The organism is Citrobacter sp. Cb028 (genome assembly GCF_030336705.1).
Taxonomy (GTDB): Bacteria; Pseudomonadota; Gammaproteobacteria; order Enterobacterales; family Enterobacteriaceae; genus Citrobacter; species Citrobacter braakii.
Window position 1 is genome coordinate 916,752 of sequence record NZ_JAOWCZ010000034.1, and the last position, 57,671, is coordinate 974,422.

The following is a 57,671-nucleotide window of genomic DNA, read 5'->3' on the forward strand; positions in this document are numbered from 1 at the left end:
CATAAGATGCTCGCGAATATTATTAACCAGATAGTGAAAGATGCGGCGCATCAACGTTATTCCTGTCATTAAAAATGGCCTCACCAACGAGGCCATTCATTTATTATCGCTTAAAACGATTTAGCCTGAAGGGAGTCAGGTCAAAGTCAGACGGTTTGTCCTGGGCGAAGTCTGCCGCAATCTCTCCGAGGACGGAGGCAAACTTAAAGCCATGTCCGCTCAGCCCGGTGATGATCAACGTGTTGTCATGCTCCGGTAGAGTATCAATAATAAAGTCTTCATCTGGTGAGTTATCATAGGTGCAGGACGCACCGTGCAGACAGCAGCCCACGCCTGGCAGAATTGTGCGCAGGAATGGGAAGGCTTCAGAACCATCGCTGGCTACAGCGGCAAACGGCTTGCGCTCTTCTGCCGAATGAATTACCTGTCCGCCATTGTGTTTACCAATTTTTAGCTCGTCGTTTTCTGCCGGGAAACCGTAGAATTGATCGCCATTTGGTAGCTCTCCGGTGAAGGCAGGGAAGTTATTCTTAACGCTGTAACGCCCATCGGCTTGATACCAGGCGAACACTTTGCGTACCGGTTGTATCGGTAGTTCAGGGACTAATGCCTGTACCCAGGTTCCGGCGCTGATCACCGCTTTTTGCGCGTGATAGTCACCATCGGCGGTTTCTACCGTGACGCCATCATCACTATGACGAATTGCGCTGACCGGGCATTTAAATAGCTGCGCACAGCCTGCTTCTTCCGCCAGACGGATCCAGGTTTTAATCGCTAACTCACTACGTAAAAAACCAGACTCCGCTTCAAACAGACCGATATAGTTTTCAGGTACGCGAATCTCTGGCCAGCGCGCCATAATGGCTGCTGCATCCAGTTGTTCAACATTGAGTTGCCACTGTTTTGCGCTTTGCGCCGCGGTCGCTAAGAAGGTTGAATCTGCCGGACCAAGGTTGATGACACCAGAGCGCACAAAAATCGGTTCTTCATTTTGGGTGGATAATTCATCCCATAATGTTTGCGCACGCAGCACCAGCGGAACATATTTTTCACCTTCGCCATAGGCATGACGAATTAATCGAGTGTCGCCGTGGTGGCTGCCCTGCTGATGCGGTGGCATATGCGCATCGATCATCAGAACCTTCAGACCGGCGCGAGTGGCATAGTATCCGGCTGCGGCGCCCACGGAACCGCTGCCAATTATGATTAAGTCGTATTTCATCCGCTTCTCTCTGCAATCGCGATAGTAGCAGGGTAAATAAGTGACCCGGAATATTCAACCTGGAAATAAGAAAGGCACCGGAAAGGTGCCTTTTGATGGTTGGATGTATCAGATTTAATGTCGCTGATACTCATTTACCTGGTAATCGCCGGATTCAATTTTAGCGATTCCTGCTTCTAATATCGAAATAAATTGCCTGGCAACATCAGTGGTTAACCAGAGCGTTTGACCAACTTCAGTCCCATCCGGGTCTGGACGATTCGGGGTCTGGTAGTGCAAACGCAGCATCAGCGCATCGTAGCTATCAACAGTGCTGATGTCCCATCCTACTAACGGATGAGTCTGAATGACTTCATTATTCTTTTCCATCATGCCCCCTAATTCGTGTTACTAGACAACGGTTTTCGAGGTTCAATGCGTTTTTTCTGAAGCAACTTCAGTATATCAATAAATAAGGGTATTCATTGAAAATTTAAAGAGGTAAGCACATAAAATTTTCGTTTTCAGCGTTATCTGACTAACAAACCGACATGTTATTCATTTTTTTTAAGCATGTTGCACAATTATTTTGGTGTTGTGGTTAAAAGATAGCCAGGAATTTATTATTAAAATATCAGTTTGCCAGAAGGAATGAACTATTGATTAAAAGATGGTGTGTATAAAAAAGCCGGGGCGACCCGGCAAACAAACATCACTGCATATCATTATTTATTCATTGATGAACCAGTCATCCGCGCTTTCCCAGGTCTCCTGGAGGATCTCGCTGATGCGTTCTTTATCCTCTTTGGTGGCACCAATAACCGACAGATTGTTTGCGCCGGCATAACGGACGGTAACGTTACCTTCGTTATCCGGAAAATGGTGCTGAATACGGCGGGAGAGTTCACCTGCCAGCGCGTCAATTGCACCAGCAGGTAAAGGTGAAGTTTTGGCAATAGTGACTTCAATACGCATAGTAGCCCCCTGTGGAATATACTGTTTATTTATACAGTTATTCTCACCAGTTGGCTACACTTTTTTTAGCTTTTCACGGACCAGTGTACCGTTTCACCCCCCAGGAAAGGCACCAGCGTATCATCTTGCAGCGCAATGCTCTCCGGGACCTGGTGCTCCACGCGTTCCAGCTCAATAAAGGTTTCATTCACCGACAAACCGTAGAACTGTGGGCCATTAAGTGAGCAGAAGGCTTCAAAATGGTCCAGTGCATTCATCTCTTCAAACACGGTGGCATAACTGCCCAGTGCGGTCGGCGCATTAAAGCAGCCCGCACAGCCACAGCTTGACTCTTTGCGATGACGCGCATGCGGCGCTGAGTCGGTACCGAGGAAGGCGCGGTTAAACCCGCTGGCGACCAGCTCACGCAGCGCCTGTTGATGGACGTTACGTTTGAGGATCGGCAGGCAGTACAGATGAGGGCGAATCCCGCCGACCAGCATGTGGTTGCGGTTAAACATCAGGTGCTGCGGCGTAATGGTCGCCGCCAGAAGGTCATTGCCGTCGCGCACGTATTCGGCAGCATCTTTAGTCGTGATATGTTCAAACACCACTTTCAGCGCAGTTAAGCGCTGACGCAGTGGTTCCATCACCGTTTCAATAAAGCGCGCCTCGCGATCGAAAATATCGATATCCGCATGCGTCACTTCGCCGTGCACCAGCAGAGGCATACCCAATTTTTCCATCCGTTCCAGCACTGGCATGATGGCATCAATAGAGGTTACGCCATGCGTCGAGTTGGTGGTGGCATTGGCCGGATAGAGTTTTGCGGCGGTGAACACGCCTTCGTTGAATCCACGTTCCAGCTCATTGGGATCCAGCGTATCCGTTAAGTAGCAGGTCATTAATGGCGTGAAGTCGTGTCCGGCAGGTACCGCGTCAAGAATTCGCTGGCGGTAAGCGATAGCCGCGTCCACCGTGGTGACGGGCGGAGCCAGGTTCGGCATGACAATGGCGCGGCCATAAACTTCGCTGGTATAGGGCACGACAGTTTTTAACATGTCGCCATCGCGAAAGTGAAGATGCCAGTCGTCTGGGCGGCGGATCTTTAAAACCTGGGATGGTGCAGTCATCAATATGCTCCGGCTGAGGATAGTCTTTTTTGCCGGAAACAAAGGATAAGCGGAAACGTTTTCGTTTGCACGAAAAAAAAGGGCGCATCGGCGCCCTCTGTCATATTAGTCGGTGAACGGGATAATGATTTCTCCCGGTTTCACCTCAATGCCTTTCGCCAGTTTTTTCGCCAGCGCTTCCCCCTGGCTGCTGTCATCCCGCAGAATGTATGCCGGCTGCTGGTTGAAATAGTTGCGCAGCGACTGATTTAAATAAGGCATCAGCGTTTGCAGTACCGACTGCATTTTTTCCGGCGTGACGGTAGCGTCCACGACTTCCATTTCTTGCAGATAAATCGCGCCTTTTTCTTTATTGAAAACCGGTAAGGCTTTTAGCTTCAACTTCATGGTTGCTTTCTGACTGCCAAACAGGGAGTTCATGTCCAGATTGGCGTCTCCGGTCAGCGTCACTTTATTGGGTTCTTCACGGCCTATCTGGCTGGCGAGATTGTTCAGTACGATATGTGCTTCAGCGACGCCAGGCAAACCGATATCTTTTGAAAAGTTATTATTCTTCGCCAGGGCCTGATTAATCTCTTGCTCGCTAACCGTGTATTGCGTGAGTTGATTACAACCAACCAACAGGCCGCTGACAATTAGTGCAGCGGCAAAAAAAAACTTTTTCATGGGGTTCCTCAACATGATGCTTGTGGTGTAATCGTGACACAAAGCATCATCGAGCACCAGCGCTGCGGGTAACAGCAGAAAAAACTGAAAAATGCGCGTACACCAGATTGGCTATCAGGCGTCAGGCTCCAGCATACCACGCGTTGGGCGTTTGAGACTGAATTGCCACCCCAGCGCCAGGAAAGTGATGAAGCCGATAATGCCGAGCATCATCCAGGGCAGCTCCGGTTGTGCCAGGGCTTTACCCATGTCAAACAGCCAGCCGCCGCCGATATAACCAATGGCGCCGCCGATGGCGAGTCCCAGTCGACTGAAACCCATATAGCTTCCCCGTGCCCGTGCATTCGCCAGCGAGGCGCTCAGGGTTTCACGCGCCGGTTCGGCGATGATTGAGCCAATATAGAACGTGCAAATCAGGGTGAACAACTGCTGCAAATTTCCGACCAGGCCGATGGGCATCATGCTTAAAGACATCACCAGCAGACCGGCCATCAGGCGATGCTCAAGGCGAAAGCGTTTTTCACTCCAGCGGGCAATCGGGTAGAGCAACGTTAAAGAGAGGCACGCCTCGATGGCATACATCCATTTCACAGCGGCCGGTGAGCCAGCGATGTCGTTTACCATTATTGGCAGCATCAGCATCACTTGTACCGCCAGCATGTAATAGCCCGCCAGCGTCAGCACATAAGTGACAAAGCGCTTGTCATGCATCACATGGCTCATTCCTTCGCGCACCGGAATTTTCACCGTCGACAGCTTCCATGCCGGAAGTAGCCAGGCGTTAAACGCCGCGCACAGAACGAACAAAATTGCGCCGGTGGCACACACCAGACGGAAATCGTATTGCAATAACCAACTGCCGAGCAACGCGCCAACCACGGCCCCGGCGCTATCCTGCATCATCAGAATAGAGAAAAAACGCCCGCGCTTTTCCGGACGGATCAGTTTGACCACCAGCGCCGAGCGGGGAGGGTCGAACAACGTGCCGCCCAGCCCGGAAAGAAAGCAGGAAAACCACAGCAGCCACGGTTCATGGGCAATGCCCATGGTGGCGAATCCGGCAGCGCGCATCAGCATGCCGGTGACGATCATCGGTTTTGCCCCGAAACGGTCAGCAATAGCACCGCCGAAGATACCTAAACCTTGCTGGATAAATTGACGTAATCCAAGCGCGATACCGACCATCACGGCGGCCCAGCCCATTTGATCGACGAAACGAATTGAGATCAGCGGGAAAACGACGAAGAAACCCAGCACGACCAGCATGTTATCGATAAGAAGGAAGTATTTACCCAGGTTCCTTGCCTGCGAGACTTGCGACATTTCCCCTCCAGGGAAAAACTCGTCACTCTGGATAGAGTTTAAAAGATAAGCACCTCCTATTCTGCGGTGTCGTCATCGCTTTTCCCACCCTTCGCGGGACAATATTTTTTTATCAAAAGTCCGTCTTGATAGAGAGTTTTCATCAAAATGTGTGAATAATTCAAAAAATGGCATTTTGCTCTTTTCACAGGGCGTATTTGCGCAGGTATAGTAATGCGAATAGCGTATTGAAGACGTTACGGGAAGGAGTAGGTATAGAATGTTTGGCTATCGCAGTAACGTGCCAAAAGTGCGCTTAACCACGGACCGCCTGGTCGTGCGTTTAGTGCATGAGCGTGATGCCTGGCGTCTGGCAGATTATTACGCAGAAAATCGTCATTTCTTAAAACCCTGGGAACCTATTCGCGATGAAAGCCACTGTTATCCGTCAGGCTGGCAGGCGCGTCTGAGCATGATCTCTGAGTTTCATAAACAGGGCACCGCTTATTACTTTGCGCTGCTCGATCCGGAAGAAAAAGAGATTATTGGCGTCGCGAACTTCTCGAACATCGTGCGGGGATCTTTCCACGCCTGTTATCTCGGTTACTCCATTGCACAGAAGTGGCAGGGGCAGGGGCTGATGTATGAAGCCTTAACCTCGGCCATCCGCTATATGCAGCGCACGCAGCATATTCACCGCATTATGGCTAACTACATGCCACATAATAAACGCAGCGGTGACCTGCTGGCGCGACTGGGTTTTGAAAAAGAAGGGTATGCCAAAGACTACCTGCTGATTGACGGGCAGTGGCGCGATCACGTGCTGACGGCGTTGACCGCATCAGAATGGACCCCCGGCCGCTAAGTTTCAGATGCAGCCATGATTAATGGAGAAGACGATGAAATACGAATTAACCGCCACTGAAGCACGGGTGATTGGCTGTTTATTAGAAAAACAAGTGACTACACCTGAACAGTATCCGCTCTCCGTTAACGGAGTCGTAACCGCCTGCAATCAAAAAACGAATCGTGAACCCGTGATGAACCTGTCGGAATCCGACGTGCAGGATCAGCTTGATAACCTGGTGAAACGGCATTTCTTGCGTACGGTGAGTGGCTTTGGTAATCGCGTCACGAAATATGAGCAGCGTTTCTGCAACTCTGAGTTTGGTAATCTTAAGCTCAGCGCGGGGGAAGTCGCGCTCATTACCACGCTGTTGCTGCGCGGCGCTCAAACACCTGGTGAACTGCGTAGCCGCGCCTCCCGGATGTACGAATTCAGCGACATGGCCGAAGTAGAGTCGACACTGGAGAAACTGGCAACCCGGGAAGATGGTCCTTATGTCGTTCGCCTGGCGCGTGAGCCGGGCAAACGTGAAAGCCGTTATATGCACCTGTTTTGCGGTGACGTTGATGAAGCGATGGCCACGGCAGATGAACTTCCGGCAGCTTCGGGTGATCTACAGGCGCGCGTTGACGCGCTGGAAACAGACGTCGCGGAGCTTAAGCAGCGGCTTGATTCCTTGCTGGCGCACCTGGGAGACTAATGTGAATAAATTACGTATCGGCGTTGTCGGGCTAGGCGGGATTGCGCAAAAGGCCTGGCTGCCCGTGCTGGGCGCTAGTGCAGACTGGACGCTGGAAGGGGCATTTTCACCTTCGCGTGAAAAAGCGCAGCGTATCTGTCATACCTGGCGGATACCCTACGTTGATTCACTGGTTAATCTGGCGCAAACCTGCGATGCGGTTTTCGTCCATTCCAGTACCGCAACGCACTATGCGGTGGTCAGCGAACTGCTGAATGCCGGGGTTCACGTGTGCGTGGATAAACCGCTGGCGGAAAACCTGCGCGAGGCTGAACAATTGGTGGAGCTGGCCGAGCGGAAAAAGCTGACGCTGATGGTGGGGTTTAACCGTCGATTTGCGCCGCTTTATCAGGATCTCAAATCCCAGTTGGGCAATGCGGCGTCCGTACGCATGGATAAGCACCGGACGGACAGCGTCGGGCCGCACGATCTGCGCTTCACTCTGCTGGACGACTATCTGCATGTTGTCGATACCGCATTGTGGCTGGCGGGAGAGAAAGTGCAGTTAAATAACGGTACGCTGTTAACCAATGAATCCGGCGCGATGCTCTATGCGGAGCACCATTTTTCTGCCGGGCAAATGCAGATAACGACCAGTATGCATCGCCGCGCCGGTAGCCAGCGCGAGAGCGTGCAGGCGGTGACGGATGGTGGCCTGATTGACGTCACGGATATGCGGGAATGGCGGGAAGAGCGCGGGCAAGGTGTGGTGCACAAGCCGGTAGCAGGCTGGCAAACTACCCTGGAACAGCGTGGTTTTGCCGGATGCGCACGTCATTTCATTGAGTGCGTGCAAAATCAGACGGTTCCCCAGACGGCAGGTGAGCAGGCGCTCCTGGCCCAGCGCGTTGTCGAAAAGCTGTGGCGGGAGGCAATGGCTGAATAACCCCCTGTAACATCTGGCGGTAGTAATTCATTGTAATCCAGGTACTATATGCCAACTCAAAAATAACACCTCTTTTCAACCATAGGCTGGTTTGTCGGCCTGATAAGACGCTACGGCGTCGCCATCAGGCACAGCAAAAGTGCCGGATGGCGGCGATCATGCCTTATCCGACCTACGGGCAGGTTTGTCGGGGTTTTGCCTCAGAGTCTGGAATACAACATAGATGAATTTATTAAAGTCGCTGGCAGCCGTCAGCTCGATGACGATGTTTTCACGTGTGCTGGGTTTTGCGCGTGATGCGATTGTCGCCAGAATCTTTGGCGCAGGGATGGCGACTGATGCCTTTTTTGTGGCGTTCAAACTTCCTAACCTGCTGCGCCGAATCTTTGCTGAGGGCGCTTTTTCGCAGGCGTTTGTGCCTATTCTTGCCGAATATAAAAGTAAGCAGGGTGAGGATGCGACCCGCGTCTTTGTCTCTTACGTTTCCGGGCTGTTGACTCTGGCGCTGGCCGTGGTGACGGTCGCCGGGATGCTGGCTGCCCCGTGGGTGATTTTAGTCACCGCGCCTGGGTTTGCCGACACCGCGGACAAATTTGCGCTGACCACTCAACTGCTACGGATCACCTTTCCGTATATTCTGCTGATCTCACTGGCTTCGCTGGTGGGTGCGATCCTGAATACCTGGAATCGCTTTTCCATTCCGGCGTTTGCGCCGACCTTTCTGAATATCAGCATGATCGGTTTCGCGCTGTTTGCTGCTCCTTATTTTCACCCTCCGGTGCTGGCGCTGGCGTGGGCCGTTACCGTTGGCGGCGTGCTGCAGCTGATTTACCAGCTTCCGCACCTGAAGAAAATTGGCATGCTGGTGCTGCCGCGCGTGAACTTCCGTGATGCGGGGGCGATGCGCGTCGTCAAGCAAATGGGCCCGGCGATCCTTGGGGTATCTGTCAGCCAGATTTCACTGATCATCAATACGATTTTCGCTTCATTTCTGGCCTCTGGCTCAGTGTCATGGATGTATTATGCTGACCGTCTGATGGAGTTTCCGTCTGGCGTACTTGGCGTCGCGTTGGGGACTATCCTGCTGCCCTCGCTGTCCAAAAGTTTTTCCAGCGGTAATCATGATGAGTATTGCCGTCTGATGGACTGGGGCCTGCGTTTGTGTTTTCTGTTGGCATTACCGAGCGCCGTGGCGTTGGGGATTCTGGCCAAACCGCTGACGGTTTCTCTGTTCCAGTACGGTAAATTTACCGCCTTTGACGCCGCGATGACGCAGCGCGCGCTGGTGGCATATTCGGTAGGTTTGATTGGCTTGATCGTGGTGAAAGTGTTGGCCCCTGGTTTTTATTCGCGCCAGGATATTAAAACGCCAGTCAAGATTGCCATTGTCACGCTGATTATGACCCAGGTAATGAACCTGGCGTTTATTGGGCCGCTGAAACATGCCGGGCTGTCGCTGTCGATTGGTCTGGCGGCGTGTCTGAACGCTTCACTGCTGTACTGGCAACTGCGTAAACAGAAAATTTTTACCCCACAACCGGGTTGGGCCTGGTTCCTGGCGCGACTGGTGATTTCTGTGCTGGTGATGTCGGCGGCGCTGGTTGGGATGCTCTACATCATGCCGGACTGGTCGCAGGGAACGATGTTATGGCGTCTGCTGCGTCTGATGGCCGTTGTGGTGGCAGGTATTGCTGCTTACTTCGCTGCACTCGCGGTGCTGGGCTTTAAAGTGAAAGAGTTTGTGCGCCGGACGGCGTAACAGATTAATGCCGGATGGCGGCATGACGCCGTATCCGGCCTACAAAACGCGTAGGCCTGATAAGCAAAACGTTATCAGGCTAGCATCAGATAGAGAATTTTTTCCCGCCGCGGTGCGCAGCAGAGGTTTGACCGTTTGCGCCATACAGCGCCGGTTCCTGGTGCGGTTTCAGCACTTGAATCGCTTGTTGATTGCGCTCGATCTGCCCTTCCAGCAGCCAACCGTTGTGCTGGTTGAGTTCGCGTAGGTCCTGTGTTTTCCGGGTAATGGTCTGCCAACGCTCGGCAATTTCATCATTGGCGCTGCGCGTGGCGTCATGCTCCAGACGGCGCTGCTGCTCCAGGTAATCAAGGGTTGCCAGCAAAGAGCTTTTTTCTTCTGTAATACGCTGTAGCTGGCTGCCGTTAATATATCCTGCGGAAAGCTGCTGCTGTTCAGCATCCATTACCGTTTTCAGGTCATTGAGGACGGTCGTCATCTGGTCAAGTATTTCTGACAAACGAGTCATACTTTATTTACTCTGTAAGTAGCTCTGCGCCTCGCGGATCAGCGAGTCGGCAATTTTTCCGGTGTCCATTTTCAGCTCGCCATTACGGATCGCGGTTTTGAGTGCTTCCACGCGTTCCATATTGATGTCATTGGTGCCGGGCTGCATCAGTTTGGCCTGGGCGTCGCTCAGCATGACGCTGGTGCTGGTGGTGGCGGTGGTTTTTTCCTTCCGCGTTTTTTGTACCGGCGCATCGCTGGTTTCACGTGGCTGAACGGTACTTACTGGCTTCAATGGTGAGGTACGATCAATGCTCATTTTGTTTATCCTCATCGAGGGGTTACGCTATAGCGGCCCGCTGTAATCATTGGTTGTTTATCTATCGGCACACGCTAAAAAATCTTTAACCTATTATAGGTTAATAAGAATATTCCCATCAGAATCGACGACACCGCTCACCACCTGGCCTGAAATCATCCGTACTCGGGCATTCTGGGCGACGGCGGCATTGTTCAGCGCCTTACCTTCGGCATTCACCCGAAAGCCATCTCCGTTGGCGATAACCAGGACGCGTTGACCGGCCTTGATTCGCCATGCCTGACGCAACATGGAAAGCTGTATCGGCTGACCGGGCACCAGATCGCGCAGGCTTACGGCATCCTGCACCTGATTCATATCCAGCACGGCGCGCGGAGGGAGTTGGTCCAGTCGACCTCGTTTTAGCGTTACGCTGGCCGAAGTCAGGGCGCTACCCCGAGCGACGGGCGCGGCGGCAACAACGTAGTTTCCCGTGGCCTGCACGTTCACCTGCAGATAACGTTTCTCGTTGGCGCAGCGCGCCAGCACGTTCACATTACCCCACAATTTTGCACTCCCGGACACGCTTAATGCTGGTTGTTCGCAGCTCGGCAATAAGTTTGGCGACGTTCGGATAGTAACGACGACCTCATCGCTAAATCCGGCCAGTCGCTGGGAAAACCATGCCGTCAGCTGTGAATTCAGGTCTTGCGCCAGCGTCATAGGACTGAACAGCAGTGCTGCCACGACGACTCCACGTTTAAACGTTTGCATCAAAACCTCGTGCTTTTTCAGGTAGTGACAGGATTCTACCTGTGTGACGCAGTCATCAACGCAACAAATAGCGACGCATTTTGCGTTTATTCCGGCGATAACGCGCGCGTAATGGGATTTAAGCTGTCGGCTGAATTTTGTCATTTGCGGAGGAGATATGCTCGATAAGCTCGACGCCGCCTTACGTTTTCAACAGGAAGCGCTGAATTTGCGCGCCCAACGCCAGGAAGTATTGGCGGCCAACATAGCCAATGCCGACACGCCGGGGTATCAGGCGCGCGACCTGGATTTCGCCAGTGAATTAAAAAAAGTCATGGTGCGAGGACGGGAAGAAACCGGCGGTGTCTCGTTGACGCTGACCTCTGCACAACACATTCCGGCCCAGACCGTTTCCGCTCCTTCTACGGAACTGCTCTACCGCATTCCTGATCAGCCGTCTCTCGATGGCAACACGGTAGATATGGACCGGGAGCGTACGCAATTTGCAGACAACAGCCTCAAGTATCAAATGGGGCTGACCGCGTTGGGTGGACAAATCAAAGGCATGATGAACGTGCTGCAAGGAGGGAACTAATTCGTGGCGCTGTTAAATATTTTTGATATCGCAGGCTCTGCGCTGACGGCTCAGTCTAAGCGCCTGAACGTGGCGGCCAGCAACATGGCGAATGCGGATAGCGTCACCGGACCTGACGGTCAGCCGTATCGCGCGAAGCAGGTTGTGTTTCAGGTTGATGCCGCGCCAGGTGCGGCAACCGGTGGCGTAAAAGTCGCTGACGTCATTGAAAGCCAGGCGCCGGATAAGCTGGTTTATGAACCCGGTAATCCGCTGGCCGATGCGAACGGTTACGTAAAAATGCCGAATGTGGACGTCGTCGGCGAAATGGTCAACACCATGTCAGCCTCGCGTAGCTACCAGGCAAACGTCGAAGTGCTCAATACGGTGAAAAGCTTGATGCTCAAAACGCTGACGCTAGGCCAGTAAAAGGAGGCGCACATGTCTATTGCTGTAAAAATGAATGACCCGAGCACGACGGGTGTGAATGACGCAACGGGGAAGAGTTCACTGACGGGCAGCAACGCCGCGGACCTGCAAAGCAGCTTCCTTACGCTGCTGGTTGCACAGCTGAAAAACCAGGATCCAACCAACCCGCTGCAAAACAACGAACTGACCACCCAGTTGGCGCAAATCAGTACCGTGAGCGGAATTGAGAAACTGAACACCACGCTGGGATCGATCTCCGGGCAGATCGACAACAGTCAGTCGCTGCAGGCCAGTACGCTGATTGGCCACGGTGTCATGATCCCAGGTACCACCATCCTGACCGGTAAAGGTACGGAAGAGGGCGCAAAAACCACCACCACGCCGTTTGGCGTTGAACTGCAGCAACCGGCAGACAAGGTTACCGCAACCATTACCGATAAAGACGGCAAGGTGGTACGCACCATTGATATTGGTGGGTTGAAAGCGGGCGTTCATACCTTTACCTGGGACGGCACCATGACCGATGGCACGGATGCGCCAAGCGGTTCTTACAACGTGTCAATTGCTGCCAGTAATGGCGGAACACAACTGGTGGCTCAGCCGCTTCAGTTTGCGCTGGTGCAGGGCGTTATTCGCAGCAACGGCGGTAATACGCTGGATCTGGGCACCTATGGAACCACCACCCTCGACGAAGTACGGCAGATCATTTAAGCCTTCACACTTATCAGGAGTAAGTCATGGCCTTTTCACAAGCGGTCAGCGGTCTGAACGCTGCAGCGACCAACCTCGATGTCATTGGTAACAACATCGCCAACTCCGCCACCTACGGTTTTAAATCCGGTACGGCCTCTTTTGCCGATATGTTCGCCGGTTCTAAAGTGGGTCTGGGCGTTAAAGTTGCGGGCATTACCCAGGACTTTACCGACGGTACCACTACTAACACCGGTCGCGGGCTGGATGTCGCTATCAGCCAGAACGGTTTTTTCCGCATGGTAGACAGCAACGGTTCCGTTTTCTACAGCCGTAACGGTCAGTTCAAGCTCGATGAAAACCGCAATATCGTCAACATGCAGGGGCTACAGCTGACGGGCTATCCGGCTACCGGTACACCGCCAACGATACAGCAAGGTGCTAACCCGGCGCCGATCACTATCCCGAATACGCTGATGGCGGCTAAAACCACCACGACTGCGTCAATGCAGATCAACCTGAACTCCACTGACAAGGTGCCAACGAAGACCCCGTTTAATCCAAGCGATGCGGATTCCTACAACAAAAAAGGCTCAGTTACCGTTTTCGATAGCCAGGGTAACGCCCACGACATGAATATTTTTTATGTCAAAACAGGCCCGAACAAATGGGATGTCTACACCCAGGACTCCAGCGTTGCGGGTTCAGTTGCCAACAAGAATGCGGTGATGAACTTTAGTGCTAACGGTACGCTGACCTCAGTGAACAATTATGTTCCAGGGACTGTGCCAGTAGATCCAGCAGATCCGACGGGACCAAAAATCCCCGTTGAAGGCCCAGCTAATGCCCAACCGCAAATTCAGATAACGACCGGTACGATCAATGGCGCAGTTCCGGCGAACTTCTCCCTGAGCTTCCTCAATTCCATGCAGCAAAACACTGGCGCCAACAACATCGTTGCCACGAATCAGAATGGCTACAAGCCGGGCGACCTGGTGAGCTACCAGATTAACAATGACGGTACTGTGGTCGGTAACTACTCCAACGAACAGCAACAGGTTCTGGGGCAGATCGTGCTGGCAAACTTTGCCAACAACGAAGGTCTGGCTTCTCAGGGTGACAACGTCTGGGCAGCCACGCAGTCTTCCGGCGTGGCGCTGCTGGGTACTGCAGGCGAGGGTAACTTCGGCAAGCTGACCAACGGCGCGCTGGAAGCATCAAACGTGGATTTGAGTAAAGAACTGGTGAATATGATCGTCGCCCAGCGTAACTATCAGTCGAACGCGCAGACCATCAAAACCCAGGACCAGATCCTCAACACACTGGTCAACCTGCGCTAAGCGCCTGACGGGATGGCTTAATGGATCACGCAATTTATACCGCCATGGGCGCGGCCAGTCAGACGCTGAATCAACAAGCGGTGACGGCCAGCAACCTGGCAAACGCCTCAACGCCGGGTTTTCGTGCGCAACTCAATGCGCTGCGCGCGGTTCCCGTTGAAGGATTGTCTTTACCGACGCGTACGCTGGTGGTGGCCTCCACGCCGGGGGCCGATATGACGCCGGGTCAGATGGACTATACCTCACGTCCGCTGGACGTGGCGCTGCAACAAGATGGCTGGTTGGCTGTGCAGACCGCGGACGGTAGCGAAGGATATACCCGAAATGGCGCCATTCAGGTAAGCCCTACGGGGGAACTGACCATTCAGGGACACCCGGTGATTGGCGAAGCCGGACCAATAGCCGTACCGGAAGGTTCAGAAGTCACCATTGCGGCAGACGGCACGATCTCGGCGCTCAACCCTGGCGATCCGGCTAACACCGTTGCGCCAGTTGGGCGACTGAAACTGGTGAAGGCCACGGGGAGTGAAGTGCAACGTGGCGATGACGGTATGTTCCGTCTGACTCAGGCCGCGCAGGCTACCCGTGGCGCTACGTTACAGGCTGACCCCAGCATTCGCGTTATGTCGGGTGTACTGGAAGGCAGTAACGTTAAGCCGGTAGCCGCGATGAGTGACATGATCGCCAACGCCCGTCGTTTCGAAATGCAAATGAAGATTATCAGTAGCGTGGATGATAACGCGGGTCGCGCCAACCAACTGCTGTCGATGAGTTAATACAGGACATTTTATGATCAGTTCATTGTGGATCGCCAAAACCGGCCTGGATGCGCAGCAAACCAACATGGATGTGATTGCCAACAACCTGGCAAACGTCAGCACCAACGGATTTAAGCGTCAACGTGCCGTTTTTGAAGATCTGTTGTACCAGACGATTCGCCAGCCTGGCGCACAGTCTTCTGAACAAACCACACTGCCGTCTGGTTTGCAGATTGGTACCGGTGTGCGCCCGGTCGCGACCGAGCGTTTACACAGCCAGGGGAATCTGTCGCAGACCAACAACAGTAAAGATGTGGCGATTAAAGGGCAGGGCTTTTTCCAGGTCATGCTGCCTGATGGCACGTCCGCCTACACCCGTGACGGTTCTTTCCAGGTGGATCAGAACGGCCAACTGGTGACTGCGGGGGGTTTTCAGGTTCAGCCGGCTATCACCATCCCGGCTAACTCGCTCAGTATCACCATTGGACGCGACGGTATCGTCAGCGTAACCCAGCAGGGCCAGGCAGCACCGGTTCAGGTAGGGCAGCTTAACCTGACTACTTTTATGAACGATACCGGTCTGGAAAGCATTGGTGAGAATCTGTACACCGAAACGCAGTCATCCGGTGCGCCGAATGAGAGCACTCCGGGGCTGAACGGCGCGGGTCTGCTGTACCAGGGCTATGTTGAAACCTCTAACGTCAACGTGGCGGAAGAGCTGGTAAACATGATCCAGGTGCAGCGCGCTTACGAAATCAACAGTAAAGCGGTATCGACCACCGATCAGATGCTGCAAAAACTGACGCAACTCTAAAGTGTGGCCCGGTGGGGTGAAAGCCTCACCGGCACACTGATTTTGAAGATGACCGCAATGCGAAAATACGCGCTTCACCCATACCCAATTTTAGCCCTGTTGGTAGTTTCACTGACAGGATGCGCCTGGATCCCGGCCACGCCCCTCGTGCAGGGCGCAACGTCTGCCCAGCCTGTTCCTGGCCCGACGCCAGTGGCGAATGGATCAATCTTCCAGTCGGCCCAACCGATTAACTACGGTTATCAGCCGCTATTCGAAGACCGCCGTCCGCGCAATATTGGCGATACGTTGACCATCGTATTGCAGGAAAACGTCAGCGCGAGCAAAAGTTCTTCGGCTAATGCCAGCCGCGACGGCAAAACCAACTTTGGCTTTGATACCGTACCGCGTTATTTGCAAGGACTGTTTGGCAATGAGCGTGCTGACGTAGAAGCTTCAGGCGGTAACTCCTTTAACGGTAAAGGCGGCGCGAACGCCAGAAATACCTTCAGCGGTACCCTGACCGTAACGGTCGATCAGGTACTCGTGAATGGCAACTTACATGTTGTGGGTGAAAAACAGATCGCCATTAATCAGGGCACTGAATTCATTCGCTTCTCCGGGGTCGTTAACCCGCGCACCATCAGTGGCAGCAACTCCGTACCGTCAACTCAGGTTGCGGACGCACGTATTGAGTATGTCGGCAACGGCTACATCAATGAAGCGCAGAATATGGGCTGGTTGCAGCGTTTCTTCCTTAACTTGTCGCCGATGTAAGCGAGGTAGCCAGTGTTTAAATCTTTAGTTGGAATGGTACTGGTGCTGATAACCACCTTTGCGCATGCCGACCGTATTCGTGACCTGACCAGCGTTCAGGGCGTGCGGGAAAACTCGTTGATCGGTTATGGGCTGGTGGTCGGTTTGGATGGCACGGGTGACCAGACCACCCAGACGCCGTTTACTACGCAAACGCTCAACAACATGCTTTCGCAGTTGGGAATTACCGTGCCAACCGGCACCAATATGCAGCTGAAAAACGTGGCGGCGGTGATGGTGACCGCGCAATTCCCGGCCTTTGGTCGTCAGGGGCAAACCATTGACGTGGTGGTCTCTTCCATGGGGAACGCCAAAAGCCTGCGCGGCGGAACGTTGTTGATGACCCCGCTGAAAGGGGTTGATAGCCAGGTATATGCGCTGGCGCAGGGGAATATTCTGGTAGGCGGTGCAGGCGCGGCTGCGGGTGGCAGCAGCGTGCAGGTAAACCAGCTCAATGGCGGACGTATTACCAACGGCGCGACCATCGAACGTGAATTACCCAGCCAGTTCGGCGGCGGTAACACTATTAATCTGCAGCTCAATAATGAAGATTTCACTATGGCGCAGCAGATAACCGACACCATTAACCGTTCGCGCGGCTTTGGTAGCGCCACTGCGCTGGACGCCCGGACGATTCAGGTACGCGTGCCAAGCGGCAACAGTTCGCAGGTGCGTTTCCTTGCTGACATCCAGAATATGGAGGTGAATGTCACGCCGCAGGATGCGAAAGTGATTATCAACTCGCGCACCGGATCCGTTGTCATGAACCGTGAAGTCACGCTGGATAGCTGTGCCGTCGCGCAAGGCAACTTGTCGATAACGGTAAACCGCCAGGCGAACGTCAGCCAGCCGGATACACCGTTTGGCGGTGGACAGACCGTGGTGACACCTCAAACCCAGATCGATCTGCGCCAGAGCGGCGGTTCGCTGCAAAGCGTGCGTTCCAGCGCCAACCTGAACAATGTTGTGCGTGCGCTTAATGCGCTAGGGGCAACGCCGATGGATCTGATGTCCATTCTGCAATCGATGCAGAGCGCGGGATGCTTACGCGCCAAACTGGAAATCATCTAATGATTGGTGACAGCAAACTGCTGACCAGTGCCGCCTGGGATGCGCAATCACTGAACGAACTGAAAGCGAAAGCGGGTCAGGACCCGGCGGCGAATATCCGCCCGGTTGCCCGTCAGGTTGAAGGGATGTTCGTACAAATGATGCTGAAAAGTATGCGTGAAGCACTGCCGAAAGATGGTGTTTTTAGCAGTGATTCGACACGTTTGTATACCAGCATGTATGACCAACAAATTGCGCAGCAGATGACCGCAGGCAAAGGTCTGGGACTGGCTGAAATGATGGTTAAGCAGATGACCGAAGGTCAGGCGCAACCCGCAGACGATGCGCCGCAGGTGCCAATGAAGTTCTCCCTGGAAACGGTGACCAGCTATCAAAACCAGGCGCTGACGCAACTGGTCCGTAAAGCCATTCCCCGCGCGACGGAAAGCAATGATGAGCCGCTGTCAGGTGACAGCAAAGACTTCCTCGCCCAGCTATCGCTGCCGGCTAAGCTGGCAAGTCAGCAAAGTGGGGTTCCGCATCATCTGATTCTGGCGCAGGCGGCGCTGGAGTCCGGATGGGGGCAGCGACAAATCCGCCGTGAGAACGGTGAACCGAGCTTTAACATTTTTGGCGTGAAGGCTTCGGGAAGCTGGAAAGGCCCAACCACCGAAATCACCACCACCGAATATGAAAACGGCGAGGCGAAAAAGGTGAAAGCCCGATTCCGCGTCTATAGCTCTTACCTTGAGGCTCTGTCGGATTATGTCGGTCTGATATCGCGTAACCCGCGCTATGCGGCGGTAACCGCCGCTGCTACCGCCGAGCAGGGGGCACAGGCTTTGCAGAATGCCGGTTACGCGACTGACCCTAACTATGCGCGTAAATTAACCAGCATGATCCAGCAGTTGAAATCGATGAGCGAAAAAGTGAGCAAAACCTACGGTACGAATATCGATAATCTCTTTTAAATAGCTCAAGTCTACCAACCTGCTGCCGATAATAACGAGTATTGAAGGATTACAAGGAACCTCCATGTCCAGCTTGATTAATAACGCGATGAGTGGACTCGCCGCAGCGCAGGCCGCGTTGAATTCTGCCAGTAATAACATCTCCAGCTATAACGTTGCCGGATACACCCGTCAAACGACAATTATGGCACAAGCGAACAGCACGCTGGGTGCGGGGGGCTGGGTTGGCAATGGCGTCTATGTTTCTGGCGTACAGCGCGAGTATGACTCCTTTATCACGAATCAGTTACGTGCCGCGCAGAACCAAAGCAGCGGCCTGACAACGCGCTATGAACAAATGTCGAAAATCGACAATCTGCTCTCCAGCAAAACCAGTTCCATTTCGACCTCAATGCAGGACTTTTTTACCAGCCTGCAAACGCTTGTCAGTAACGCGGAAGACCCGGCGGCGCGCCAGGCGCTGATCGGTAAAGCTGATGGTTTAGTCAACCAGTTCAGAACAACTGACCAGTATCTGCGCGATCAAGACAAGCAAGTTAATACTGCGATCAAGGCCAGCGTTGACCAGATCAACAACTATTCAAAACAGATTGCCAGCCTCAACGATCAGATTTCCCGTCTGACCGGCGTCGGTGCGGGCGCATCCCCTAACGATTTACTTGACCAGCGCGACCAACTGGTCAGTGAACTGAACCAGATTGTCGGTGTAGAAGTCAGCGTTCAGGACGGTGGGACTTACAACATAACCATGGCGAACGGCTATTCACTGGTGCAGGGCAGCAATGCACGCCAGCTGGCGGCTGTGCCCTCCAGTGACGATCCCAATCGTACCACAGTGGCCTACGTCGACGGGGTTGCCGGCGAGGTTGAAATTCCCGAAAAACTGTTGAATACCGGTTCACTGGGCGGGCTGTTGACCTTCCGTTCTCAAGAGCTTGACCAGACGCGTAACACGCTGGGCCAACTGGCGTTGGCGTTTGCCGATGCGTTTAACACCCAGCATAAAGAGGGTTTTGACGCGAACGGCGATCAGGGTAAGGATTTCTTTGCTATCGGTAGCCCGGCAGTATTCAACAACGCTAAAAATACAGGAACAGGATCGTTAAGCGCGAAGATTACCGACAGCTCTGCTGTACAGGCGACCGATTATAAAATCGTTTATGACGGGACGGACTGGCAGGTTACTCGCCTGGCGGATAATACCAGCTTCAAAGCTACCGTTACCGGTGGGAAGATGTCCTTTGACGGGATGGAAATCACCGTAAATGCTGGCGCAAAAGCAAATGACAGCTTCACAGTGAAACCTGTCAGTAACGCCGTTGTTGATATGAAAGTCATGGTGACCGATGAGTCGAAAATCGCCATGGCCCAGGTCTCAAAAAATGATCCGGACCCGGATATTGATAAGGGAAAAAGCGATAACCGTAACGGTCAGAAACTGCTGGATCTGCAGACCAAAGCTACCGTGGGTAATAAGACCTTCAACGATGCCTATGCCACGCTGGTAAGCGATGTCGGGAACAAAACCGCGACGCTGAAAACCAGCGCCATTACCCAGAACAACGTGGTAACGCAGCTTTATAAGCAGCAGCAGTCTATTTCCGGCGTCAACCTCGACGAAGAATACGGTAACTTACAACGCTATCAACAGTATTACCTAGCTAACGCGCAAGTGCTGCAAACCGCAAATGCGCTGTTTGATGCACTGATTAATATTCGCTAAGGGAGAGGGACACAATGCGTATCAGCACCCAGATGATGTACCAGCAGAATATGCGTGGCATCACTAACTCTCAGGCTGAATGGATGAAGTTCGGCGAGCAGATGTCAACGGGCAAACGTGTGATCAACCCATCTGACGATCCGATCGCCGCCTCGCAGGCCGTGGTGCTTTCTCAAGCACAGGCGCAGAACAGCCAATATACGCTGGCACGTTCATTTGCGACGCAAAAAGTGTCGCTGGAAGAGAACGTACTGAGTCAGGTAACGACGGCAATTCAGACCGCGCAGGAAAAAATTGTCTATGCCGCGAACGGCACGTTAAGCGATGACGACCGTGCATCGCTGGCCACCGACCTGCAGGGGATCCGCGATCAACTGATGAACCTGGCGAACAGCACCGACGGTAATGGACGCTATATTTTTGGCGGATATAAAACAGAATCTGCACCATTTGCTCAGGCAGATGGCGCTTACAGTGGCGGTACAACAAATGTGACCCAGCAGGTCGATGCCTCCCGTACAATGGTGATTGGTCATACTGGCGATAAAGTATTTGTTAATCTGACCAGCAATGCCGTACCGGAACCTGGCGGCGGTACTCAGGAAAAGAACCTGTTCAAAATGCTGGATACCGCTATTGATGCGCTCAAAACCCCGATTGAGGGCAATGACGCGGCAAAAGCTACCGCCGCTGCAGCCATTGATAAAACCAGTCGTGGCCTGAAAAATTCACTGAATAACGTGCTTTCTGTTCGTGCAGAATTAGGGACTCAGCTCAGCGAGCTAAGTTCACTGGATTCACTGGGCGCCGATCGCGCATTGGGCCAGACTCAGCAGATGAGCAATCTGGTGGATGTTGACTGGAACGCAGCGATTTCGTCCTACGTGATGCAGCAGGCCGCACTGCAGGCATCGTACAAAACGTTTACCGATATGCAGGGAATGTCGCTATTTCAACTGAACCGGTAACACCTTTTTGAACATATCATGAAACTGGATATGTTTGTCTGCCCGCTCCTTTAACACCCCGGAGCGGGCATTTTTTTAGGCCACTGTTATTTTCTCAGCGACAGATTCCCCGTTAATCTTATTACCCGCGCAATCGCACCGCTAAAGATTGCCAGCGTAACCACGCCTTCTCAGTTTGTCAGTGTGTAGAGCAGAGATAAAAAAAAGCCGACCCGAGGTCGGCTTTGATGTTGATTATGACTTACTCAACGGGCTGCGGGCGCGTTGCTGGCGCAGTCGCCTGGTGCGTGGCGCTGTGTCCACCTGCGGCACCTTTACCTTCAAAGGTGAATTCCGGGCGTTGCCAGTCACTACGACGCGGCGCTTCAGGCACATACTCTGGTGCCGGAGCACGGGTCATCGGGGCGGCCGCGTGGCTGTGAAGATGTTCTGCGTCAACGCGGGTTGCGACAACTTCAGCCTTAACGACTGCGTCTTCGACGACCGGTGCGGCAACAACCTCTTGCGGCGCGGCAACTTCTTCAACCACTGGAGCTGTTTCCACAACCTCGGCAATCTCTTCAGCCACTTCAGGCTGAGAAATAACAACCTCCGCAGATTCTTCGACAACCGGCGCAGCCACTATTTCAGCGACAGGTTCGGCTTTCGCCGCGGTATCCTCAGCAACAGGCGCGTCAGATTCAGCGATAATTTGCGGTTGTTCCTCGACCGGAGTAGCGATGACTTCCGGATGCGTGGTTTCAACGACGGTAGCCTGAGGTTCAGCAATGACCACCTCTGGCTGTACGGTTTCAACCGAGTTCACAATATGCTCAACGGCAGTTGCAGCAACCTGAGGCTCTACGGCGACAGGTGCAGTTTGCCCCTGAACCGTTTCCTGCTCGCGCTGCTCTGCAACCTGCTGATCCTGAGGACGAGCAACAGGGTAGCGGATCCAGACTTTACCGGACGCTAATTCTGGAGATGCGCAGGCAACCGTTAACGGCATAGGCGACTGAACCGGGTAACGCTCGTCACGATAGCGACGACGGCGTTGTCCACTGACGCGCAGATGGCGAGGTGAGCGACGGGAACGACGCGGCATACCATTAGAGTCACGCGCTTCGTTGTTGTCTTCCTGCTCAGTCGCAACGACGGCAGGTAGATCAACTTTCGCCAGTTCAGTACGCTGTGCCGGTACGGGCTGTTCAGTTGGCTGAGTGACAGCCGTTTCAGTGACCACCTCGGCAGTCGCGACTTCGGCTTCAACAGCCGGGCTGTCTGTGTAACGAACTTTCTGAGTCAGCTGACGCTGTTTACGGCGAGTCTGAGGCTGACGAACGCGCTCTTCCTGCTCGGTATCCTGCGCAGGTTGTTCTGCCAGATTCAGCTCTTTAACTTCCTGCTGCGCCTGACGCTTATCATCGTTGCGACGGCGGTTGCGCTCGCGACGCGGAGCCTGCTGGTCATCACCGGATTTCGCTTTGTCGGCGACGTCAGTAGACTGCTGGCGGTTATCGCGCGCTTCCGCATTTTGCTGCTGCGACTGACGGCGGTTACGGCGGTTATCTTCACGGTTTTCACCGCTTTCTGAACGCTCGTTACGGTTATCACGCTCGCCACGGTTGTCGCGATTATCACGACGATCGTTACGGTCGCGACGATTGTTCTGACGCGGTTTACGACGATCCTGCTGGCGATCGGTTTTCTCTTCCGCTTTCGGCGCAGGTTGTTCAACCGGTTTCACTTCTTCGCTACCGCTGAAGATGGACTTCAGTGCGCCGAAGAAACGGCTAATCAAACCTGGCTGTGCGGCGACGGCCGCGGTCGCTGCTGCGGCTTTAGGCGCGGCGGCCTTCGCAGTAGGTTCCTGCAAAGCAGGGGCTGGCGGCACCTCTGGCATTGCAAAGGTGGCTAATGCCGGCTGCTCTGGCTGTTTACGCTCGACGAACTCTTCTTCCGTCGGCAATGCCATCGCTTCTTCATGCAGTTTCGGCAGCAGGTAGCTCAGGGTTGGTGTTTCTTCCCCTTTGCGTACGCGCAGCACGGAGTAATGCGGGGTTTCCATCTGATCGTTTGGCACAATCACACAGCGCACGCCATTCTGACGCGTCTCGATGGCATTTACCGCGGTACGTTTTTCGTTGAGCAGGTAGGATGCGATCGGCACAGGAACAATAGCGTGAACTTCCTGCGTATTTTCTTTCAGCGCTTCTTCTTCGATCAGACGCAGAATAGACAGTGACAGTGATTCGTTATCACGTACGGTACCCGTGCCGGAGCAGCGTGGGCATACGTGATGGCTGGATTCACCCAGCGACGGGCTCAGACGCTGGCGGGACATCTCCAGCAGGCCGAAGCGAGAAATATGGCTGATCTGAATACGCGCTCTGTCCTGACGCACGGCTTCACGCAGACGGTTTTCAACCGCACGCTGGTGACGAACCGGCGTCATATCAATGAAGTCGATTACGATCAGGCCGCCGAGGTCACGCAGACGCAACTGACGAGCAATTTCATCGGCTGCTTCAAGGTTGGTGTTGAACGCAGTTTCTTCGATGTCGCCGCCGCGGGTCGCGCGTGCGGAGTTGATATCGATGGCGGTCAGCGCTTCTGTGCTGTCGATAACGATTGAGCCGCCGGACGGCAGACGCACTTCGCGCTGGAACGCGGACTCAATTTGAGATTCGATTTGATAGTGGCTGAACAGCGGGATTTCACCGGTGTACAGTTTGATTTTGCTGCTGAAATCCGGACGACCCAGCGCGGCGATGTGCTGACGCGCCATCTCCATAACTTTCGGGTTGTCGATGAGGATTTCGCCGATGTCCTGACGTAAATAGTCACGGAATGCGCGAACGATAACGTTGCTTTCCTGATGGATCAGGAACGGAGCAGGGCGGCTGTCAGCGGCTTTTTGAATCGCTTCCCAGTGCTTCAGGCGGAAACTCAGGTCCCACTGCAGCGCTTCGGCAGATTTGCCGACACCTGCGGTACGCACGATAAGCCCCATGCCATCAGGCAGTTCCAGGCTTGCCAGCGCTTCTTTTAATTCGGTACGGTCGTCGCCTTCAATGCGACGGGAGATGCCGCCCGCGCGCGGGTTGTTCGGCATCAGAACCAGATAACTACCTGCCAGGCTGATAAAGGTGGTCAGCGCAGCACCTTTATTGCCGCGTTCTTCTTTATCGATCTGAACAATGACTTCCTGACCTTCGCGCAACACGTCTTTAATGTTGGGACGACCATGGGAGTTGTAGCTAGCGGGGAAGTATTCGCGGGCAATTTCTTTTAACGGGAGGAAACCGTGACGTTCAGCGCCGTAATCAACAAAAGCAGCTTCCAGACTCGGTTCAATACGGGTAATTTTGCCTTTATAGATGTTGGCTTTTTTCTGTTCGTGTCCAGGACTTTCGATATCCAGATCGTACAGACGCTGCCCATCTACAAGGGCGACACGCAACTCTTCCTGCTGAGTCGCGTTAATTAACATTCTTTTCATCGTAACTTACTCATTATTCTTACATTGACGACTAAGCTGCGGGCAGAGTAATGCCTTTCCGGGTGTGAACCGATGGCCTCGTGTCTATTCGCGTCGCCAACCTCACGGTTATCGTCAGCTCAAAGAGGCGCAGAGTGTCGGTTGCCTGTATTTCATACGGAAACACAGCGCAATTATCAGGGGAACAGTCTGGGTGTTACTCTCCAGAGAAGCTTCCATTGTGCTTATCGTCTTTCACGCTGTGGGTGCGTTGGCTTCATCTTCTTACCCCAACCACTTACAGGAGTAAGCACCTGGGGTTCCCAGACTTGCCGCCTTCCTACAACGCGAAATCTATAGAGCACTTACCGGTAAGGACTGCAACCCGCAGCCCGCTAACTGCCTGAAAGATCAATACGTCTTACGCCATTGCTGCGTTGATGATCGGTCGGGCAAAATTGGGTCATTCCGGAAAAGGTCTTGTTTTAACAAGATTCAACACGGAAACAACCTCATTATTCCACTGCTAACCTTGTTATAGCAAGATGACTTTTGCCATTTATCACCCGGTTACTCACAGTTTTTTCACTTCCGCGTAGTGATTGCTTTAATAACCACCAAATCGGCTATGTCAAACTTAAGTAATAAGGTATAGCAGTTAATATAAGCATAGAAAAATGTGTGGCGCGAATCTTGATGGCTATTTAAAATCGGCCCCCATGAAAACAGAGACTCCAGCCGTAAAAACAGTTGCCATTACTGCCGACGAAGCAGGGCAACGCATCGACAACTTTTTGCGCACCCAGCTCAAGGGTGTGCCGAAAAGTATGATTTATCGCATTTTGCGTAAAGGCGAAGTGCGGGTGAACAAAAAACGCATTAAACCCGAGTACAAACTCGAAGACGGGGACATTGTGCGTATTCCACCTGTACGTGTCGCTGAACGTGAAGAAGAGGCCATTTCACCGAATTTGCAGAAGGTCGCGGCGCTGACCGATGTCATTTTATATGAAGATGACCACATTCTGGTGCTTAACAAGCCTTCAGGTACGGCCGTGCATGGTGGAAGCGGATTAAGCTTTGGCGTCATTGAAGGCTTACGTGCGCTGCGCCCGGAAGCGCGTTTCCTTGAGCTGGTGCATCGCCTCGACCGGGATACCTCCGGCGTGCTGCTGGTGGCCAAAAAACGATCTGCCTTGCGTTCGTTGCATGAACAACTGCGTGAAAAAGGCATGCAGAAAGACTACCTCGCGTTGGTACGCGGCCAGTGGCAGTCGCATGTCAAAACCGTGCAGGCCCCGCTGTTAAAGAACATTCTGCAAAGCGGCGAGCGTATCGTGCGGGTGAATCAGGAAGGCAAACCATCGGAAACACGCTTTAAAGTGGAAGAGCGTTACGCGTTTGCTACGCTTGTGCGCTGCAGTCCCGTGACTGGACGCACGCACCAGATTCGCGTGCATACACAATATGCCGGACATCCGATTGCCTTTGACGACCGCTATGGCGATCGTGAGTTCGATAAGCAACTGGCGGATACCGGACTGAGCAGGCTCTTTTTGCACGCCGCAGCGTTGAAATTTACTCATCCGGGGACGGGTGAAGTAATGCGTATTGAAGCGCCAATGGATAAGCAGTTGAAGCGCTGCCTCGAGGTGTTACGCAGTAAAGGCTGATGCGCATTGATATTATCGCGCATTACCTGTAGACCTGATGGCGTTGTGCCTATCAGGCCTACAGGATTAGGCCTAAACAGCCGTCAACCCGTCAGGCTTTTAGCGGGTTCATATCTTCTCGTCGCAGCATTTGACACAGTGCGATTAGCGGCAAACCGATTAAAGTATTTGGGTCACGACCTTCCAGGCGCTCAAAAAGTGCAATGCCCAATCCTTCGCTTTTAAAACTACCGGCACAATGCAGCGGGCGCTCTTTGCGCACGTAATCTTCAATTTCCGTTTCGCTTAAATGACGAAAATGCACGTCGAACGGTTCAACTTCAGTTTGTAAATGTCCGGTCGCAGAATTATACAGCGCCAGTCCGGTATAAAACGTCACAATATTGCCACGGGCTTTGAGTAACTGCTGGCGTGCATTTTCTTCTGTTAACGGTTTGCCGGTTATTTCACCATCGAGAACACAAATTTGATCGGAACCAATAATAAGGTGCGATGGATAACGGAGGGCGAGAGATTGCGCTTTTTTCTGCGCCAGTCGCAAGACTAAGTGGCGGGGGGCTTCGCCCGGTAACGGCGTTTCATCAACCTCTGGTGCTGCGCATTCGAACGGGATTGCCAGTTTTTCTAGTAAAGCGCGACGCCAGGGAGAGGTAGAAGCAAGAATAAGTTGAGGCATATTTTTTCCCTCGCATATAGCGTATTGATGAGAGCCATTTTAAACTATGGACTTCGTCCTACAAGCTGGCTGTAATGGCTTGTGTTGAGCGATTTTAAGTCGATGACCCGCAATGTGTGCGAATTATTGGCAAAAGGCAACCACAGGCTGCCTTTTTCTTTGACTATATGACGTTACAAAGTTAATATGCGCGCCCTATGCAAAAGGTAAAATTACCCCTGACTCTTGATCCGGTTCGTACGGCTCAGAAACGCCTCGATTATGAAGGTATCTATACTTCTGATCTGGTTGAGCGTGTCGCCGATTCTGTAGTCAGTGTGGACAGTGATGTGGAATGCTCCATGTCGTTCGCTATCGATAACCAGCGCCTTGCCGTTATAACCGGTGATGCAAAGGTGTCGGTTACGCTCGAATGTCAGCGTTGCGGGAAACCGTTCCCACTTCATGTTCACACAACATATTGTTTTAGTCCTGTCCGTTCTGACGAGCAGGCTGAAGCACTCCCGGAAGCGTATGAGCCGATTGAGGTTAACGAATTCGGTGAAATCGATCTGCTTGCAATGGTTGAAGATGAGATTATCCTCTCCTTGCCGGTAGTTCCGGTGCATGATTCTGAACACTGTGAAGTGTCCGAGGCGGACATGGTCTTTGGCGAATTGCCTGATGAAGCGCAAAAACCAAACCCATTTGCCGTATTAGCCAGCTTAAAGCGTAAGTAATTGAGGAGTAAGGTCCATGGCCGTACAACAGAATAAACCAACCCGTTCCAAACGTGGCATGCGTCGTTCTCATGACGCTCTGACCGCAGTCACCAGCCTGTCTGTAGACAAAACTTCTGGTGAACAACACCTGCGTCACCACATCACTGCCGACGGTTTTTACCGTGGCCGTAAGGTAATCGCTAAGTAATCACGCATGACTCAATGACTTTCCTACTACGGTGAGAAAGACAAAGAGTACACGCGTGATGAAGCTTAGTGAGGCTTTCCCCGGGTAACTGGGGAAACACCTAACCGGGCAGCGACGATACCTTGACACGTCTAACCCTGGCGTTAGATGTCATGGGGGGTGATTTTGGCCCTACCGTGACAGTGCCTGCAGCATTGCAGGCACTGAATTCTAATTCGCAACTCACACTTCTTTTAGTCGGGGATCCCGATACAATCACGCCATTACTTGCCAAAGCTGACTTCGAACAACGTTCACGTCTGCAGATTATCCCTGCTCAGTCAGTTATTGCCAGTGATGCCCGGCCCTCGCAAGCTATTCGCGCCAGTCGTGGAAGCTCAATGCGCGTTGCCCTGGAGCTCGTGAAAGAAGGACGAGCGGAAGCCTGTGTGAGCGCCGGCAATACAGGCGCGCTAATGGGACTTGCGAAGTTATTGCTCAAACCCCTTGAGGGGATTGAGCGTCCTGCGCTGGTGACGGTTTTACCCCATCAGCAAAAGGGCAAAACGGTGGTGCTGGATTTGGGTGCCAACGTGGATTGTGATAGCACGATGTTGGTGCAATTTGCCGTCATGGGTTCCGTGCTGGCAGAAGAGGTGGTTGGAATTGCCAATCCCCGTGTTGCGTTGCTCAATATCGGTGAAGAAGAAACCAAGGGTCTCGACAGTATTCGGGATGCTTCTGCAGTGCTAAAAACAATCCCTTCTATCAATTATATCGGCTATCTTGAAGCCAATGAGTTACTGACTGGCAAAACTGATGTGTTGGTCTGTGACGGCTTTACAGGTAATGTCACATTAAAGACGATGGAAGGTGTTGTCAGAATGTTCCTTTCACTGCTGAAGTCTCAGGGTGAGGGCAAAAAACGGTCGTGGTGGCTGCTGTTATTAAAACGTTGGTTACAAAAAAGCCTGACAAGGCGATTTAGTCACCTCAACCCCGACCAGTATAATGGCGCCTGTCTGTTAGGATTGCGCGGCACGGTGATTAAGAGTCATGGTGCGGCCAATCAGCGAGCATTTGAAGTCGCGATTGAACAGGCAGTGCAGGCGGTGCAGCGACAAGTTCCTCAGCGAATTGCCGCTCGCCTGGAATCTGTATACCCAGCTGGATTCGAACTGCTGGACGGTGGCGAAAACGCAAACTCGCGAGCACACAGATAACCGTGCGTTTGTGAATGCTGCCAACGTATCAGCGATTTGCTCGTGGCGGTATATAACCAAAAAGTGACTGAGCGTACATGTATACGAAGATTATTGGTACTGGCAGCTATCTGCCTGAACAAGTGCGTACTAACGCCGATTTGGAAAAAATGGTTGAGACATCTGATGAGTGGATCGTCACTCGCACAGGTATCCGTGAACGCCATATTGCAGCGCCAAATGAAACAGTTGCGACGATGGGCTTTGCCGCCGCAAACCGTGCAATTGAAATGGCGGGCATCGACAAAGAACAAATTGGTCTGATTGTGGTTGCCACCACATCATCCACACACGCATTTCCAAGTGCGGCATGCCAGATCCAAAGTATGCTGGGGATCAAAGGCTGTCCGGCGTTTGACGTTGCAGCCGCTTGTGCCGGTTTCACCTACGCCCTGAGCGTTGCCGACCAGTACGTTAAGTCTGGTGCAGTGAAGCATGCTCTGGTGGTTGGCTCAGATGTCCTCGCTCGTACCTGTGATCCAACCGATCGCGGAACGATCATTATTTTCGGTGATGGCGCAGGTGCGGTTGTACTGAGCGCATCAGAAGAGCCCGGCATTCTTTCTACGCATCTGCACGCTGATGGTCGCTATGGCGAACTGTTGACGCTGCCTAATGCCGATCGCGTGAACCCGGAAAACCCGATCCACCTGACGATGGCGGGTAACGAAGTATTTAAAGTCGCGGTGACCGAGCTTGCACACATCGTTGATGAAACGCTGGAGGCAAATAATCTCGATCGTTCTGCACTGGACTGGCTGGTACCGCATCAGGCAAACCTCCGCATTATTAGCGCAACCGCGAAAAAGCTGGGTATGTCGATGGATAATGTTGTCGTGACGCTCGACAGACATGGCAATACCTCCGCGGCCTCCGTACCGTGCGCGCTGGACGAAGCCGTCCGCGACGGGCGTATTAAAGCTGGGCAGTTGATATTGCTTGAAGCCTTTGGGGGTGGATTCACCTGGGGCTCTGCGCTGATTCGTTTCTAGTATAAGGATTTAAACATGACGCAATTTGCATTTGTGTTCCCGGGGCAGGGTTCCCAGACCGTTGGGATGTTGTCTGAAATGGCAGCAAACTACCCAATTGTTGAAGAAACTTTTGCTGAAGCATCAGCTGCGCTGGGCTATGATCTGTGGGCGTTGACTCAGCAGGGACCGGCCGAAGAGCTGAATAAAACCTGGCAGACGCAGCCAGCACTGTTGACTGCCTCTGTTGCGCTTTATCGCGTATGGCAGCAGCAGGGTGGTAAAACACCTGCGCTGATGGCTGGTCACAGCCTGGGCGAATACTCTGCGCTGGTGTGTGCGGGTGTTATCGGTTTTGCCGATGCCGTACGTCTGGTTGAACTGCGTGGCAAATTCATGCAGGAAGCGGTACCGGAAGGCACTGGCGGCATGTCTGCTATTATCGGTCTGGACGACGCTGCTATCGCTAAAGCGTGTGAAGAGTCTGCTGAAGGCCAGGTGGTTTCACCGGTAAACTTTAACTCACCAGGTCAGGTGGTTATTGCCGGGCACAAAGAAGCCGTAGAACGTGCCGGCGCAGCTTGTAAAGCGGCTGGCGCTAAGCGTGCTCTGCCACTGCCGGTCAGCGTTCCTTCTCACTGCGCGCTGATGAAGCCTGCTGCTGAGAAACTGGCTGTTGAACTGCAAAAAATCACTTTTAACGCGCCGACTGTTCCGGTTGTGAACAACGTCGACGTGAAGTGCGAAACAGATGCAGACGCTATTCGCGATGCGCTGGTTCGCCAGCTGTACAGCCCGGTTCAATGGACTAAAACCGTTGAATTCATGGCGTCCCAGGGCGTAGAGCACCTGTATGAAGTTGGTCCGGGCAAAGTTCTGACCGGTTTGACGAAACGTATTGTTGACACCCTGACTGCTTCGGCACTGAATGAGCCGGCGGCATTATCTGCGGCGCTAGAGCAATAAAAGAGGAAGACCATGAGTTTTGAAGGAAAAGTCGCGCTGGTTACCGGTGCAAGCCGTGGCATTGGCCGCGCAATTGCTGAAACACTCGTTGCCCGTGGCGCGAAAGTTATCGGTACTGCAACCAACGAAAGCGGTGCGCAGGCCATTAGCGATTACTTAGGTGCAAATGGTAAAGGTCTGATGTTGAATGTGACCGATCCGGCATCTATCGAATCTGTTCTGGGAAATATTCGCGCAGAATTTGGTGAAGTCGATATCCTGGTCAATAATGCCGGGATTACTCGTGATAACCTGTTAATGCGCATGAAAGATGACGAGTGGAACGATATCATCGAAACCAACCTGTCATCTGTTTTCCGTCTGTCAAAAGCGGTAATGCGAGCTATGATGAAAAAGCGTCATGGGCGTATTATCACTATCGGTTCTGTGGTTGGTACCATGGGAAATGCGGGTCAGGCTAACTACGCTGCGGCGAAAGCGGGTCTGATCGGCTTCAGTAAATCACTGGCGCGCGAAGTTGCGTCTCGTGGCATTACTGTAAACGTTGTTGCTCCGGGCTTTATTGAAACGGACATGACGCGTGCGCTGTCTGATGATCAGCGTGCGGGTATTCTGGCGCAGGTTCCTGCGGGTCGCCTTGGCGGCGCTCAGGAAATCGCCAGTGCGGTTGCATTTTTAGCTTCTGACGAAGCAAGTTACATCACAGGTGAGACTTTGCACGTCAACGGCGGGATGTACATGGTTTAACCACGAGATAAAAAAATTTGCGTTATTAGGGTGAATGCCCTCAAAATAACGTAAAATCGTGGTAAGACCTGCCGGGATTTAGTTGCAAATTTTTCAACATTTTATACACTACGAAAACCATCGCGAAAGCGAGTTTTGATAGGAAATTTAAGAGTATGAGCACTATCGAAGAACGCGTTAAGAAAATTATCGGCGAACAGCTGGGCGTTAAGCAGGAAGAAGTAACCAACAATGCTTCCTTCGTTGAAGACCTGGGCGCAGATTCTCTTGACACCGTTGAGCTGGTAATGGCTCTGGAAGAAGAGTTTGATACTGAGATTCCGGACGAAGAAGCTGAGAAAATCACTACCGTTCAGGCTGCCATTGATTACATCAACGGCCACCAGGCGTAAGTGAACATCTCCAGGCGGTCATTCGACCGCCTGAGTTTTATCTTTTTATCCCACTTGAATTATTTTCCCTCCCTGGAGGACAACCGTGTCTAAGCGTCGTGTAGTTGTGACCGGACTGGGCATGTTGTCTCCTGTCGGCAATACCGTAGAGTCTACCTGGAAAGCTCTCCTTGCCGGTCAGAGTGGCATCAGCCTGATCGACCATTTCGATACTAGCGCCTATGCAACGAAATTTGCTGGCTTAGTAAAGGATTTTAACTGTGAAGACATTATCTCGCGCAAAGAACAGCGCAAGATGGATGCTTTCATTCAATATGGAATTGTCGCTGGCGTTCAGGCCATGCAGGATTCTGGTCTCGAAATTACGGAAGAGAACGCTCACCGTATTGGCGCCGCTATCGGCTCTGGTATTGGCGGTCTCGGATTGATCGAAGAAAACCACACCTCTTTGGTGAATGGCGGTCCACGTAAGATCAGCCCGTTCTTCGTTCCGTCAACGATTGTTAACATGGTGGCAGGTCACCTGACCATCATGTACGGCCTGCAAGGGCCAAGCATCTCCATTGCGACCGCCTGTACTTCAGGTGTGCATAACATTGGTCATGCAGCACGTATCATTGCATACGGCGATGCAGACGCGATGGTTGCGGGTGGTGCAGAAAAAGCCAGTACCCCGCTGGGCGTGGGTGGTTTTGGTGCGGCACGTGCGCTGTCTACACGTAATGATAACCCGCAAGCGGCAAGCCGTCCGTGGGATAAAGAACGTGATGGCTTTGTGCTGGGCGACGGCGCAGGCATGGTGGTACTGGAAGAGTACGAGCATGCGAAAGCGCGCGGTGCAAAAATCTATGCTGAAGTCGTTGGTTTTGGCATGAGCAGTGATGCTTACCACATGACATCACCACCTGAAAACGGTGCGGGCGCTGCGCTGGCAATGGTCAACGCACTACGCGATGCGGCTATCGAAGCGGGTCAGATCGGCTATGTCAACGCGCATGGCACGTCTACTCCTGCTGGCGATAAAGCCGAAACCCAGGCAGTGAAATCTGTCTTTGGCGATGCGGCAAGCCGTGTGATGGTAAGCTCCACTAAATCCATGACCGGACACCTGTTGGGTGCGGCGGGCGCGGTAGAGTCTATTTTCTCTATCCTGGCGCTGCGCGATCAGGCTATTCCGCCAACCATCAACCTGGATAACCCGGATGAAGGTTGTGACCTGGACTTCGTACCTCACGAAGCGCGTCAGGTTAGTGGTCTGGAGTACGCACTGTGTAACTCCTTCGGCTTTGGCGGGACTAACGGTTCGTTGATCTTTAAACGCGTTTAGTTATTTACACTGCAAAAAAGCGGAGCGCCCAGGCGCTCCGCTTTTTTTTCTTGTGTTTACTGATAGGTGAAGGTGAGCTGTACGGTAGTACGAAACTCACCCGCTGTTACCTGGCCGGTTGGCGTGTACATTCTTGCTGAAAGTGGAAACACGACGTTATGGCTGCTATCAATGCTAACCTGATAAACAGCTCCTGGTGAGATCTCGGTGAGATGATCTCGCGTCATTATTTGCAATGCCATTCCGCTTGCATCACCCTGAGTATTCGCAAACTTGGTGGCATCGTCATTGTCTACTTCGCCACTGAAAAGGGCGGTTACTTTTGTTGTTGATGCAGGACAGGCAGAAAGCGTTAGCTCAAAGTCCTGCCATTCACTGGTATCACCGATATTAGGGTAATCAACGGCGCGCGCCTGTTCGAAATTAACCGTCTGATCGACCGTGTTAGTATCCACTGTACAGGCGGAAGCGACGACAGTACCACTCAGATTGATGTCCGTAGCTTGTACGGATTGTATGCCGCTTACTGCCCACAAACAGGCCAAAACAGGCAGCACTTTGTTTATCTGTTGCACCATTTTCCCATCCTGAATTACTGGTAGGTAAAGGTAGCTTGTACTTGGCCGACGATAGTACCTGGCATCACGTTACCTTTGGATACTGCACGGGCGCGCATTTCCAGGTCATAGGCGTGGGTAGCACTGGGAATCGTGACGTTGGCAAGAGAAGCACCATTTTTGTATACAGCGTTACCGACATTATCGGTGAGTTCAAGTTTGAGGTTGGTCGCTGTGCCCGTGTTTTGGTAGAAATCCGGGTCTGTGTCTGCGGTTCCAGCAAACGACACAGTGAAAGAGCTGGTTGATGCCGGGCAGTTGGTTAATTTTAAGATAACGTCTTTCCATGCTGTTGCACTGCCGGCGGTCGCGAGGTCGTTAGCTTGAATGGACGTACCTAAATCGACGGCAAGAGAAGTATTACTACTGTTAACCACACACGGTGATGCGATAACCTGCCCGGTAATGTCAATATTCACAGCCTGGCCCGCCTGGCTGGTGGCAGAAAATAATCCACTGCAGGCCAGAATAAATATTGTCGCTGTTTTTCCATTGATAATTTTCATACGCAGTCCTTTTAATTATAGGTTACTTGAAGCTCAATAGCTGTTTTTACAATACCGGCAGTGACAGTTTCGGTATTATCAATAAAATCTCCCACTTTAAAATCAGGGATGTCATAATTACCGGAACCGTCATAATTATTGATTGCAATAGCGCTATTCGCCGGATGCGGTGTTCCATCCGTATTTTGCAGTTGTATATAAACATTGCTTGCATAGCCTTGCCCAGTCATGGTGTTTAACACACCATTTGCTGCATTATGGGTTCCATAAACAGCAGTGAAACGATAAGAAATACCATCAACAGCGCCAGGGCAAGAATTTAAAGAAATTTTTGGTGCTTGAATAACGTTTTGTGCACCATTTTGCAATTGATTGCCATATAAGTTCGGAAGCTTAATTTCGCTTGGCGCAACAATAGTACATGCATCAATCGGAATGTTTGAATATATACCTGACAGAATAAGTCCGGAGCTTTTCGGGAGTGACGCTATTTCAGTCGCAGACCCATTATGGATGTTTAGCGTTACATTTGGCAGAGTGGTTACTTTTCCCGCCGGTACTTTTTCAAGTAATCTGACCAGTCGATACTTGAGGTGGTAGTAACCGCCGACACTGTATGTTCCCGAACCGCTAGTCTTCGTTAGATACAGGGGATAGTTAGGTGCGGTTATGCTTTCCAAAGAATTTAAGACAATCCCTAATGTGCTGGGAGCAGCAACAAGATATTGCACCCCGATACCAGGATTATTCGTAGCCCAAGTAACGCCATCACCTAGCAGAGTGCCATTAACTGTCAGGTCTATATAGGCATCCCGATTACTATAAGGGAGGGTATACATTAAAATTGAGCCTTTGTCAGTCCAGCCGCTTACACCACCAACCGCAGCAGGGATATGCAAAGGAGCAAGCGCATAATTCATGGTACCCCAGTCGACTCTGGAGACATAATCTGCCAATGCCGGTGTAATATTCAATAAGCAACTCGCAGTCAGGGTCACAATGGTTAATAGCTTCTTCATATATTATTTCCTGTTATCGGCAGTTTGCTTTGACTACAATGATATTACTAGTCGGTGCACTGTTCGGTAATTGCCATTGCGCCTGGCACTGCTCATTCGTTCCACGTCCCCATTTTGCTGTGACTGTACCCGCGTCTTTCATCCCCGTGAGGTAGACAATACCGCCATCACCCACAATGGAACCAGATGTATTTGGTGTACTGCTGTCCGTAACCATTGCACCGAATGGAACGTTCTCTCCGTTGCTACGAACTAAAGTCATCAGCACGCGTTTGCCAATTCGAGTATCAAAATGCGCTCGAACTATTGCACCACGGGTAGGGGTGATTGTTTGGGTCGTCAGTTCAATATCTGCGTCTTCGGGGAGTGTTTCAGTGTTCAACGAGATTGTGCTTTCGCGGTAAGGCGAAACATACGGAACGACGGTATAACCCCGAAAATCGGTTTTAACACCGTTCTGATTGTTTATCGCTACCCCTTCCGTTCCCGGCGCTTCTACCAGTACAGCGGTTTCACCGAGCGCCTGACTCAGTGTGATACCGTGGGCATGGGCCACCATTCCGCCTTCAATACCGTAGCTCACGCGTTTTTGGTCATGATCGTAGCTGTAGGCAGAGTTAAGGCGTGCGTAGGTTCCCTGATAATCCAGGCTAGCGTAACCACCGCTGCCTTCACCATGATTAGTTTCGCTTTCCTGCACATTCCAGTTCAGGTTACGTTCTTCCAGCGCTGAGCCGCTCAAGCCGACCGTATGGCTGGTATCGCCTTTTTTGCTGGTATTGAAACCATAGTTTGCGTAGCTGTTGCTTAACCAACGATCAAGAGGGATATTCATGCTGAGCGAGAACACCTGATCTTCGTTGTATATCTTTTCATGCTCATAGTTACGACTGCTACTACTGTTATCGGTGGTATTACGGTTATAGCTATAGTTGAGGTTCCAGGAGATGCCAGCCCAGTTGTTGCTGTAACCCACGCCAATGGATTGCATCTGACGATCGCTGTTCCAGTAATCTTCACTTATCGCATTCAACGACAGCGAACCCAGGCTTTCACCTATATTCTGGTTGAGCTGAAATTCGGCCCGATTACGGCGGCGATGATTATTGGTTCGCCATTCATCATCACGCCAGGTGTCGAGAACTTCCTGTAGGGTGTAGTAGCCTGAGGTCGAATAGCGATAGCCTGAAATGGAAATATTCGTACCGGTTGCGAGGATGTTTTTGCTGTAACGAATACGCCAGGACTGACCTCCTTCTTTATCCTGATCTTTCTGTGTTGACCAAGCCTGGGTTCCATCAAGGGAAACTGCACCTAACGTACCGAAGTTCTTACCAAACCCGGAGAGCAGTGACTGGTAGTGTTGCGAGAACTGCCCACCACCATAGACCGTAAATCCATCCGGAAGGCCATAAATGACCGATGCCTGAGTAAACATCTCTTTATCAATATCGCTGTCATACGGGCGATATTGTCCGCTGGTCAGGTTGTATTTCAGACGACCTTCACGCTGTAGAACGGGGAGGGAGGCGAATGCCACAGTCTGATGCTGTTCGCTGCCGTCAGCTTCTTTGATGGTGACATCAAGGTCACCGCTGCTGCCGGTTGGGTACATGTCGGTAATTTCAAATGCACCGGGGGAGACATAACTCTGGTAAATGGTGTAGCCATTCTGTTTGATAACGACCTGGGCATTTGTTCGCGCAATGCCTCTTACCACGGGCGCATATCCGCGAAGACTGTCGGGTAACATGTCATCATCTGAAGCTAACTGTATACCGCGAAATGGCACACTGTCGAACATATCTGAAGGCGCGGTGCTGTCGCCCAGAGTTAACTGGCCTTTAAGCGAAATAACGTCGTGCTGGGCATAGGTATAGAGTGAATCCCAGCTTTCCTGAGCGTTGCCGTCATTGACGTCACGATTCCAGGTACTGTAGTTGCGAATGCGCCAGGAACCGATATTTAACCCAGGCTGGAGACTCAAATAATAACTTTCGTAATCGCTCATGTCGTTAGTGCGCGCTTGGGTATCCGCACCGGTAAAGTTGTAGTTGAGCAGTAGAGCATTAATCCCTGCGTCGAGCCGCTCTGGGGCGATGTAGCCTCGTGCGAGGTTATCGATGGCGGCTTGAGGAAAAGAAAACAGCAATTGCTGGCGCTCAAATGCAAATTCTGCGCTGGCCTGGGGGAATTGCAGAGAGGTTAGCGCAGTCGCCGTTGGCGGCTAATCGTGGGAATGCCTCAGTACGGATACCAAACTCGCGCAGCATATCGATACTCAAACAAGGCTGCAAGGTGGATTCACCCTGTGCATTTTTGTGTGTCACAAAGTCAATATTACGCACACCTACTGAGGTTTTGTTGACTATCACATCAACACGATAAGTACCGGGTAACTGACCGATACCTTCTTCAAAGGCAGAGAGGTCCGTTAACTCTTTTCCTGGCCCATCAATCCCTAACAGTGCAGGGTTAAAATAATCGCGAGCCATCGCGGAGTGAGAAATTGGCAGCATACACTGTAGCGCAATAAACCACGCTAATCGGCTAAATTTCATATTTTTTTTAATACTATTTGCATTCATTCCGATGTCCTTTCGGCGGAGTAATCACCTTGCGCCAGAATTAACGCGAGCGGTGTTCCGCTCCTGCGGAACCGAAGTCATTGATAATGACCCAACTGATATCACCACTGGCACCTGCTGGAAGGGTAAAAGTGGCGCGACTCATTGGTGCGACATAGCTGGCGTCTTTCACCGTGCTGCCGCCCACTTTGACGGAGCTAAAGTTCATGTAGTACGGTGTTGGGTTGGTAACGGTGACTGAATTGCCGCTGCGCTGCCAGGTCAGTTTGTCGGTGAATTTTTCAGGCTGTTCAGTCAGCGATTGCGGCCGATAGATCAATTTAATGCGTGTTTTTACGGCAATTTGCAGCGTGTTCGCGCTGTCATTTTTTTCGGTCGCTGGGATGGATTTGATATTCATCCAGTACAATGATTCTCTATCTTCAGGAAGGTTGCCACCAGCGCGAATAATACGCAGCGTGTTTTCCTGCTCCGGGCCTAAGCGAAAAAGTGGTGGGGTAATCATAAACTGCGTTTTATCACCGTTTTTTTCCCCCGTGTCGCTCCAGGACTGGATTAAATAAGAGGTTTTATCCGGGTTTTTAACGCTAATCGAGGTCTCCTTTTTATCGCCTTTGTAAATAATTCGTGTTCCACCGACAATAATCCCGGCCTGCGCGGAACTCATTACTAGTAGCAGCGCCGCGACAGTAAAAGGAATAGATTTCTTCATGTGTTCTACCTCGAAGAATAAAGCCGGAGCAACCCGGCTTAGTTAATTACTAATGATGGGGATTAATTTCAGCGCAATTAGTTGTAAGTCAGAGTAAAGTTGACCGTACCGTTTGCATCACCAGCGGTGACAGCTGATTTTGTTGAAATATAACGGGCAAAGAAGTCGAGTTCAGTTTCTGCTGCTGCATCAGCATTGATAGTGACTGCATTAGAAGCAGTCCCCAGCGCTAATGGGGTGCCATCAGTGTTCAGTAACTGGATAGCTACGCCATCCGCTACGCCTGTGTTACCATAGTTGGTCAACTGAAGATAATCGTTATCGGTTATATCAGGAGTACCGTCATATTTTACAGCGACGGGTTTACCTAGCAGAGCTGCCGGACAGGCGGACAGTACCATAGAGAATTTAGTGGTCGCAGCCGTATCGCCGGCGTTGGTAAATGCAGTTTTAGCTACTTCGCCCAGTTTAACGTTCTGGGTGCTGGTAACGGAGCCGTTAATCTGGCAACCTGCTTCAATAATTTTACCGGTGAAGTTTACTTGACCATCCTGGGCCATTGCAGAAGATGCGACACCCATAAAACCCAAAAACGCGACAGCAGCCAATTTTCCTTTCATTATAAAAATCCCTTTGAATTGATGTAAAAATTAATTGATATATATTTACCTTAACGTAAATATACGCTGGAAGTATGCCGTAATGTAATAGGTATTAACACAAATAATATCTTAAGATTGATTTCATTTTTTCTAAATACATTAAAATTTAGTATTGTATTTGTTTTTTGTATTTAACCTGTTTACGTATGTCTTTTTTTTATTGGGGTATTTCGTCTCGATGACGTTGATATGATATAGATTGTTCTGTTGGTGTTCGTTCCGGAAAACATAAATGATGCCGATAAAATGCTTGCGAACCCTGCCTTCACCTGACAATCTGAGATATAAAATTCGGAGGGTGAATGTATCTTATCAATGGTGAGCCGATTGAGCGCGTGGCGGTAAACGATCGTGGACTGCTCTTTGGGGATGGTTGTTTTACAACGGCACGTATTATTCATGGAAATATTACGTTGTTTTTTTCCCATTTAGCTCGTCTCGAAAAAGCCTGTGCGCGGCTCGCGATCCCATTTCTCGACTGGGCTACGTTAGCGGAGGAAATGCGTCTTGTTGCGCGCACACAGCAAGACGGCGTGCTTAAAGTCATTATTACTCGTGGGGTCGGTACGCGTGGCTATAGCACAGTAGGTTGCGTGCAGCCCACGCGAATAATCAGCACCTCCTCATACCCCACGCATTACGCCCGCTGGAAAGCCGAGGGCGCAACCCTTGCGCTTAGCCCGGTTCCGCTGGGACGTAATCCTTATCTCGCGGGTCTCAAACATTTGAATCGCCTTGAACAGGTGCTGATCCGCGCTCATCTTGAGCAGACAAACGCCGATGAGGCGCTGGTCCTTGACAGCGAAGGGTGGCTTACGGAATGCTGTGCCGCGAATTTATTCTGGCGCCGGGGAATGGATGTGTTTACCCCGTGTCTTGATCAGGCGGGCGTTAACGGTATTATGCGCCAGCACATTATCAGGCAGCTCGCCGCTTCGCCATATCGGGTGGCTGAAGTTGCCGCTCGCCTTGAGACGCTGGTCGATGCGGACGAAGTTTTTATCTGCAATGCACTGATGCCGATTGTTCCGGTGCAAAAATTTGAGGGCCAACGCTGGCCGTCGCGCGAACTTTACCAATATTTAGCCCCACTGTGTGAGTTGTCTGATTAGCATGAAGAAATTGTTAGGCGTTTTATTATTGTTGCTGGTAGTGATGGGTATCGCTGCCGGGTTCGGCGCGTGGAAAGTTCGCCAACTGGCGAACAGTACGCTACTCATCAAAGAAGAGGCTATTTTTTCCCTGAAGGCAGGCACCGGGCGTCTGGTGCTGGGCGAGCAACTTTATCGCGAAAAAATCATCAATCGTCCGCGTGTGTTCCAGTGGCTGCTGCGTGTGGAACCCGAACTGTCGCATTTTAAAGCCGGAACCTACCGTTTTACGCCCGACATGACAGTCCGGGATATGTTGCAACTGCTGGAAAGCGGTAAAGAGGCGCAGTTCCCGTTACGTCTGGTTGAAGGGATGCGTTTGAGCGACTACCTCAAACAGCTGCGTGACGCCCCGTACATCAAACATACGCTGAGCGATGATAATTACGAGACCGTTGCACAGGCGCTGAAGCTGGAAAACCCGCAATGGGTGGAAGGCTGGTTCTGGCCAGATACCTGGATGTATACCGCCAATACAACTGACGTGGCGTTACTAAAACGCGCACATCAGAAAATGGTTAAAGCGGTAGACTCGGTCTGGGAAGGGCGCGCTGAAGGCCTGCCTTATCAGGACAAAAATCAGCTGGTAACCATGGCCTCTATTATCGAAAAAGAGACTGCGGTTGCCAGCGAGCGTGACCAGGTGGCTTCCGTCTTTATTAACCGCTTACGGATTGGCATGCGTTTACAGACCGATCCGACGGTGATTTACGGGATGGGGTCACGGTATAATGGCAAGTTGTCGCGTGTGGATTTAGATACCCCGACCGCCTATAACACCTATACCATTACGGGGTTGCCGCCTGGCCCGATTGCCATGCCGGGAGAGGCCTCATTGCAGGCCGCGGCGCATCCGGCAAAAACGCCGTACCTCTATTTCGTGGCTGACGGTAAAGGCGGTCACACGTTTAACACCAATCTTGCCAGCCACAACCGGTCCGTGCAGGATTACCTGAAAGTGCTTAAGGAAAAAAATGGGCAGTAACTATATCGTCATCGAGGGCCTGGAAGGCGCCGGAAAAACCACCGCGCGTAACGTGGTGGTAGAGACACTTGAGCAACTCGGTATTCGTGACATGGTTTTTACTCGCGAACCGGGGGGAACTCAGCTCGCGGAGAAACTAAGAAGTCTGGTGCTGGACATTAAGTCGGTGGGTGACGAGGTCATCACTGACAAAGCTGAAGTTCTGATGTTTTACGCCGCGCGCGTACAGCTGGTCGAAACCGTTATTAAACCTGCGCTGGCAAAAGGCGCATGGGTAATTGGCGACCGTCACGATTTGTCGACCCAGGCGTATCAGGGGGGCGGACGCGGCATCGATCAAAACATGCTGGCAACCCTGCGCGATGCTGTGCTCGGTGATTTTCGCCCGGACCTGACGCTCTATCTGGACGTGACTCCAGAAGTCGGATTGAAGCGTGCCCGTGCGCGCGGCGAGCTGGATCGTATTGAGCAGGAATCTTTCGATTTCTTTAATCGCACCCGCGCGCGCTATCTTGAACTGGCTGCCAAAGATGCCAGCATTCGTACCATCGACGCTACGCAGCCGCTGGAAGCTGTGATGGCTGATATCCGCAATACCATCACCCAGTGGGTGCAGGAGCAGGGCGCATGAAATGGTACCCATGGTTACGGCCAGATTTTGAAAAACTGGTAGCCAGCTACCAGGCGGGTCGTGGTCACCATGCGTTACTGATTCAGGCATTACCCGGAATGGGTGACGACGCGCTGATTTACGCGCTCAGTCGCTATTTAATGTGCCAGCAGCCGGAAGGGCATAAAAGCTGCGGACACTGCCGGGGCTGTCAATTGATGCAGGCGGGGACGCATCCTGATTACTATTCGCTGCTGCCGGAAAAAGGCAAAAGCACGCTGGGGGTTGATGCGGTACGTGAAGTGAGTGAAAAGCTGTACGAGCATTCACGCCTTGGCGGTGCGAAAGTGGTGTGGATCCCTGATGCTGCCCAGTTAACTGATGCTGCTGCCAATGCTCTGCTAAAAACGCTGGAAGAACCGCCTGCACAAACCTGGTTTTTCCTCGCCAGCACAGAGCCTGCGCGATTGCTGGCGACATTGCGCAGCCGCTGCCGGTTACACCATCTTGCGCCGCCGGCTGAGTCGTACGCAATCTCCTGGCTCGCCCGCGAAGTGACCGCATCTCCAGAAGCTCTGTTGAGCGCATTACGCCTGAGCGCGGGTTCGCCTGGTGCGGCACTCTCGTTGTTACAGGCTGAAAGCTGGGCGCATCGCACAGATTTTTGTGCGGCACTGGCAAACACATTAAACGCAGGTGACTGGTATATCCTGCTCGCGGCGTTAAACCACGATCAGGCCGCCGCCCGTTTACACTGGCTGGCAACGTTGTTGACGGATGCCTTGAAGCGTCCGTATGGGGTTTCCCATTTAACCAATCCTGATGCGCTGGACCTGATATCTTCTATCGCAGAACGGTTATCCGTCGCCCGGATACAGGCGATACTCGGTGACGTTTGTCATTGCCGTCAGCAGTTGCTGAACGTAACAGGCGTAAACCGTGAACTGGTGTTAACCGATCTTATCCTGCGTATTGAGCATTACCTGCAACCAGGCACCGTACTGCCTGTTCCCCATCTTTGAGAGAGACATTATGTTTTTAGTCGACTCACACTGCCATCTTGATGGCCTGGATTATCAATCTCTGCATAAGGACGTGGATGACGTGCTGGCGAAAGCAGCCGCACGCGATGTGAAATTCTGTCTTGCCGTCGCGACCACTCTGCCAGGATACCGCAGTATGCGCGAACTGGTCGGTGAACGTGACAATGTGGTGTTCTCCTGCGGCGTGCATCCGTTAAATCAGGATGAAGCCTATGATGTTGAAGACCTGCGCCGTTTTGCCGCCGAAGAGGGCGTTGTGGCGATGGGGGAAACCGGGCTGGACTATTTCTATACGCCGGAAACAAAGGTGCGCCAGCAGGAATCTTTTATCCATCATATTCAGATTGGCCGTGAGTTACAAAAGCCAGTTATCGTACATACCCGCGATGCGCGAGCCGATACGCTGTCTATTCTGCGCGAAGAAAAAGTGACGGATTGTGGTGGCGTACTACACTGTTTTACAGAAGACAGAGAAACGGCGGGCAAATTGCTGGACCTCGGATTTTATATCTCGTTTTCCGGCATCGTCACGTTCCGTAACGCAGATCAGCTCCGTGATGCCGCCCGCTATGTTCCTCTGGATCGGTTGCTGGTTGAGACGGATTCTCCCTACCTTGCGCCTGTACCGCATCGTGGAAAAGAGAACCAGCCCGCCATGACCCGTGACGTTGCGGAGTATATGGCCGTAGTGAAAGGTGTTGCCGTTGAAGAACTGGCGCAGGCAACCACTGATAACTTTGCCCGCCTGTTTCACATCGACGCTTCTCGCCTGCAATCCGTTCGTTAACTGACTTTTTTTAAAGCTCGTAATTAATAAGCAAAGCGAGTAAAGTTCACCGCCTCAAAATGGGCGGTGAATAACCGGTTTGACACATTCAGAAACGCATTTTATCGGAATGTGCGGATTTTACGGCCATCCACGACTGAATTGTGATAGCCGTCAAACAAAAACAAACTGAATTATTTTACTCTGTGTAATAAATAAAGGGTACTTAGATGCCCTGTACACGGCGAGGTTCTCCCCCCTCGCTAATGCGTGAGAACGTAGAAAAGCACAAATACTCAGGAGCACTCTCAATTATGTTTAAGAATGCATTTGCTAACCTGCAAAAGGTCGGTAAATCGCTGATGCTGCCGGTATCCGTACTCCCGATTGCAGGTATCCTGCTGGGTGTCGGTTCCGCTAACTTCAGCTGGCTGCCAGCCGTTGTATCGCACGTAATGGCAGAAGCAGGCGGTTCTGTTTTTGCAAACATGCCGCTGATTTTTGCCATCGGTGTCGCGTTAGGCTTCACCAATAACGACGGCGTATCTGCACTGGCATCCGTTGTTGCCTACGGCATTATGGTTAAGACCATGGCTGTTGTTGCGCCGCTGGTTCTGCATTTACCTGCTGAAGAGATCGCAGCTAAACACCTTGCTGATACGGGTGTTCTCGGGGGGATTATCTCCGGTGCGATTGCAGCGTATATGTTCAACCGTTTCTACCGTATCAAATTGCCTGAGTATCTTGGCTTCTTTGCGGGTAAGCGCTTCGTTCCTATCATTTCTGGTCTGACCGCTATCTTCACCGGTGTGGTTCTGTCCTTCATTTGGCCGCCGATCGGGACTGCTATTCAGACGTTTTCCCAGTGGGCTGCATACCAGAACCCGGTCGTAGCGTTCGGTATCTATGGCTTCATTGAACGCTGCCTGGTGCCGTTTGGTCTGCACCATATCTGGAACGTTCCATTCCAGATGCAGATCGGTGAATACACCAACGCTGCGGGCCAGGTATTCCACGGCGATATCCCTCGCTATATGGCGGGTGACCCGACTGCGGGCAAACTGTCTGGTGGCTTCCTGTTCAAAATGTACGGTCTGCCGGCTGCCGCTATCGCTATCTGGCACTCTGCTAAACCAGAAAACCGCGCGAAAGTGGGCGGTATCATGATCTCCGCGGCGCTGACCTCGTTCCTGACCGGTATTACCGAACCGATCGAGTTCTCGTTCATGTTCGTGGCACCGATCCTGTACATCATCCACGCAATTCTGGCTGGTCTGGCATTCCCGATCTGTATCCTGCTGGGTATGCGTGACGGTACGTCGTTCTCCCACGGTCTGATCGACTTTATCGTTCTGTCCGGTAACAGCAGCAAACTGTGGCTGTTCCCGATTGTTGGTATCGGTTATGCGATTGTTTACTACACCATCTTCCGTGTGCTGATCAAAGCGCTGGACCTGAAAACTCCGGGTCGTGAAGATGCTACCGAAGACACCAAAGCGGGTGCGTCCGGCGAAATGGCTCCGGCCCTGGTTGCGGCATTCGGCGGTAAAGAAAACATCACTAACCTCGATGCGTGCATCACTCGTCTGCGTGTCAGCGTCGCTGACGTTGCCAAAGTGGATCAGGCTGGCCTGAAGAAACTGGGTGCGGCGGGCGTTGTAGTGGCGGGTTCCGGTGTTCAGGCTATCTTCGGTACTAAGTCCGATAACCTGAAAACTGAAATGGATGAGTACATCCGTCACAGCTAAGCAGTAAAAAGTTGGGGAGAATTAAGGCAGCCTGCGGGCTGCCTTTTTTAATGCATTAATTGGCCTGAACGCGAATCGGCGCAGTGGCGGCGAACAACCACGGACGAGCCTCTGCGTTCACGCGTGGGGATAACGTCTCTCTGACCTGCTGGTGGTAATCATCAATCCACTGTTTTTCTGCCTCACTTAGCAGATGCAGTTCAACCAGACTTAAATCAATCGGCACCAGCGTCAGCGTTGAGAAGCGACAGAAGCCAGGACGACTGTTGATAATCTCCACCTGATTCTCAATACGGATCCCATATTCTCCGGCCAGATAATAACCCGGCTCGATGGTAATGATATTGCCCGCAACCAGAGGCCAGGGGTTTACTTTTTTGGCAATGCGATGGGGCTGCTCATGGATCAGGAGCTGATGGCCTACGCCGTGTCCCGTACCGTGATCAAAATCCAGACCCAGATCCCACAGCGCCCGACGGCTAAAGGCATCCAGTTGATGACCCTGAGTGCCGCTGGGAAATTGCAGTGAGATAAGCGACAAAAAGCCTTTCAACACAGCGGTGTAATGCAGACGACGCTGCGGATCCTGTGGACCAAACGCGAGGGTGCGCGTTGTATCCGTTGTACCATTATGGTACTGGCCGCCGGAATCATTCAGATACATGGCCTGAGAGGTAATGGGCGTATTGGTTTTTTCGCTGGAATGGTAATGGCACATTGCGGCATTGCTGGCTGAGGCCGAAATCGTGTTGAAGCTTTGCTCGATAAATCCCGGCTGCTGCTGGCGAAATTCCAGTTGCCTGGCCTGCGCTTCCAGCTCAGTGACCGGATTGCCTGCCGCTTCGCGCAAGGGAACTTCATGCGTAAGCCATGCCAGAAAGTTAACCCAGGCCGCGCCATCTTGTTCATGGCATTCCCGATAGCCCGCCAGTTCAACGTCATTCTTGTGCGCTTTCATCAAGGTGATGGGATCGGGTGCCCATAAGACTTCGCCACCGTGTTCTACAATGGCAAAACGCAGCGCGACCGGGGCGTAGTCTTTATCGACCAAAAAGCGTTTCCCTTTGGCCAACTGCTGGCAGCGGGCAAGAAAACTCTCTTCTGGGGCCAGCGTGAGCGTATTCAGCAGTGCAGCAGGGAGCTGCTGTGTTTTGTTGCTATCCACAAACCATTCCAGCTCGCCGCTGCGATGGAGCAGGGCGAACGAAAACGGCACTGGCACCATTGGCAGATCGGAACCGCGCACATTCAGCAGCCAGGCAATGTTATCCGGCAACGTGATCGCCAGAACGTCGGCCTGTTGTTGCGTGAGCAGATCCACGACGCTGGTTCGTTTTTGTGTGCTGCTTTCCCCGCTGATTTCAATGGGCATTTCACGAATGATGCCGCAGGGTGCAGCCGGGCGGTCAAGCCATACCTGGTCGAAAGGATCTTGCTCAAGAGATACCAGCTCGCAATGGGTCGCCGACAGTGCTTCAAACTGGCTGTTGACCATCAGCAACGGTTCAAAGCCGATACGCGCGCCGGCAGCAACGTGAGACTGCAAATAATCGGCCAGCGGTTCGTCATGTAAATGGTGAATTTCAAAATCATCCAGCGAGACTTCATTGCGCACCTGGACCTGATAGCGTCCATCGACAAACATTAATGCGCGGTCGCGCAGGACCAACGCGAGACCAGCGGAGCCGCTAAAACCGGTCAGCCAGGCCAGCTTATTGTCATGCGGTGTACAATCTTCGCTTTGGTGAGCGTCGGCGCGTGGAACAATCATGCCATCCAGCCCTTGCGCTATCAGCAGGTTGCGCAGAGCGGAAAGAGGAGTTGAGTTGTGCATAGTTACCTTCAGGCCTTAACGGAACGGCGGTTCGTTGAACGTACGTAATTTACGGGAGTGCAGTCGATCGCCTTCAGCACGCAGACGATCGATTGCCCGGATACCTATTTGCAGGTGCTCGGAAATGGCACCTTCATAAAAACGGTTGGCCTGACCAGGTAGTTTGATCTCGCCGTGTAGCGGTTTATCGGAAACGCACAGCAGCGTGCCGTAAGGGACGCGGAAGCGGTAGCCCTGGGCGGCAATGGTGGCGCTTTCCATATCAATAGCCACCGCGCGACTGAGGTTAAAACGCAGCGCAGAAGCGGAATAGCGTAACTCCCAGTTGCGATCGTCGGTGGTGACGACGGTACCGGTACGCAGGCGCTGTTTCACCTCCTCGCCGGGCATGCCGCTGACTTCTTTGGTGGCGTCATACAGTGCGCGTTGTACTTCCGCAATGCTCGGAATCGGAATATCCGGTGGTAGCACGGCATCCAGCACATGGTCGTCACGCAGATAAGCGTGGGCCAGAACATAGTCGCCAATCGCCTGGCTTTCGCGCAGGCCGCCACAGTGTCCAATCATCAGCCAGACGTCAGGGCGCAGGACGGCCAGATGATCGCAAATGGTTTTGGCGTTAGACGGGCCAACGCCGATATTGACCAGCGTGATCCCCTGACCGTCGGCGGTGATTAAATGCCAGGCGGGCATCTGATGTTTCTTCCAGGCGAGGTCGGAGATGGCCTCTTCCGGAGCTTCCGTTTCAGCGGTGATCCAGATCCCGCCCGCGCATGACAGCGCGATATAGGGGCTGTTCGGATCGAGGATCTGGCTGCAGCCCCAGCGCACGAACTCATCGACATAGCGGGTGTAGTTGGTGAACAGCACAAATGGCTGGAAATGTTCAACCGGCGTTCCCGTGTAGTGACGCAGTCGTGCGAGCGAAAAATCTACTCTTCGGGCGTCGAAGTGCGACAGCGGGGAGAATTCCGCCGGATGATAGGTACCATCGGCTGTTTCGTCGCCAATTTGTGACAACTCGGTAGTGGGGAAATGGCGCGTTAATCCAGCGCTCATCGAGCGGTCGAGCGTCAGTTCAGAACCGTCGATCACATAGGGATAAGGGATTTCATGCTGCGACGGTTCGACGGAGATATGCGCATCATAATCCTGATACAGCAGCGTGAGTTGTTCTTCAAGATAGGGACGAAAAAGCGACGGACGGGTGATCGTAGTGGTATAGCTGCCCGCATGGGTAAAACGGCCATAAGCGCGGGTTTTCGGGGGATTGGTGGCGCTGCCATCCCAGGTGACACAAAGCGATGGGTAAACAAAAAGACCATTATGGCGGGCGATTATGTCAGGGAGCGTCCCTGTTTCAATGTACTTACCAATGGCGCTACGCAGTGCTTTAACCGACTGCTCGTACAGCGCGTCCAGTTTATCCAGAGCCTGAGTTGGGGTCAGGCTGGAGCCCTTATTGTTCATGTCTGTCTCCTTGTTCCACAGATGTACTGCTCTCCCGATAGTATGTCACAGGAATATGAAACAAAAGTCAGACGTTGAGGAAGATTGTGCGAAGGCCGAATGACCTTCGCATCAGGGCTTAACTGTGCTGCTTATCCCGCATCAGCAATGCAGTGGCGGCGGAAATAAGACACCCGGCCATTAGATAAATGGCCACGCTGTGCCAGTCTCCGCCCGAGAATGTTACCAGTGCTGCAGCAATGAAAGGGGTAAAACCACCGCCAACCACACTTGCCACCTGATAGCCAACGCCTGCGCCGCTGTAGCGATAACTTGCGCCAAACAAACCGGTAAACATAGGCTGCTGTACGCAGACCACCATATCGTGCGCAATATTGGCCAACATAATCGCGAAGAACACGATCCAGAAAATAGACTGTGCTTCCAGCGCCATAAAGAACGGGAAGGCGCTCAGCGTACCGACCAGTGCACCGGTAATGTACACGCGCCGTCGACCAAAGCGGTCGGCAAGCCAGGCAAAGCAGGGGATGGTGAGACAGCTCAGTCCTCCCACTAACAAACCGATATTCAGAAACAGCTCGCGGGGTAGGCCCAGGTTCTGCGTAGAGTAATTAAGGGCAAACGCGGTGACGATATACATCGTCAGCAGTTCACATAAGCGCAAGCCGATAATTTTTAAGAATGCGCCCGGATGGCGGATTAACGCCTCGACCACCGGTAACCGCTTTTTCTCTGGTTGCGCTGCCTGTTGCTGCTGTTCGAATTCGGCTGATTCATCCATTCTGTTACGCATCCACAACGCGCCCAAAACCAGTACGATGCTGAACAGGAACGGAATACGCCAGCCCCAGCTCAGGAACTGCTCATCGGTAGTTTGTGAGCTAATCAGTGATACCAGACCGGTAGAAAGCAGCAGTCCGACGCCGTAACCGACCTGAACGCCACTGCTGTAGAAGGCTTTTTTATTTTTCGGCGCGCTTTCGACCGAGAGCAACGCCGCGCCGCCCCATTCACCACCAACGGCGAATCCCTGAATGGCGCGTAGCGTCACCAGCAGCACAGGGGCCCACCAGCCAATAGTGTCAAAAGAAGGAATAATCCCTATCAGCGCAGTGGCAATCCCCATCATCCAGACGGTGAGCATCAGCATGCGTTTACGGCCAAGGCGATCGCCAAAGTGGCCGAAGATAACCCCGCCTAACGGACGGAACAAAAATCCGACGCCAAAGGTGGCAAATGCGGCTAGTGTTCCCATTGCCGGGCTAACCTGCGGGAAGAACTCGCGATTAAAGACCAGTGCGGCGGTGATGCCATAAAGCAGAAAATCATACCAGTCGACCACGGCGCCAGCGAAGCTACCAAGCGCAGCGCGTCGGGCACGATGAAGCGAAGAGACGTCCTCTTGGGGACCCGCGGAGGTGAGAGTGGAATCCATAGTTATCCTGTCTGTACTGTCTTTTAGTTATTAGTATTTGAATTGGGCTACACACATTGCAGTCGATATATTAACGACCGTTATGAGATTACCGCGACAGACGGGAAGAGAAAACGATTATCTCCCTCACCAGAGGGCTACATGAAAAATAAGACGAATGAAAAACAGAAAAGCAAAAAGCCTGCTTAGTTTCCTAAGCAGGCTTCTTAAATTTGGCTCCTCTGACTGGACTCGAACCAGTGACATACGGATTAACAGTCCGCCGTTCTACCGACTGAACTACAGAGGAATCGTTTGAACGAGGCGCATATTAGCGAGGGCGATGAGGCTTGTCAAAGGGGGAAATACATTTGTGCGTTCGTTTGCTGACAAAATCAGCAAAGCGGCGATCTTTCCGTCTTTTTATGCCTTTGCCCCATTCTGGTGCGCGTCTACCTCTTCCAGGGCAGCCAGAATGAGAGGTTCAGGTGTGCAAAAAGTCCATTCTTCACCTTTGAGCCTGACTTTACGCGGTTTTAACCGTAAAACACGGCTGCTGACTAAACTGGCAAGCATCTTGCAATCCTGAAATTAATGACTGCCAGCACGGGTTCTGGTATTCCGACAGGAGGCAAAATGAACTTCAGACGACTGAAATATTTCGTGAAAATCGTCGATATAGGTAGCCTGACCCAGGCAGCGGAAGTGTTGCATATCGCGCAACCCGCGCTGAGCCAGCAGGTTGCTACGCTGGAAGGCGAACTGGATCAGCAACTGCTGATTCGCACCAAACGCGGCGTCACACCGACGGAAGCGGGGAAAGTGTTGTATGCCCATGCGCGGACGATCTTACGTCAGTGCGAGCAGGCGCAACTTGCGGTCAATAACGTAGGTCAGACCCTGGGGGGACAGGTCTCTATTGGCCTGGCGCCGGGGACGGCGGCGTCAGCCATCACTATGCCGTTATTACAGACAGTACGAGCAGAGCTGCCCGATGTGCTGGTCTATTTGCATGAAAACAGTGGGGCGGTGCTGAATGACAAGCTGCTCAGCGGGCATTTAGACATGGCGGTGCTCTACGAGCGCTCACCCGTGGCGGGTATCAGCAGTCAACCGTTGCTTAAAGAGGATCTGTACCTGGTCGGGACGCGTGATTGCCCGGGGCAAAGCGTCGATTTAGCCGCGGTGGCGCAGATGAATCTGTTTTTGCCACGGGATTACAGCGCAGTTCGCCTGCGTGTAGATGAAGCTTTTTCGCTTCGTCGCCTGACGGCCAAAGTGATTGGCGAAATTGAATCAATCGCCACCTTAACGGCTGCCATCGCCAGTGGGATGGGCGTCACAGTGTTGCCTGAGTCGGCGGCCCGTTCATTATGTAATGCCGCTAACGGCTGGATGGCGCGGATAACAACCCCATCGATGAATCTGCCATTATCGCTGAACGTCTCAGCCAGAGGGAGCTTATCGCCGCAGGCACAGGCCGTGAAGGAGATCCTGTTGTCGCTGGTAAGCCGTCCGGCACTGGAAAACCGCGAGCTACAGCTGGTCAGCTAAACCTTATTCCCTCCAGGAATAAGATGCGGGTTTTTATTATTTGTTATGCCGGGCATCAGACTTTAACAATAGCGTAATGTCTGATGTGCCCGGAGCGAAAAGTGAATTTCCAGCAACTTAAAATAATCCGCGAGGCGGCCCGTCAGGATTACAACCTGACGGAAGTCGCGAATATACTGTACACCTCGCAGTCGGGAGTCAGCCGACATATTCGTGAACTTGAAGATGAACTTGGCATTGAGATTTTTATCCGTCGCGGTAAACGCCTGCTGGGCATGACCGAACCGGGCAAAGCCTTGCTGGTTATTGCCGAGCGTATTCTGAATGAGGCCAGCAACGTTCGCAGACTGGCGGATCTGTTTACCAATGACACGTCCGGTGTACTGACGATTGCCACCACGCATACACAGGCGCGCTATAGCCTGCCCGCGGTGATTAAAGCCTTTCGTGAGCTCTTTCCTGAGGTACGTCTGGAACTGATCCAGGGTACACCGCAGGAGATTGACGTACTGCTGCAAAACGGTGGGGCAGACATCGGGATTGCCAGCGAGCGACTGAGCAGCGATCCGCTGTTGGTAGCTTTTCCCTGGTTTCGTTGGCACCACAGCCTGCTTGTTCCTCACGATCATCCCTTGGTGAAAACGTCTCCTCTCACACTGGAATCTATCGCCCACTGGCCATTAATTACGTATCGTCAGGGGATTACGGGGCGTTCCCGTATCGATGAGGCATTTGCCCGTAAAGGGTTAGTGCCGGATATTATCCTCAGCGCCCAGGACTCGGATGTGATTAAAACCTATGTGTCGCTGGGGCTGGGAATCGGGCTGGTGGCAGAACAATCCAGTGGAGAGCAGGAGGAGGGGAGCTTAACCCGTCTGGATACCCGGCACTTATTTGATGCAAATACCGTCTGGCTGGGCCTGAAACGCGGGCAACTGCAGCGCAACTACGTTTGGCGATTCATTGAGCTATGCAACGCAGGGTTATCCGTCGATGAAATCAAGCGCCAGGCGATGGAGCCAGATGAAGCCGTGATTGATTATCAGATATAATGCAAAAAGCCTGCTTAGTTTCCTAAGCAGGCTTCTTAAATATGGCTCCTCTGACTGGACTCGAACCAGTGACATACGGATTAACAGTCCGCCGTTCTACCGACTGAACTACAGAGGAATCGTGTGAACGAGGCGAATATTAGCGATGCCACTCAGCGTTGTCAAAGCCTGAATAGATAAATGCGATCGTTTGCTGAAATATTCCCCATTTCGCCGCTTATTCAGACGCAACCGGTTGTTTTATGCACTTTTCACGCTCGGGGCGAGGGTATTTCCATAACCAGCGGCCTGTAACCATACGCCAGTAAAATAACGCGGCGCGCACGGCCCAGTCGAAGAACATCCCTAACCAAACGCCGACTACGCCCCATCCTAATACAATTCCCAAGGTGTAACCCGCCACAACGCGACAGCCCCACATGCCCAACATCGATACCCACATCGCAAAACGCACATCACGTGCGCCCTTAAACCCTGATGGTAGCACCCAGGATGCTGCCCATATCGGCATAAACGCTGCATTGAGCCAAATTAGGATGACTATGACCTCTTTTACATCCTGATCGTGGGTATAAAATGAGGCCATAACGCCGGCAAAGGGGGCGGTTAGCCAGGCGATGGCGGTTAAGCCGATTGTTGAGAGCCAGAATATATGGCGTAACTGGATTTCCGCTTGGGCAATCTGACCATTTCCCAGACGCCTGCCGGTAATGATTGTCGACGCGGAGCCTAAAGCATTCCCCGGCAGGTTGATGAGCGCGGCGATGGAAAATGCAATGAAGTTTCCGGCAATTACGCTGGTTCCCATGCCGGAGACAAACATTTGCGTTAACAGTTTACCGCCATTAAATAGCACTGACTCAATACTTGCCGGAATACCGATCCCCATAACTTCCCAGATAATGGCGAGATTGAGCGGCTTAAAATAGCTTTTGAAGGGAATACGCAGCGCCGGATTAAAACCAATCATCAGCACCCAGATAATGGCGAACGCACCGATGTAGCGTGAAATGGTCAGCCCGAGTCCTGCCCCCACAAATCCCAGTCCTTGCCAGGAAAAGACCCCGTAGATCAGGATACTACTGATGATGATATTTAGGATATTCATACCGCCATTAATCAACAGCGGAATTTTGGTATTTCCGGCTCCGCGGAGTGCGCCGCTACCGATCAAAGCAATGGCTGCCGCCGGGTAGCTGAGCACCGTTAGTTCCAGATAGGTGAGTGCCAAGGCCTTAACATCGGGGGTTGCTTCACCGGCGACAACGTCAATAATCTGTTCACCAAAATAGTGGATGACCGCTGCCAGCACGGTAGCAAAAATCGTCATGATCACCAGCGATTGTCTGGCTGCTGCCCTTGCCCGTCGACGATCTCGTTTTCCCAGGCTAAATGCTACCACCACCGTGGTTCCCAGATCGATGGCGGCAAAAAACGCCATGATGACCATATTGAAACTGTCGGCGAGACCAACGCCAGCCATTGCTTCTTTTCCCAACCAGCTAACAAGGAAGGTACTCAGTACGCCCATCAACAGTACACAGGTGTTTTCCAGAAAAATGGGGACCGCAAGCGGAGTGATTTCGCGCCAAAAGAGAACCTTATAACTCTTGCGTTTAGCATACCAGGGCGTGCGGGAAGCGACCTGGCGTAAGGCAGCGGAGACGTTCAAAGTGGACCTTAAAGAAGAAAGTTGAAACCTCATTTCAAATGATGAGGGAGAATCCAAAAAGCTGCAAAGTTTTTTCCATTTAAAATGTCTGGAAATGCAACAAACTGTCGAGAGAAGCATCAATTGAAACTTATTCGGGGAAATGGGGTTTGACAAAAATTTTTTCGCCGCTAAGATAAGCCTCCACAACGATTCCTCTGTAGTTCAGTCGGTAGAACGGCGGACTGTTAATCCGTATGTCACTGGTTCGAGTCCAGTCAGAGGAGCCATATTTAAGAAACCCGCTTAAGGAAACTTAAGCGGGCTTTTTGTTTTCTCAGTCCAGTGCATCCACCTGACGAGCAGGTGGAGCGTGATGTGTTTCGAATCAGAACTGATAGCTGGCGGTGACGCTGACGTTGCGCGGCTCGCCATAGACGATAGATCCGTCGACATTGGTGTCGTAGGTTTTATCGAACAGGTTATTGAGGTTACCCTGCACAGAGAAGTTTTTCGTCACCTGATAGCGGGTGAATAAATCGACCAGGGCGTAGCTTCCCTGTTCCGCACGGAATGTGCCAAACGGCGTGACCGTATCGCTATAAACACGATTCTGCCAGTTAACCCCACCGCCCACGGTCAGTTCCGGCATGGCTGGCAGGCGATAACGGGTAAACAGTTTTACTGTGGTACGCGGTAGGTTCGGGTTTACCGCATTGCCTTCGTTGTCTTCAGCAACATAGCGTGTCGCGCCGAACGTCATCTGCCAGTTATCGGTGATCGCACCGTTAACTTCGAATTCGACCCCTTTGCTGACCGTTCCATCCATCGCTCTATAGGCCGTGTCGCCATTGCTACCGGCAATTGGTACGCCGGTTGATTGGCCCAGGTTATCCTGTTCAATGCGGAACACCGCGAGGGTGGTGGTTAAACGGCTGTTCATCCAGTCGGACTTCAGGCCAAGTTCATAGTTATTGCCGGTAATTGGGGAGAGATATTTACCGGAACTGTCGCGCTTGTTCTGCGGCTGGAAGATTGAGGTATAGCTGGCGTACGTAGACCAGTTATCGTCAATGTCATACACCAGGCCCGCATACGGCGTGGTATGGTTTTGTTCCATGCTGTAGGCGAGGGTGTCGATACGCCAGTTGGTATAACGCGCGCCGACAATCAAATGCAGTGGGTCGGCCAGCGAAATACGTGTTGCGGCGTAGAGCGATTTCATGTGCGTGGTATCGTCCTGGGCCAATGACTGCGGGTTCCAGTTGGTTTCCGGGAAGTTACCATCGAAGGTATAGAAGCTGCCGATTTCGTTGGGGAATACGTTCGCCCACGCGCTTTCGTAACGGTTATTCTGTTTACTGTAGCTGCCGCCCAGCATCAGATTATGCTGATGACCAAACAGGTCGTAACCGCCGTCGGCGAACAGATCGACGGCATCCACCTTACGCTTGCCGCTGTTCCAGCCGGTACCTCCGACGTAGTCATAGCCCGGACCATAGCTGCTATACGGGCCAATCAGCGTACCATCGGCTTTATTGACATAGGCATCGACGTACATCATTTTACTGTCAAACTTGACCTCGGAGTGGGTGGCATTCATGGTCGCCTGCCAGGTATCGGCAAAACGTTGCTTGATGGTGACAAACACTTTGTTGAAGTCTTTATCGTTGTACGCCCAGTCCGGCGCAGTGCTGCGCGAGCGGTCATAGCTGTTTTTGCTGCCGTCGGTATTCCAGCGCGGCAATCCACCCCATGTTGGGCTGTTGATATCAATGCGCTGGTATTCATAACCCACAGACAGGCTGGTGGTGTCGCCCAGATCGGCATCGACAATCCCGGAGAAGAACATTTTTTCGCTATTGTAGCGATCAAGCCAGGCGTCGTTATTCTGGTAGCCCGCCACGATGCGCCCGCGCACGTTGCCGTCTGCCGTGAGCGGGCTTTGAAGATCGGTCACATATCGTTGTTTATTCCAACTGCCATATTCCGCAGAAACATTACCGGTGAACTCGCGGCTGGTGGCATGCTTACGGATCATATTAATCGAGGCTGAGGGGTTACCCGTCCCGGTCATTAGCCCGTTTGCGCCACGGACCACTTCGACACGCTCAAAAAGGGCCGTGTCGGAAAGGGCATCACCGAGATTCCAGCGGGATTCAAAATAGGTCGGAATCCCATCGACCATATAGTTATCAATCTGAAATCCGCGAGAGTAATAGCTACTGCGATCTGAATCCGCCTGACTTCTGCTTATCCCCAACGTGTTGTCCATGACATCGCCCAGCGTTTGCAGTTGCTGATCTTCCATGCGCTGCTGACTGATAATACTGACTGATTGCGGAATATCGCGCTGCGTCATCTGCATTTTGGTGCCAGCAGTCGTTGATTTGATGCTGTAATCCTGCTCCTCGCTGGATGTAGCTGGAGCAGAGCCCTCAACGATAACCGTCTCTTCAGCAGGGGCTGCGAGGCTGGTGGAAGGCAATAGTGCTAACGTGATGCAGGCTGCCAGTACAGAAGGGGCAAGCCCAGGTTGGCGTTGGTCATCCCCGTTGTGTGTTGTGAAAGACATCGAAAAGTCCTTGATAATTATTAATATTAAGTTTGAATCACTGAGGTTGCGATGAACTTTTTGGTTGTAAATTATTAAGTTCGCACGCTAATACAAATGCGAAATATACGCATTCACATTCAATGTGTAAACAGATGCTACGGCATAAGTGAAATGTTGTTTCAGTACTATGCTTAAGCAATAGCGACGGGAAATGGTTATAAGAACAGCAGTGGC

55 protein-coding genes, 3 tRNA genes and 1 pseudogene (1 of these 59 only partly in view) are annotated in these 57,671 nt (G+C 52.3%); 33 read left to right on the plus strand and 26 right to left on the minus strand.

The window, feature by feature from the left end; genetic code table 11:
- From OGV75_RS14020 to mdtH, 7 genes are all read right to left on the minus strand, one after another.
- Positions 1-51, minus strand: partial view of a YceO family protein gene (locus OGV75_RS14020; RefSeq protein WP_003036148.1) — the beginning only. The gene continues 63 nt to the left of window position 1, outside the view; only the first 51 of its 114 coding nucleotides appear in the window; the start codon lies at positions 49-51; the stop codon falls past the left edge of the window.
- Positions 52-103: 52 nt separating this feature from the next.
- Complete coding sequence (solA, locus tag OGV75_RS14025; protein ID WP_049269882.1) at positions 104-1,222, minus strand: N-methyl-L-tryptophan oxidase; 1,119 nt, start codon at positions 1,220-1,222, stop codon at positions 104-106.
- 114 nt (positions 1,223-1,336) lie between these two features.
- Positions 1,337-1,591 (minus strand): biofilm formation regulator BssS, encoded by a 255-nt coding sequence (gene bssS, locus OGV75_RS14030; RefSeq protein ID WP_003036154.1) that lies wholly within the window; start codon positions 1,589-1,591, stop codon positions 1,337-1,339.
- A gap of 339 nt (positions 1,592-1,930) precedes the next feature.
- Entirely contained in the window at positions 1,931-2,176 is a 246-nt protein-coding gene (gene dinI, locus OGV75_RS14035; RefSeq protein WP_003036157.1) for a DNA damage-inducible protein I, read from the minus strand.
- A gap of 65 nt (positions 2,177-2,241) precedes the next feature.
- Positions 2,242-3,288, minus strand: coding sequence for a dihydroorotase (pyrC, locus tag OGV75_RS14040; protein WP_137381091.1), 1,047 nt, complete (start codon positions 3,286-3,288; stop codon positions 2,242-2,244).
- Positions 3,289-3,393: 105 nt separating this feature from the next.
- Complete coding sequence (locus OGV75_RS14045; protein ID WP_016152618.1) at positions 3,394-3,954, minus strand: lipoprotein; 561 nt, start codon at positions 3,952-3,954, stop codon at positions 3,394-3,396.
- Positions 3,955-4,068: 114 nt separating this feature from the next.
- Positions 4,069-5,277, minus strand: a complete 1,209-nt coding sequence (mdtH, locus tag OGV75_RS14050) for a multidrug efflux MFS transporter MdtH (protein WP_016156184.1) — start codon at positions 5,275-5,277, stop codon at positions 4,069-4,071.
- 259 nt (positions 5,278-5,536) lie between these two features.
- On the opposite strand from mdtH, the gene rimJ reads away from it, so the two are divergent.
- The 4 genes from rimJ (at position 5,537) to murJ (ending at position 9,487) form a co-directional block, all read left to right on the plus strand.
- Positions 5,537-6,121, plus strand: a complete 585-nt coding sequence (gene rimJ / locus OGV75_RS14055) for a ribosomal protein S5-alanine N-acetyltransferase (protein ID WP_095716045.1) — start codon at positions 5,537-5,539, stop codon at positions 6,119-6,121.
- Between the two features lie 34 nt (positions 6,122-6,155).
- A complete protein-coding gene (locus tag OGV75_RS14060) occupies positions 6,156-6,803 on the plus strand; it encodes a YceH family protein (RefSeq protein WP_181545791.1) in 648 nt (215 codons plus the stop codon).
- 1 nt (position 6,804) lies between these two features.
- On the plus strand, positions 6,805-7,728 hold the full coding sequence (locus tag OGV75_RS14065; protein WP_286480814.1) for a Gfo/Idh/MocA family protein: 924 nt from the start codon (positions 6,805-6,807) through the stop codon (positions 7,726-7,728).
- 223 nt (positions 7,729-7,951) lie between these two features.
- On the plus strand, positions 7,952-9,487 hold the full coding sequence (murJ, locus tag OGV75_RS14070; protein ID WP_016152622.1) for a murein biosynthesis integral membrane protein MurJ: 1,536 nt from the start codon (positions 7,952-7,954) through the stop codon (positions 9,485-9,487).
- An 85-nt stretch (positions 9,488-9,572) separates the two neighbouring features.
- On the opposite strand, the gene flgN is transcribed toward murJ, so the two are convergent.
- The 3 genes from flgN to flgA form a co-directional block, all read right to left on the minus strand.
- The gene (gene flgN, locus OGV75_RS14075; RefSeq protein WP_016152623.1) at positions 9,573-9,995 is read right to left on the minus strand and encodes a flagella biosynthesis chaperone FlgN; all 423 of its coding nucleotides are present in this window, start codon (positions 9,993-9,995) and stop codon (positions 9,573-9,575) included.
- Positions 9,996-9,998: 3 nt separating this feature from the next.
- Positions 9,999-10,292: a flagellar biosynthesis anti-sigma factor FlgM gene (flgM, locus tag OGV75_RS14080; protein ID WP_016152624.1), complete on the minus strand. Its 294-nt coding sequence runs from the start codon at positions 10,290-10,292 to the stop codon at positions 9,999-10,001.
- Positions 10,293-10,385: 93 nt separating this feature from the next.
- Positions 10,386-11,045, minus strand: a complete 660-nt coding sequence (flgA, locus tag OGV75_RS14085) for a flagellar basal body P-ring formation chaperone FlgA (protein WP_016156187.1) — start codon at positions 11,043-11,045, stop codon at positions 10,386-10,388.
- Positions 11,046-11,202: 157 nt separating this feature from the next.
- Between flgA and flgB the strand changes: the two genes are divergently transcribed.
- The 11 genes from flgB to flgL all read left to right on the plus strand — a co-directional run bounded on the left by flgB (position 11,203) and on the right by flgL (position 21,136).
- Complete coding sequence (gene flgB, locus OGV75_RS14090; RefSeq protein WP_016152626.1) at positions 11,203-11,619, plus strand: flagellar basal body rod protein FlgB; 417 nt, start codon at positions 11,203-11,205, stop codon at positions 11,617-11,619.
- A gap of 3 nt (positions 11,620-11,622) precedes the next feature.
- Positions 11,623-12,027 (plus strand): flagellar basal body rod protein FlgC, encoded by a 405-nt coding sequence (gene flgC / locus OGV75_RS14095; RefSeq protein ID WP_006685091.1) that lies wholly within the window; start codon positions 11,623-11,625, stop codon positions 12,025-12,027.
- 12 nt (positions 12,028-12,039) lie between these two features.
- Positions 12,040-12,738, plus strand: a complete 699-nt coding sequence (flgD, locus tag OGV75_RS14100; protein WP_016152627.1) for a flagellar hook assembly protein FlgD — start codon at positions 12,040-12,042, stop codon at positions 12,736-12,738.
- Positions 12,739-12,764: 26 nt separating this feature from the next.
- On the plus strand, positions 12,765-14,057 hold the full coding sequence (gene flgE / locus OGV75_RS14105) for a flagellar hook protein FlgE (protein WP_046274760.1): 1,293 nt from the start codon (positions 12,765-12,767) through the stop codon (positions 14,055-14,057).
- 20 nt (positions 14,058-14,077) lie between these two features.
- Complete coding sequence (locus OGV75_RS14110) at positions 14,078-14,833, plus strand: flagellar basal body rod protein FlgF (RefSeq protein WP_016156188.1); 756 nt, start codon at positions 14,078-14,080, stop codon at positions 14,831-14,833.
- Between the two features lie 13 nt (positions 14,834-14,846).
- Complete coding sequence (gene flgG, locus OGV75_RS14115; protein ID WP_003036202.1) at positions 14,847-15,629, plus strand: flagellar basal-body rod protein FlgG; 783 nt, start codon at positions 14,847-14,849, stop codon at positions 15,627-15,629.
- 57 nt (positions 15,630-15,686) lie between these two features.
- Positions 15,687-16,385 carry a flagellar basal body L-ring protein FlgH gene (locus tag OGV75_RS14120; protein WP_046274759.1) on the plus strand — a complete coding sequence of 233 codons (699 nt, stop codon included), beginning with the start codon at positions 15,687-15,689 and terminating at the stop codon, positions 16,383-16,385.
- Between the two features lie 33 nt (positions 16,386-16,418).
- Positions 16,419-17,495 (plus strand): flagellar basal body P-ring protein FlgI, encoded by a 1,077-nt coding sequence (locus tag OGV75_RS14125; protein ID WP_019076467.1) that lies wholly within the window; start codon positions 16,419-16,421, stop codon positions 17,493-17,495.
- Positions 17,495-18,445: a flagellar assembly peptidoglycan hydrolase FlgJ gene (gene flgJ, locus OGV75_RS14130; RefSeq protein ID WP_109017693.1), complete on the plus strand. Its 951-nt coding sequence runs from the start codon at positions 17,495-17,497 to the stop codon at positions 18,443-18,445. Before OGV75_RS14125 ends, flgJ begins: the two co-directional genes overlap by 1 nt.
- A 64-nt stretch (positions 18,446-18,509) precedes the next feature.
- A complete protein-coding gene (gene flgK, locus OGV75_RS14135) occupies positions 18,510-20,168 on the plus strand; it encodes a flagellar hook-associated protein FlgK (protein WP_046274758.1) in 1,659 nt (552 codons plus the stop codon).
- 14 nt (positions 20,169-20,182) lie between these two features.
- On the plus strand, positions 20,183-21,136 hold the full coding sequence (gene flgL, locus OGV75_RS14140; RefSeq protein WP_094761485.1) for a flagellar hook-associated protein FlgL: 954 nt from the start codon (positions 20,183-20,185) through the stop codon (positions 21,134-21,136).
- A gap of 241 nt (positions 21,137-21,377) precedes the next feature.
- Here the strand turns inward: flgL and rne are convergent, their stop codons facing one another.
- Positions 21,378-24,617 carry a ribonuclease E gene (gene rne, locus OGV75_RS14145; protein ID WP_286480815.1) on the minus strand — a complete coding sequence of 1,080 codons (3,240 nt, stop codon included), beginning with the start codon at positions 24,615-24,617 and terminating at the stop codon, positions 21,378-21,380.
- Positions 24,618-25,315: 698 nt separating this feature from the next.
- On the opposite strand from rne, the gene rluC reads away from it, so the two are divergent.
- Positions 25,316-26,269 (plus strand): 23S rRNA pseudouridine(955/2504/2580) synthase RluC, encoded by a 954-nt coding sequence (rluC, locus tag OGV75_RS14150; RefSeq protein WP_049259723.1) that lies wholly within the window; start codon positions 25,316-25,318, stop codon positions 26,267-26,269.
- A 91-nt stretch (positions 26,270-26,360) separates the two neighbouring features.
- Here rluC and OGV75_RS14155 read toward each other — a convergent pair whose 3' ends face one another.
- On the minus strand, positions 26,361-26,945 hold the full coding sequence (locus tag OGV75_RS14155) for a Maf family protein (RefSeq protein ID WP_049269915.1): 585 nt from the start codon (positions 26,943-26,945) through the stop codon (positions 26,361-26,363).
- 197 nt (positions 26,946-27,142) lie between these two features.
- Here OGV75_RS14155 and yceD point away from each other — a divergent pair, with 197 nt between their 5' ends.
- From yceD to fabF, 8 genes are all read left to right on the plus strand, one after another.
- On the plus strand, positions 27,143-27,664 hold the full coding sequence (yceD, locus tag OGV75_RS14160) for a 23S rRNA accumulation protein YceD (RefSeq protein ID WP_003036239.1): 522 nt from the start codon (positions 27,143-27,145) through the stop codon (positions 27,662-27,664).
- Between the two features lie 16 nt (positions 27,665-27,680).
- Entirely contained in the window at positions 27,681-27,854 is a 174-nt protein-coding gene (gene rpmF, locus OGV75_RS14165) for a 50S ribosomal protein L32 (RefSeq protein WP_003036242.1), read from the plus strand.
- 122 nt (positions 27,855-27,976) lie between these two features.
- Positions 27,977-29,056 carry a phosphate acyltransferase PlsX gene (plsX, locus tag OGV75_RS14170; protein WP_071601761.1) on the plus strand — a complete coding sequence of 360 codons (1,080 nt, stop codon included), beginning with the start codon at positions 27,977-27,979 and terminating at the stop codon, positions 29,054-29,056.
- A gap of 77 nt (positions 29,057-29,133) precedes the next feature.
- Positions 29,134-30,087, plus strand: a complete 954-nt coding sequence (fabH, locus tag OGV75_RS14175; protein ID WP_016152639.1) for a beta-ketoacyl-ACP synthase III — start codon at positions 29,134-29,136, stop codon at positions 30,085-30,087.
- 15 nt (positions 30,088-30,102) lie between these two features.
- Positions 30,103-31,032, plus strand: coding sequence for an ACP S-malonyltransferase (gene fabD, locus OGV75_RS14180; RefSeq protein WP_016152640.1), 930 nt, complete (start codon positions 30,103-30,105; stop codon positions 31,030-31,032).
- Between the two features lie 12 nt (positions 31,033-31,044).
- The gene (gene fabG, locus OGV75_RS14185; RefSeq protein ID WP_286480816.1) at positions 31,045-31,779 is read left to right on the plus strand and encodes a 3-oxoacyl-ACP reductase FabG; all 735 of its coding nucleotides are present in this window, start codon (positions 31,045-31,047) and stop codon (positions 31,777-31,779) included.
- Between the two features lie 155 nt (positions 31,780-31,934).
- Positions 31,935-32,171, plus strand: a complete 237-nt coding sequence (acpP, locus tag OGV75_RS14190) for an acyl carrier protein (RefSeq protein WP_000103754.1) — start codon at positions 31,935-31,937, stop codon at positions 32,169-32,171.
- An 85-nt stretch (positions 32,172-32,256) separates the two neighbouring features.
- Positions 32,257-33,498, plus strand: coding sequence for a beta-ketoacyl-ACP synthase II (fabF, locus tag OGV75_RS14195; protein ID WP_016152642.1), 1,242 nt, complete (start codon positions 32,257-32,259; stop codon positions 33,496-33,498).
- Between the two features lie 56 nt (positions 33,499-33,554).
- Here the strand turns inward: fabF and OGV75_RS14200 are convergent, their stop codons facing one another.
- The 6 genes and pseudogenes from OGV75_RS14200 to OGV75_RS14225 form a co-directional block, all read right to left on the minus strand.
- Positions 33,555-34,076 carry a fimbrial protein gene (locus OGV75_RS14200; RefSeq protein ID WP_047359332.1) on the minus strand — a complete coding sequence of 174 codons (522 nt, stop codon included), beginning with the start codon at positions 34,074-34,076 and terminating at the stop codon, positions 33,555-33,557.
- A gap of 14 nt (positions 34,077-34,090) precedes the next feature.
- A complete protein-coding gene (locus OGV75_RS14205) occupies positions 34,091-34,621 on the minus strand; it encodes a fimbrial protein (protein WP_047359331.1) in 531 nt (176 codons plus the stop codon).
- Between the two features lie 11 nt (positions 34,622-34,632).
- Positions 34,633-35,640: a fimbrial protein gene (locus tag OGV75_RS14210; protein ID WP_286480817.1), complete on the minus strand. Its 1,008-nt coding sequence runs from the start codon at positions 35,638-35,640 to the stop codon at positions 34,633-34,635.
- Between the two features lie 13 nt (positions 35,641-35,653).
- A pseudogene (locus OGV75_RS14215) lies at positions 35,654-38,228 on the minus strand (fimbria/pilus outer membrane usher protein).
- A 40-nt stretch (positions 38,229-38,268) separates the two neighbouring features.
- The gene (locus OGV75_RS14220; protein ID WP_046274796.1) at positions 38,269-38,940 is read right to left on the minus strand and encodes a fimbrial biogenesis chaperone; all 672 of its coding nucleotides are present in this window, start codon (positions 38,938-38,940) and stop codon (positions 38,269-38,271) included.
- 77 nt (positions 38,941-39,017) lie between these two features.
- Entirely contained in the window at positions 39,018-39,560 is a 543-nt protein-coding gene (locus tag OGV75_RS14225; RefSeq protein ID WP_046274795.1) for a fimbrial protein, read from the minus strand.
- Between the two features lie 344 nt (positions 39,561-39,904).
- Between OGV75_RS14225 and pabC the strand changes: the two genes are divergently transcribed.
- The 6 genes from pabC to ptsG all read left to right on the plus strand — a co-directional run bounded on the left by pabC (position 39,905) and on the right by ptsG (position 45,905).
- Positions 39,905-40,714 carry an aminodeoxychorismate lyase gene (gene pabC, locus OGV75_RS14230; RefSeq protein WP_046274794.1) on the plus strand — a complete coding sequence of 270 codons (810 nt, stop codon included), beginning with the start codon at positions 39,905-39,907 and terminating at the stop codon, positions 40,712-40,714.
- 1 nt (position 40,715) lies between these two features.
- A complete protein-coding gene (gene yceG / locus OGV75_RS14235) occupies positions 40,716-41,738 on the plus strand; it encodes a cell division protein YceG (protein WP_046274793.1) in 1,023 nt (340 codons plus the stop codon).
- A complete protein-coding gene (gene tmk, locus OGV75_RS14240) occupies positions 41,728-42,369 on the plus strand; it encodes a dTMP kinase (RefSeq protein ID WP_016156195.1) in 642 nt (213 codons plus the stop codon). Before yceG ends, tmk begins: the two co-directional genes overlap by 11 nt.
- The gene (gene holB / locus OGV75_RS14245) at positions 42,366-43,370 is read left to right on the plus strand and encodes a DNA polymerase III subunit delta' (RefSeq protein WP_016152653.1); all 1,005 of its coding nucleotides are present in this window, start codon (positions 42,366-42,368) and stop codon (positions 43,368-43,370) included. The genes tmk and holB overlap by 4 nt, the downstream gene beginning before the upstream one ends.
- Positions 43,371-43,380: 10 nt before the next feature.
- Positions 43,381-44,178, plus strand: a complete 798-nt coding sequence (locus OGV75_RS14250; protein WP_016156196.1) for a metal-dependent hydrolase — start codon at positions 43,381-43,383, stop codon at positions 44,176-44,178.
- A 293-nt stretch (positions 44,179-44,471) separates the two neighbouring features.
- Entirely contained in the window at positions 44,472-45,905 is a 1,434-nt protein-coding gene (ptsG, locus tag OGV75_RS14255; RefSeq protein ID WP_286480818.1) for a PTS glucose transporter subunit IIBC, read from the plus strand.
- Between the two features lie 55 nt (positions 45,906-45,960).
- Here ptsG and OGV75_RS14260 read toward each other — a convergent pair whose 3' ends face one another.
- The 5 genes from OGV75_RS14260 to OGV75_RS14280 all read right to left on the minus strand — a co-directional run bounded on the left by OGV75_RS14260 (position 45,961) and on the right by OGV75_RS14280 (position 51,199).
- Complete coding sequence (locus OGV75_RS14260; protein WP_286480820.1) at positions 45,961-47,739, minus strand: aminopeptidase P family protein; 1,779 nt, start codon at positions 47,737-47,739, stop codon at positions 45,961-45,963.
- Between the two features lie 15 nt (positions 47,740-47,754).
- Positions 47,755-49,209 carry an AMP nucleosidase gene (locus OGV75_RS14265; RefSeq protein ID WP_016152657.1) on the minus strand — a complete coding sequence of 485 codons (1,455 nt, stop codon included), beginning with the start codon at positions 49,207-49,209 and terminating at the stop codon, positions 47,755-47,757.
- Between the two features lie 118 nt (positions 49,210-49,327).
- The gene (shiA, locus tag OGV75_RS14270; protein WP_016156198.1) at positions 49,328-50,644 is read right to left on the minus strand and encodes a shikimate transporter; all 1,317 of its coding nucleotides are present in this window, start codon (positions 50,642-50,644) and stop codon (positions 49,328-49,330) included.
- 213 nt (positions 50,645-50,857) lie between these two features.
- Positions 50,858-50,933: transfer RNA gene (locus OGV75_RS14275), tRNA-Asn, on the minus strand.
- Positions 50,934-51,046: 113 nt separating this feature from the next.
- Positions 51,047-51,199: a hypothetical protein gene (locus OGV75_RS14280; protein WP_165500029.1), complete on the minus strand. Its 153-nt coding sequence runs from the start codon at positions 51,197-51,199 to the stop codon at positions 51,047-51,049.
- A gap of 60 nt (positions 51,200-51,259) precedes the next feature.
- On the opposite strand from OGV75_RS14280, the gene nac reads away from it, so the two are divergent.
- Positions 51,260-52,177, plus strand: coding sequence for a nitrogen assimilation transcriptional regulator NAC (nac, locus tag OGV75_RS14285; RefSeq protein WP_016156200.1), 918 nt, complete (start codon positions 51,260-51,262; stop codon positions 52,175-52,177).
- A gap of 101 nt (positions 52,178-52,278) precedes the next feature.
- On the plus strand, positions 52,279-53,229 hold the full coding sequence (cbl, locus tag OGV75_RS14290; RefSeq protein ID WP_016152661.1) for an HTH-type transcriptional regulator Cbl: 951 nt from the start codon (positions 52,279-52,281) through the stop codon (positions 53,227-53,229).
- 42 nt (positions 53,230-53,271) lie between these two features.
- Here cbl and OGV75_RS14295 read toward each other — a convergent pair.
- Positions 53,272-53,347 (minus strand) — tRNA-Asn (locus tag OGV75_RS14295).
- A 99-nt stretch (positions 53,348-53,446) separates the two neighbouring features.
- Positions 53,447-54,934, minus strand: coding sequence for an EmmdR/YeeO family multidrug/toxin efflux MATE transporter (locus OGV75_RS14300; protein ID WP_049040618.1), 1,488 nt, complete (start codon positions 54,932-54,934; stop codon positions 53,447-53,449).
- A 160-nt stretch (positions 54,935-55,094) separates the two neighbouring features.
- Between OGV75_RS14300 and OGV75_RS14305 the strand changes: the two genes are divergently transcribed.
- Positions 55,095-55,170: transfer RNA gene (locus OGV75_RS14305), tRNA-Asn, on the plus strand.
- Positions 55,171-55,268: 98 nt separating this feature from the next.
- Here the strand turns inward: OGV75_RS14305 and fhuE are convergent.
- On the minus strand, positions 55,269-57,455 hold the full coding sequence (gene fhuE, locus OGV75_RS14310; protein ID WP_286480821.1) for a ferric-rhodotorulic acid/ferric-coprogen receptor FhuE: 2,187 nt from the start codon (positions 57,453-57,455) through the stop codon (positions 55,269-55,271).
- Between the last annotated feature and the right edge of the window lie 216 nt (positions 57,456-57,671).

Excerpts from the sequence above, each read along its gene's own strand:
- acpP (WP_000103754.1), top strand. The coding sequence starts at position 31,935 with ATGAGCACTATCGAAGAACGCGTTAAGAAAATTATCGGCGAACAGCTG.
- OGV75_RS14220 (WP_046274796.1), bottom strand. The coding sequence starts at position 38,940 with ATGAAGAAATCTATTCCTTTTACTGTCGCGGCGCTGCTACTAGTAATG.
- pabC (WP_046274794.1), top strand. The coding sequence starts at position 39,905 with ATGTATCTTATCAATGGTGAGCCGATTGAGCGCGTGGCGGTAAACGAT.
- OGV75_RS14300 (WP_049040618.1), bottom strand. The coding sequence starts at position 54,934 with ATGAGGTTTCAACTTTCTTCTTTAAGGTCCACTTTGAACGTCTCCGCT.
- rluC (WP_049259723.1), top strand. The coding sequence starts at position 25,316 with ATGAAAACAGAGACTCCAGCCGTAAAAACAGTTGCCATTACTGCCGAC.
- OGV75_RS14125 (WP_019076467.1), top strand. The coding sequence starts at position 16,419 with ATGGTACTGGTGCTGATAACCACCTTTGCGCATGCCGACCGTATTCGT.
- flgE (WP_046274760.1), top strand. The coding sequence starts at position 12,765 with ATGGCCTTTTCACAAGCGGTCAGCGGTCTGAACGCTGCAGCGACCAAC.
- OGV75_RS14120 (WP_046274759.1), top strand. The coding sequence starts at position 15,687 with ATGCGAAAATACGCGCTTCACCCATACCCAATTTTAGCCCTGTTGGTA.
- murJ (WP_016152622.1), top strand. The coding sequence starts at position 7,952 with ATGAATTTATTAAAGTCGCTGGCAGCCGTCAGCTCGATGACGATGTTT.
- flgG (WP_003036202.1), top strand. The coding sequence starts at position 14,847 with ATGATCAGTTCATTGTGGATCGCCAAAACCGGCCTGGATGCGCAGCAA.
- nac (WP_016156200.1), top strand. The coding sequence starts at position 51,260 with ATGAACTTCAGACGACTGAAATATTTCGTGAAAATCGTCGATATAGGT.
- flgK (WP_046274758.1), top strand. The coding sequence starts at position 18,510 with ATGTCCAGCTTGATTAATAACGCGATGAGTGGACTCGCCGCAGCGCAG.
- OGV75_RS14155 (WP_049269915.1), bottom strand. The coding sequence starts at position 26,945 with ATGCCTCAACTTATTCTTGCTTCTACCTCTCCCTGGCGTCGCGCTTTA.
- OGV75_RS14205 (WP_047359331.1), bottom strand. The coding sequence starts at position 34,621 with ATGAAAATTATCAATGGAAAAACAGCGACAATATTTATTCTGGCCTGC.
- bssS (WP_003036154.1), bottom strand. The coding sequence starts at position 1,591 with ATGGAAAAGAATAATGAAGTCATTCAGACTCATCCGTTAGTAGGATGG.
- OGV75_RS14045 (WP_016152618.1), bottom strand. The coding sequence starts at position 3,954 with ATGAAAAAGTTTTTTTTTGCCGCTGCACTAATTGTCAGCGGCCTGTTG.
- rimJ (WP_095716045.1), top strand. The coding sequence starts at position 5,537 with ATGTTTGGCTATCGCAGTAACGTGCCAAAAGTGCGCTTAACCACGGAC.
- flgJ (WP_109017693.1), top strand. The coding sequence starts at position 17,495 with ATGATTGGTGACAGCAAACTGCTGACCAGTGCCGCCTGGGATGCGCAA.
- fabD (WP_016152640.1), top strand. The coding sequence starts at position 30,103 with ATGACGCAATTTGCATTTGTGTTCCCGGGGCAGGGTTCCCAGACCGTT.
- OGV75_RS14225 (WP_046274795.1), bottom strand. The coding sequence starts at position 39,560 with ATGAAAGGAAAATTGGCTGCTGTCGCGTTTTTGGGTTTTATGGGTGTC.
- flgD (WP_016152627.1), top strand. The coding sequence starts at position 12,040 with ATGTCTATTGCTGTAAAAATGAATGACCCGAGCACGACGGGTGTGAAT.
- holB (WP_016152653.1), top strand. The coding sequence starts at position 42,366 with ATGAAATGGTACCCATGGTTACGGCCAGATTTTGAAAAACTGGTAGCC.
- shiA (WP_016156198.1), bottom strand. The coding sequence starts at position 50,644 with ATGGATTCCACTCTCACCTCCGCGGGTCCCCAAGAGGACGTCTCTTCG.
- pyrC (WP_137381091.1), bottom strand. The coding sequence starts at position 3,288 with ATGACTGCACCATCCCAGGTTTTAAAGATCCGCCGCCCAGACGACTGG.
- solA (WP_049269882.1), bottom strand. The coding sequence starts at position 1,222 with ATGAAATACGACTTAATCATAATTGGCAGCGGTTCCGTGGGCGCCGCA.
- OGV75_RS14210 (WP_286480817.1), bottom strand. The coding sequence starts at position 35,640 with ATGAAGAAGCTATTAACCATTGTGACCCTGACTGCGAGTTGCTTATTG.
- OGV75_RS14250 (WP_016156196.1), top strand. The coding sequence starts at position 43,381 with ATGTTTTTAGTCGACTCACACTGCCATCTTGATGGCCTGGATTATCAA.
- flgA (WP_016156187.1), bottom strand. The coding sequence starts at position 11,045 with ATGCAAACGTTTAAACGTGGAGTCGTCGTGGCAGCACTGCTGTTCAGT.
- flgM (WP_016152624.1), bottom strand. The coding sequence starts at position 10,292 with ATGAGCATTGATCGTACCTCACCATTGAAGCCAGTAAGTACCGTTCAG.
- OGV75_RS14200 (WP_047359332.1), bottom strand. The coding sequence starts at position 34,076 with ATGGTGCAACAGATAAACAAAGTGCTGCCTGTTTTGGCCTGTTTGTGG.
- OGV75_RS14110 (WP_016156188.1), top strand. The coding sequence starts at position 14,078 with ATGGATCACGCAATTTATACCGCCATGGGCGCGGCCAGTCAGACGCTG.
- yceG (WP_046274793.1), top strand. The coding sequence starts at position 40,716 with ATGAAGAAATTGTTAGGCGTTTTATTATTGTTGCTGGTAGTGATGGGT.
- rne (WP_286480815.1), bottom strand. The coding sequence starts at position 24,617 with ATGAAAAGAATGTTAATTAACGCGACTCAGCAGGAAGAGTTGCGTGTC.
- OGV75_RS14060 (WP_181545791.1), top strand. The coding sequence starts at position 6,156 with ATGAAATACGAATTAACCGCCACTGAAGCACGGGTGATTGGCTGTTTA.
- OGV75_RS14265 (WP_016152657.1), bottom strand. The coding sequence starts at position 49,209 with ATGAACAATAAGGGCTCCAGCCTGACCCCAACTCAGGCTCTGGATAAA.
- fabG (WP_286480816.1), top strand. The coding sequence starts at position 31,045 with ATGAGTTTTGAAGGAAAAGTCGCGCTGGTTACCGGTGCAAGCCGTGGC.
- fabH (WP_016152639.1), top strand. The coding sequence starts at position 29,134 with ATGTATACGAAGATTATTGGTACTGGCAGCTATCTGCCTGAACAAGTG.
- OGV75_RS14280 (WP_165500029.1), bottom strand. The coding sequence starts at position 51,199 with ATGCTTGCCAGTTTAGTCAGCAGCCGTGTTTTACGGTTAAAACCGCGT.
- flgL (WP_094761485.1), top strand. The coding sequence starts at position 20,183 with ATGCGTATCAGCACCCAGATGATGTACCAGCAGAATATGCGTGGCATC.
- ptsG (WP_286480818.1), top strand. The coding sequence starts at position 44,472 with ATGTTTAAGAATGCATTTGCTAACCTGCAAAAGGTCGGTAAATCGCTG.
- yceD (WP_003036239.1), top strand. The coding sequence starts at position 27,143 with ATGCAAAAGGTAAAATTACCCCTGACTCTTGATCCGGTTCGTACGGCT.
- rpmF (WP_003036242.1), top strand. The coding sequence starts at position 27,681 with ATGGCCGTACAACAGAATAAACCAACCCGTTCCAAACGTGGCATGCGT.
- dinI (WP_003036157.1), bottom strand. The coding sequence starts at position 2,176 with ATGCGTATTGAAGTCACTATTGCCAAAACTTCACCTTTACCTGCTGGT.
- OGV75_RS14260 (WP_286480820.1), bottom strand. The coding sequence starts at position 47,739 with ATGCACAACTCAACTCCTCTTTCCGCTCTGCGCAACCTGCTGATAGCG.
- flgN (WP_016152623.1), bottom strand. The coding sequence starts at position 9,995 with ATGACTCGTTTGTCAGAAATACTTGACCAGATGACGACCGTCCTCAAT.
- mdtH (WP_016156184.1), bottom strand. The coding sequence starts at position 5,277 with ATGTCGCAAGTCTCGCAGGCAAGGAACCTGGGTAAATACTTCCTTCTT.
- fhuE (WP_286480821.1), bottom strand. The coding sequence starts at position 57,455 with ATGTCTTTCACAACACACAACGGGGATGACCAACGCCAACCTGGGCTT.
- tmk (WP_016156195.1), top strand. The coding sequence starts at position 41,728 with ATGGGCAGTAACTATATCGTCATCGAGGGCCTGGAAGGCGCCGGAAAA.
- flgB (WP_016152626.1), top strand. The coding sequence starts at position 11,203 with ATGCTCGATAAGCTCGACGCCGCCTTACGTTTTCAACAGGAAGCGCTG.